The organism is Bradyrhizobium sp. MI1.3 (genome assembly GCF_055811695.1).
The window spans coordinates 295-57,100 of the sequence record NZ_JBVVPQ010000021.1; the positions used below are offsets into that span (position 1 = coordinate 295).

At 63.7% G+C, this 56,806-nt stretch carries 53 protein-coding genes (1 of these 53 cut by a window edge); 27 read left to right on the forward strand and 26 right to left on the reverse strand.

Annotated elements, in window-relative coordinates:
• Window positions 1-111 precede the first annotated feature (111 nt).
• A complete protein-coding gene (locus tag AC0L3A_RS17235; protein ID WP_007599198.1) occupies window positions 112-546 on the reverse strand; it encodes a MarR family winged helix-turn-helix transcriptional regulator in 435 nt (144 codons plus the stop codon).
• A gap of 178 nt (window positions 547-724) precedes the next feature.
• On the opposite strand from AC0L3A_RS17235, the gene AC0L3A_RS17240 reads away from it, so the two are divergent.
• The 7 genes from AC0L3A_RS17240 to AC0L3A_RS17270 all read left to right on the forward strand — a co-directional run bounded on the left by AC0L3A_RS17240 (window position 725) and on the right by AC0L3A_RS17270 (window position 8,302).
• Window positions 725-1,912 carry a substrate-binding domain-containing protein gene (locus AC0L3A_RS17240; RefSeq protein WP_007599200.1) on the forward strand — a complete coding sequence of 396 codons (1,188 nt, stop codon included), beginning with the start codon at window positions 725-727 and terminating at the stop codon, window positions 1,910-1,912.
• Window positions 1,913-2,086: 174 nt separating this feature from the next.
• A complete protein-coding gene (locus tag AC0L3A_RS17245) occupies window positions 2,087-3,601 on the forward strand; it encodes an amidase (protein ID WP_035993944.1) in 1,515 nt (504 codons plus the stop codon).
• 108 nt (window positions 3,602-3,709) lie between these two features.
• Complete coding sequence (locus AC0L3A_RS17250) at window positions 3,710-4,567, forward strand: branched-chain amino acid ABC transporter permease (RefSeq protein ID WP_007599204.1); 858 nt, start codon at window positions 3,710-3,712, stop codon at window positions 4,565-4,567.
• A 4-nt stretch (window positions 4,568-4,571) separates the two neighbouring features.
• Window positions 4,572-5,789, forward strand: a complete 1,218-nt coding sequence (locus AC0L3A_RS17255) for a substrate-binding protein (protein ID WP_007599205.1) — start codon at window positions 4,572-4,574, stop codon at window positions 5,787-5,789.
• Window positions 5,790-5,795: 6 nt separating this feature from the next.
• Entirely contained in the window at window positions 5,796-6,893 is a 1,098-nt protein-coding gene (locus AC0L3A_RS17260) for a branched-chain amino acid ABC transporter permease (protein WP_007599212.1), read from the forward strand.
• Window positions 6,880-7,614: an ABC transporter ATP-binding protein gene (locus AC0L3A_RS17265; protein ID WP_007599214.1), complete on the forward strand. Its 735-nt coding sequence runs from the start codon at window positions 6,880-6,882 to the stop codon at window positions 7,612-7,614. The genes AC0L3A_RS17260 and AC0L3A_RS17265 overlap by 14 nt, the downstream gene beginning before the upstream one ends.
• Entirely contained in the window at window positions 7,607-8,302 is a 696-nt protein-coding gene (locus AC0L3A_RS17270) for a branched-chain amino acid ABC transporter ATP-binding protein (RefSeq protein WP_007599215.1), read from the forward strand. Before AC0L3A_RS17265 ends, AC0L3A_RS17270 begins: the two co-directional genes overlap by 8 nt.
• 435 nt (window positions 8,303-8,737) lie before the next feature.
• Here the strand turns inward: AC0L3A_RS17270 and AC0L3A_RS17275 are convergent, their stop codons facing one another.
• From AC0L3A_RS17275 to AC0L3A_RS17295, 5 genes are all read right to left on the reverse strand, one after another.
• Window positions 8,738-8,968, reverse strand: coding sequence for an AbrB/MazE/SpoVT family DNA-binding domain-containing protein (locus AC0L3A_RS17275; RefSeq protein ID WP_007599216.1), 231 nt, complete (start codon window positions 8,966-8,968; stop codon window positions 8,738-8,740).
• Window positions 8,969-9,045: 77 nt separating this feature from the next.
• Window positions 9,046-10,590, reverse strand: a complete 1,545-nt coding sequence (locus AC0L3A_RS17280) for a L,D-transpeptidase family protein (RefSeq protein WP_473254832.1) — start codon at window positions 10,588-10,590, stop codon at window positions 9,046-9,048.
• 453 nt (window positions 10,591-11,043) lie between these two features.
• Window positions 11,044-12,006: an acetyl-CoA carboxylase carboxyltransferase subunit alpha gene (locus tag AC0L3A_RS17285; RefSeq protein ID WP_007599220.1), complete on the reverse strand. Its 963-nt coding sequence runs from the start codon at window positions 12,004-12,006 to the stop codon at window positions 11,044-11,046.
• A gap of 285 nt (window positions 12,007-12,291) precedes the next feature.
• Entirely contained in the window at window positions 12,292-13,272 is a 981-nt protein-coding gene (gene xerD, locus AC0L3A_RS17290) for a site-specific tyrosine recombinase XerD (RefSeq protein WP_007599222.1), read from the reverse strand.
• 17 nt (window positions 13,273-13,289) lie between these two features.
• Window positions 13,290-13,436 (reverse strand): hypothetical protein, encoded by a 147-nt coding sequence (locus tag AC0L3A_RS17295; RefSeq protein ID WP_035669499.1) that lies wholly within the window; start codon window positions 13,434-13,436, stop codon window positions 13,290-13,292.
• Between the two features lie 184 nt (window positions 13,437-13,620).
• Here AC0L3A_RS17295 and AC0L3A_RS17300 point away from each other — a divergent pair, with 184 nt between their 5' ends.
• The 3 genes from AC0L3A_RS17300 (at window position 13,621) to AC0L3A_RS17310 (ending at window position 16,786) form a co-directional block, all read left to right on the forward strand.
• Window positions 13,621-14,244 (forward strand): shikimate kinase, encoded by a 624-nt coding sequence (locus AC0L3A_RS17300; RefSeq protein WP_007599224.1) that lies wholly within the window; start codon window positions 13,621-13,623, stop codon window positions 14,242-14,244.
• Entirely contained in the window at window positions 14,241-15,389 is a 1,149-nt protein-coding gene (gene aroB / locus AC0L3A_RS17305; RefSeq protein WP_007599225.1) for a 3-dehydroquinate synthase, read from the forward strand. The genes AC0L3A_RS17300 and aroB overlap by 4 nt, the downstream gene beginning before the upstream one ends.
• Before the next feature lie 92 nt (window positions 15,390-15,481).
• Window positions 15,482-16,786: an HlyC/CorC family transporter gene (locus AC0L3A_RS17310; protein WP_007599226.1), complete on the forward strand. Its 1,305-nt coding sequence runs from the start codon at window positions 15,482-15,484 to the stop codon at window positions 16,784-16,786.
• Between the two features lie 167 nt (window positions 16,787-16,953).
• On the opposite strand, the gene AC0L3A_RS17315 is transcribed toward AC0L3A_RS17310, so the two are convergent.
• Entirely contained in the window at window positions 16,954-17,229 is a 276-nt protein-coding gene (locus AC0L3A_RS17315) for a BolA family protein (protein WP_026232423.1), read from the reverse strand.
• Between the two features lie 152 nt (window positions 17,230-17,381).
• Here AC0L3A_RS17315 and AC0L3A_RS17320 point away from each other — a divergent pair, with 152 nt between their 5' ends.
• Window positions 17,382-18,017: a J domain-containing protein gene (locus AC0L3A_RS17320; RefSeq protein ID WP_007599228.1), complete on the forward strand. Its 636-nt coding sequence runs from the start codon at window positions 17,382-17,384 to the stop codon at window positions 18,015-18,017.
• Between the two features lie 147 nt (window positions 18,018-18,164).
• Here AC0L3A_RS17320 and AC0L3A_RS17325 read toward each other — a convergent pair whose 3' ends face one another.
• Window positions 18,165-19,259 (reverse strand): citrate synthase/methylcitrate synthase, encoded by a 1,095-nt coding sequence (locus AC0L3A_RS17325; RefSeq protein ID WP_007599229.1) that lies wholly within the window; start codon window positions 19,257-19,259, stop codon window positions 18,165-18,167.
• A 75-nt stretch (window positions 19,260-19,334) separates the two neighbouring features.
• On the opposite strand from AC0L3A_RS17325, the gene AC0L3A_RS17330 reads away from it, so the two are divergent.
• Complete coding sequence (locus AC0L3A_RS17330; RefSeq protein WP_007599230.1) at window positions 19,335-20,564, forward strand: citrate/2-methylcitrate synthase; 1,230 nt, start codon at window positions 19,335-19,337, stop codon at window positions 20,562-20,564.
• 136 nt (window positions 20,565-20,700) lie between these two features.
• Here AC0L3A_RS17330 and AC0L3A_RS17335 read toward each other — a convergent pair whose 3' ends face one another.
• The gene (locus AC0L3A_RS17335; RefSeq protein ID WP_007599231.1) at window positions 20,701-21,360 is read right to left on the reverse strand and encodes a DedA family protein; all 660 of its coding nucleotides are present in this window, start codon (window positions 21,358-21,360) and stop codon (window positions 20,701-20,703) included.
• A gap of 309 nt (window positions 21,361-21,669) precedes the next feature.
• On the opposite strand from AC0L3A_RS17335, the gene cobS reads away from it, so the two are divergent.
• The 5 genes from cobS to AC0L3A_RS17360 all read left to right on the forward strand — a co-directional run bounded on the left by cobS (window position 21,670) and on the right by AC0L3A_RS17360 (window position 27,707).
• On the forward strand, window positions 21,670-22,668 hold the full coding sequence (cobS, locus tag AC0L3A_RS17340; protein ID WP_007599232.1) for a cobaltochelatase subunit CobS: 999 nt from the start codon (window positions 21,670-21,672) through the stop codon (window positions 22,666-22,668).
• 145 nt (window positions 22,669-22,813) lie between these two features.
• Complete coding sequence (cobT, locus tag AC0L3A_RS17345) at window positions 22,814-24,718, forward strand: cobaltochelatase subunit CobT (protein ID WP_007599234.1); 1,905 nt, start codon at window positions 22,814-22,816, stop codon at window positions 24,716-24,718.
• On the forward strand, window positions 24,715-25,788 hold the full coding sequence (locus tag AC0L3A_RS17350; RefSeq protein ID WP_473254833.1) for an esterase-like activity of phytase family protein: 1,074 nt from the start codon (window positions 24,715-24,717) through the stop codon (window positions 25,786-25,788). Before cobT ends, AC0L3A_RS17350 begins: the two co-directional genes overlap by 4 nt.
• A gap of 118 nt (window positions 25,789-25,906) precedes the next feature.
• Window positions 25,907-27,019: an NADH:flavin oxidoreductase/NADH oxidase gene (locus AC0L3A_RS17355; protein ID WP_035993952.1), complete on the forward strand. Its 1,113-nt coding sequence runs from the start codon at window positions 25,907-25,909 to the stop codon at window positions 27,017-27,019.
• 277 nt (window positions 27,020-27,296) lie between these two features.
• Window positions 27,297-27,707, forward strand: coding sequence for a hypothetical protein (locus AC0L3A_RS17360; RefSeq protein WP_007599237.1), 411 nt, complete (start codon window positions 27,297-27,299; stop codon window positions 27,705-27,707).
• 244 nt (window positions 27,708-27,951) lie between these two features.
• Here the strand turns inward: AC0L3A_RS17360 and AC0L3A_RS17365 are convergent, their stop codons facing one another.
• The 3 genes from AC0L3A_RS17365 to AC0L3A_RS17375 all read right to left on the reverse strand — a co-directional run bounded on the left by AC0L3A_RS17365 (window position 27,952) and on the right by AC0L3A_RS17375 (window position 30,134).
• A complete protein-coding gene (locus tag AC0L3A_RS17365) occupies window positions 27,952-28,197 on the reverse strand; it encodes a PilZ domain-containing protein (protein WP_007599245.1) in 246 nt (81 codons plus the stop codon).
• A 177-nt stretch (window positions 28,198-28,374) separates the two neighbouring features.
• The gene (locus AC0L3A_RS17370; protein WP_007599246.1) at window positions 28,375-29,712 is read right to left on the reverse strand and encodes a DUF2235 domain-containing protein; all 1,338 of its coding nucleotides are present in this window, start codon (window positions 29,710-29,712) and stop codon (window positions 28,375-28,377) included.
• Window positions 29,713-29,999: 287 nt separating this feature from the next.
• Window positions 30,000-30,134: a hypothetical protein gene (locus AC0L3A_RS17375; protein ID WP_279664826.1), complete on the reverse strand. Its 135-nt coding sequence runs from the start codon at window positions 30,132-30,134 to the stop codon at window positions 30,000-30,002.
• Between the two features lie 360 nt (window positions 30,135-30,494).
• Here AC0L3A_RS17375 and AC0L3A_RS17380 point away from each other — a divergent pair, with 360 nt between their 5' ends.
• From AC0L3A_RS17380 to AC0L3A_RS17390, 3 genes are all read left to right on the forward strand, one after another.
• Window positions 30,495-30,752 (forward strand): hypothetical protein, encoded by a 258-nt coding sequence (locus tag AC0L3A_RS17380; protein ID WP_027515171.1) that lies wholly within the window; start codon window positions 30,495-30,497, stop codon window positions 30,750-30,752.
• 1 nt (window position 30,753) lies between these two features.
• Window positions 30,754-31,050 (forward strand): hypothetical protein, encoded by a 297-nt coding sequence (locus AC0L3A_RS17385; RefSeq protein ID WP_473254834.1) that lies wholly within the window; start codon window positions 30,754-30,756, stop codon window positions 31,048-31,050.
• Window positions 31,051-31,232: 182 nt separating this feature from the next.
• Window positions 31,233-31,511: a DUF1488 family protein gene (locus AC0L3A_RS17390; protein WP_018452941.1), complete on the forward strand. Its 279-nt coding sequence runs from the start codon at window positions 31,233-31,235 to the stop codon at window positions 31,509-31,511.
• 90 nt (window positions 31,512-31,601) lie between these two features.
• On the opposite strand, the gene AC0L3A_RS17395 is transcribed toward AC0L3A_RS17390, so the two are convergent.
• The 5 genes from AC0L3A_RS17395 to rpmB all read right to left on the reverse strand — a co-directional run bounded on the left by AC0L3A_RS17395 (window position 31,602) and on the right by rpmB (window position 37,047).
• On the reverse strand, window positions 31,602-32,558 hold the full coding sequence (locus AC0L3A_RS17395; RefSeq protein ID WP_473254836.1) for a hypothetical protein: 957 nt from the start codon (window positions 32,556-32,558) through the stop codon (window positions 31,602-31,604).
• Complete coding sequence (locus tag AC0L3A_RS17400) at window positions 32,555-34,471, reverse strand: ORC-CDC6 family AAA ATPase (RefSeq protein WP_473254837.1); 1,917 nt, start codon at window positions 34,469-34,471, stop codon at window positions 32,555-32,557. Before AC0L3A_RS17400 ends, AC0L3A_RS17395 begins: the two co-directional genes overlap by 4 nt.
• Window positions 34,468-35,673: a metallophosphoesterase family protein gene (locus AC0L3A_RS17405; RefSeq protein WP_473254839.1), complete on the reverse strand. Its 1,206-nt coding sequence runs from the start codon at window positions 35,671-35,673 to the stop codon at window positions 34,468-34,470. The genes AC0L3A_RS17400 and AC0L3A_RS17405 overlap by 4 nt, the downstream gene beginning before the upstream one ends.
• Window positions 35,651-36,475: a DNA adenine methylase gene (locus tag AC0L3A_RS17410; RefSeq protein ID WP_473254840.1), complete on the reverse strand. Its 825-nt coding sequence runs from the start codon at window positions 36,473-36,475 to the stop codon at window positions 35,651-35,653. Before AC0L3A_RS17410 ends, AC0L3A_RS17405 begins: the two co-directional genes overlap by 23 nt.
• 260 nt (window positions 36,476-36,735) lie before the next feature.
• Window positions 36,736-37,047 carry a 50S ribosomal protein L28 gene (rpmB, locus tag AC0L3A_RS17415; protein WP_354159848.1) on the reverse strand — a complete coding sequence of 104 codons (312 nt, stop codon included), beginning with the start codon at window positions 37,045-37,047 and terminating at the stop codon, window positions 36,736-36,738.
• A gap of 613 nt (window positions 37,048-37,660) precedes the next feature.
• Here rpmB and AC0L3A_RS17420 point away from each other — a divergent pair.
• The 5 genes from AC0L3A_RS17420 (at window position 37,661) to AC0L3A_RS17440 (ending at window position 44,566) form a co-directional block, all read left to right on the forward strand.
• The gene (locus tag AC0L3A_RS17420; RefSeq protein ID WP_473254841.1) at window positions 37,661-38,470 is read left to right on the forward strand and encodes a DUF3108 domain-containing protein; all 810 of its coding nucleotides are present in this window, start codon (window positions 37,661-37,663) and stop codon (window positions 38,468-38,470) included.
• Window positions 38,471-39,143: 673 nt separating this feature from the next.
• Window positions 39,144-42,548 carry a helicase-related protein gene (locus AC0L3A_RS17425; protein ID WP_473254842.1) on the forward strand — a complete coding sequence of 1,135 codons (3,405 nt, stop codon included), beginning with the start codon at window positions 39,144-39,146 and terminating at the stop codon, window positions 42,546-42,548.
• Window positions 42,549-42,632: 84 nt separating this feature from the next.
• A complete protein-coding gene (locus AC0L3A_RS17430; protein WP_083869901.1) occupies window positions 42,633-42,902 on the forward strand; it encodes an RNA-binding S4 domain-containing protein in 270 nt (89 codons plus the stop codon).
• Window positions 42,903-43,034: 132 nt separating this feature from the next.
• A complete protein-coding gene (gene fdxA / locus AC0L3A_RS17435; RefSeq protein ID WP_007599264.1) occupies window positions 43,035-43,373 on the forward strand; it encodes a ferredoxin FdxA in 339 nt (112 codons plus the stop codon).
• A gap of 344 nt (window positions 43,374-43,717) precedes the next feature.
• Window positions 43,718-44,566 (forward strand): CarD family transcriptional regulator, encoded by an 849-nt coding sequence (locus tag AC0L3A_RS17440; RefSeq protein WP_473254843.1) that lies wholly within the window; start codon window positions 43,718-43,720, stop codon window positions 44,564-44,566.
• A 182-nt stretch (window positions 44,567-44,748) separates the two neighbouring features.
• On the opposite strand, the gene AC0L3A_RS17445 is transcribed toward AC0L3A_RS17440, so the two are convergent.
• Genes AC0L3A_RS17445 through cyoA form a run of 7 tightly spaced genes read right to left on the reverse strand, consistent with a single transcriptional unit; the run spans window position 44,749 to window position 51,662 of the window.
• Window positions 44,749-45,282 (reverse strand): response regulator transcription factor, encoded by a 534-nt coding sequence (locus AC0L3A_RS17445; RefSeq protein ID WP_007599266.1) that lies wholly within the window; start codon window positions 45,280-45,282, stop codon window positions 44,749-44,751.
• Window positions 45,272-46,651, reverse strand: coding sequence for an ATP-binding protein (locus tag AC0L3A_RS17450; RefSeq protein ID WP_007599267.1), 1,380 nt, complete (start codon window positions 46,649-46,651; stop codon window positions 45,272-45,274). Before AC0L3A_RS17450 ends, AC0L3A_RS17445 begins: the two co-directional genes overlap by 11 nt.
• On the reverse strand, window positions 46,623-47,483 hold the full coding sequence (locus AC0L3A_RS17455; protein WP_007599268.1) for an SURF1 family protein: 861 nt from the start codon (window positions 47,481-47,483) through the stop codon (window positions 46,623-46,625). Before AC0L3A_RS17455 ends, AC0L3A_RS17450 begins: the two co-directional genes overlap by 29 nt.
• Window positions 47,480-47,866, reverse strand: coding sequence for a cytochrome o ubiquinol oxidase subunit IV (cyoD, locus tag AC0L3A_RS17460; protein WP_007599269.1), 387 nt, complete (start codon window positions 47,864-47,866; stop codon window positions 47,480-47,482). The genes AC0L3A_RS17455 and cyoD overlap by 4 nt, the downstream gene beginning before the upstream one ends.
• Window positions 47,863-48,492 carry a cytochrome o ubiquinol oxidase subunit III gene (gene cyoC / locus AC0L3A_RS17465; RefSeq protein ID WP_007599270.1) on the reverse strand — a complete coding sequence of 210 codons (630 nt, stop codon included), beginning with the start codon at window positions 48,490-48,492 and terminating at the stop codon, window positions 47,863-47,865. Before cyoC ends, cyoD begins: the two co-directional genes overlap by 4 nt.
• Window positions 48,493-50,490, reverse strand: coding sequence for a cytochrome o ubiquinol oxidase subunit I (gene cyoB / locus AC0L3A_RS17470; protein WP_007599271.1), 1,998 nt, complete (start codon window positions 50,488-50,490; stop codon window positions 48,493-48,495).
• Window positions 50,491-50,501: 11 nt separating this feature from the next.
• The gene (cyoA, locus tag AC0L3A_RS17475; protein WP_007599273.1) at window positions 50,502-51,662 is read right to left on the reverse strand and encodes a ubiquinol oxidase subunit II; all 1,161 of its coding nucleotides are present in this window, start codon (window positions 51,660-51,662) and stop codon (window positions 50,502-50,504) included.
• A 182-nt stretch (window positions 51,663-51,844) separates the two neighbouring features.
• Between cyoA and AC0L3A_RS17480 the strand changes: the two genes are divergently transcribed.
• On the forward strand, window positions 51,845-53,170 hold the full coding sequence (locus AC0L3A_RS17480) for an MFS transporter (RefSeq protein ID WP_007599274.1): 1,326 nt from the start codon (window positions 51,845-51,847) through the stop codon (window positions 53,168-53,170).
• A 122-nt stretch (window positions 53,171-53,292) separates the two neighbouring features.
• Here the strand turns inward: AC0L3A_RS17480 and AC0L3A_RS17485 are convergent, their stop codons facing one another.
• The gene (locus AC0L3A_RS17485) at window positions 53,293-54,684 is read right to left on the reverse strand and encodes a M48 family metalloprotease (protein ID WP_018452960.1); all 1,392 of its coding nucleotides are present in this window, start codon (window positions 54,682-54,684) and stop codon (window positions 53,293-53,295) included.
• Between the two features lie 131 nt (window positions 54,685-54,815).
• Window positions 54,816-55,610, reverse strand: coding sequence for a thermonuclease family protein (locus AC0L3A_RS17490; RefSeq protein WP_007599283.1), 795 nt, complete (start codon window positions 55,608-55,610; stop codon window positions 54,816-54,818).
• Window positions 55,611-55,907: 297 nt separating this feature from the next.
• Here AC0L3A_RS17490 and AC0L3A_RS17495 point away from each other — a divergent pair, with 297 nt between their 5' ends.
• A protein-coding gene (locus AC0L3A_RS17495; RefSeq protein WP_007599285.1) for an ABC transporter substrate-binding protein crosses the window boundary here: on the forward strand, window positions 55,908-56,806 show its 5' portion. Its footprint extends 307 nt past the window's final position; the window shows 899 of its 1,206 coding nt (coding positions 1-899); its start codon is at window positions 55,908-55,910; the stop codon falls past the right edge of the window.

Here is a 56,806-nt window from a genome sequence, read left to right on the forward strand (position 1 = left end):
TACTCCTACACCACTCCCCCCCCACTCTCCCCCGCGCCCCCCCCCCCCCCCCCCCGCCCCCCCCCCCACCCCCCCCCCCCCCCCCCCCCCCCCCCCCCCCCCCACGAATTCTCAATTCGAACTATCGATCAAGCTCTCCAGCAGCCGCTTCAATTCGCTCGTCGATTTGTCGCCGTAGCTCTCCAGGATGTGCTCTTCCTGGTCGACCGCGAGCGAGTTGAGCTTCTTGCTCAGCACCTTGCCGCGATCGGAGATGAACATCAGGACCTTGCGGCGATCGTTCGGGTCCTGCACGCGGTAGACCAGCGTGTCCGAGACCATGCGATCGATCATCTTGGTCAGCGTCGGATGGTTGAGCAGCACGGCATCCGCGAGTTCGCCCATCGAATGGCCGTTGCCATCCGACAGCACTTTCAGGATGCGCCACTGCTCGACGGGCACGCCTTCCTTGCTCAACCGCAGTTCGAGCTGCCGGTTGATCTCCCGGTTGGCTTGCGCGAGCAGGTAGGCGAGGTGTTCGGTGATCGGGGTGTTTGGTTTTGCCACGGCTAAGACTTTGTCTTGACCCAAATGAGTGAATGTCTTGCAATCGATGCTGCATCTATATGCACTTCAATTCTTGAATATTCAATATTTTCAAAATAGGATATTGCCCAACAATAGGGCGGGTGCCGCGGCCGCCTGCTGAATGAGCTTTCAAGTCTGGTATCAGACAGGAGTTGGCGTGCGCGCGACGGTAAACTTCCCGGCTCACGGCGGTCCGGCGTTACCGCCGTCCTTGCTGTTCAGGAATCTGTCGCCCGCGGCAGCGGATTTCGACCTGTCGCCGGTTGACGCGCATTTCATGAAGCGCCGCGGCGCACACAACAAGCTCCGCGTCGGCGGCTTCATCTGCTGCACCGGCTCGCCCGGCGTTTGGGGTCCGTGCGCGACAAGCAGTGCGCAGCTCGCCGTCGCCGAGATCAACAAGCGCGGCGGCATTCTCGGGCGCGAAATCGAGCTTTCGATCTACGACGCCGGCGGCCCGCTCGACGAGATTCTGAGCCGCGCCGAGCAGGCGATCGCGTCCGATGAGATCGATCTCATCGTCGGCTTACATACCAGCGCGGTGCGTGTGGCGCTGCGCAAGGTCACCACCCGCCACCGCATCCCCTACATCTACACACCCGTTTACGAAGGCGGCGAGCAGACGCCGGGTGTCATGGCGATCGGCGAGACGCCGCGCTGGCAGAGCCGTCCGTCGATCCACTGGCTTGCCGACGTCAAAAAGGCGGCGCGCTGGTACCTGATCGGCAGCGACTATGTCTGGCCCTGGCAGTCGCACCGCGCAGTGAAGCGCTACATCAAGGAGGCCGGCGGCCATGTCGTCGGCGAAGAGTTCGTTCCCCTCGGCGAAGACAACCACGAGCCGCATCTGGAGCGCATCCGTGCCGCGAGGCCGGATGTCGTCCTGATCTCGTTGATCGGCACCGACAGCATCACGTTCAATCGCGCGTTCGGCGAATGCGGTCTCGGCGCCACGACGCTGCGGCTGGCCGGGGCGATGGACGAGACCGTGCTGCTCGGAATCGGCGCCGACAACAGCGAGAATCTGTTCTGCGCCTCCGGCTATTTCCCCGGCATCGGATCGCGGGTCAATGACGACTTCCAGAGCCGCTATCGCGCGATGTTCGGACCGAACGGCCCCCCGATCGGGTCGCTCGGTCAATCCAGCTATGAGGGACTGCGCTTCCTTGAGGCCGTAGCAAACAAGGCGGGCACGTTGGCGATGGCGCCCATGCTCGCGGCCGGCCGCAACATCGTCTATGGCGGCGCGCGCGGCCCCGTCACCGTCAGGAACGGTCATACCCGGATGCAAATGTATCTCGCCGGGGCGGATGGCCTCGATTTCAAGCTGATCAAACCGATCTGATGCCGGCGCGGCCATCCGCAAACGCCCGAATTCAAAATAATACTTGAAAAGGAAAATATTTCCGTCTGTAATATCGAGGTGGAGCCGATGGGCCCGCGCCGTGCACGCGCGCCCATGAGGCTCCAATGCCAGGGATTCCAATTCCAGGGATCAAGAAGCCTTGAGGAGAGCGCCGTGACAGTTGTCCTTCCCACGCCAGCCCAATTGCGCAGTGTCGCCGACCAGTGCGGCCTTTCGCTGACCGACGACGATGTCGCCTCGTTCCGCGGCCTGATGCAGGGCTCGATCGAGGCCTACAATCTCGTCGGCGCCATGCCGGACGAGGTGCCGGAGGTCAAATATCCGCGCACCCCGGGCTATCGGCCCTCGCCGGAAGAAAACCCGCGCAACGCCTGGTATCGCAAGTCGACGGTGAAGGGTGCGGCGAGCGGCAAGCTCAAGGGCAAGACGGTTGCTCTCAAGGACAACATCATGCTCGCCGGCGTTCCCATGATGAACGGCTCGGCGACGCTCGAAGGCTACGTCCCGGATTTCGACGCCACCATCGTCACCCGCATGCTCGATGCCGGCGCCGAGATTGCCGGAAAAGTCCATTGCGAATCCTTCTGCATGTCCGGCGGCAGCCACACCAATGCGGTCGGCGCCGTCCACAATCCGCACAAGATGGGCTATTCGGCCGGCGGCTCATCGTCAGGCTCAGGCGTCGTCGTCGCGCTCGGCGAGGTCGACATGGCGATCGGCGGCGACCAGGGTGGTTCGATCCGCATGCCGTCCTCCTTCTGCGGCACTTATGGCATGAAGCCGACCTGGGGCCTCGTGCCCTACACCGGCATCATGCCGATCGAGGTGTTCGTCGATCACACCGGCCCGATGACGGCGACCGTCGCCGACAACGCCCTGCTGCTCGAAGTGCTGGCCGGCGACGACGGCTACGATCCCCGCATCAAGGCGCCCAAAGTCGAGGAGTACACCAAGGCGCTCGGCCAGGGCGTCAAGGGCATGAAGATCGGGATCCTCAAGGAAGGCTTTGAGCAGGCGAATGCCGAAGCCGCCGTGAACGAGAGCGTGCGGGAGGCCGCAAAGCGTTTTAGGGATCTCGGCGCCACGGTCGAGACCGTTTCGATTCCGATGCATCTCATGGGCCCCGCGATCTGGACGCCGATCGGCACCGAGGGCATGACCCAGACCATGATGTATGGCGACGGCTATGGTCTGTCCCGCTCCGACCTCTATTCGACCACGTTGATGGACTTCCATCGCGGCTGGCGCCGGCAGGCGGATTCCCTGTCCGAGACCACAAAGCTGTTCCTGCTGCTCGGCACCTACATCAACAACACTTTCGGTCCGCGCTATTACGGCAAGGCGCTCAACATCTCCCGACGCCTGACCGCGGCCTACGACAAGGCCTTCAAAGACTACGATTTGCTGCTGCTGCCGACCACGCCCATGAAGGCGACGAAGCTGCCGGAAGCCACGGCCAGCCGCGAGGACTATGTCGCGCGTGCGCTGGAGATGATCTCCAACACCGCGCCGTTCGACATCACTCATCATCCGGCGATGTCGCTGCCCTGCGGCATGGTCGACGGCCTTCCCGTCGGCCTCATGCTGGTCGGCCGCATGTTCGAGGAATCCACCATCTACCGTGCCGCCCACGCCTTCGAGCAGATCGGCGACTGGAAGAAGATGTGAGCGAGGCATTGATGCGGGCCAACGGAACAGGGAAGCGTTTTCGGACGCGTCAAGACAACAAGCCGGAGCCCCGTTCCGATCCCGTCGGAACGGGAAAGGCTCTGGCGCATGGCTAACGCATTCGTCGCGGCTTTCGAGATCCTGAGCTTTGGCGCGATCATCGTCCTGATCGTGCTGGGGCTCGGGATCATCGCCAGCATGATGGGCATCTTCAACTTCGCGCAGGGCGAGTTCGTCCTGCTCGGGGCCTACATCACTTATCTCGCCTACGCCAAGGGCCTGCCGATCTGGGCCGGCATGGTCGCCGCGCCCTTCGTCGTCGGCGCGCTCGGCTTCGTGCTGGAGGCGCTGATCATCCGACGCTTCTACGCAGCGCCCATCGTCGCCATGCTCGGCACCTATGCGCTCGGCCTGATCATCCGCGAATCCGTGCGCGGCCTGATCGGCGGCTTCTATCTCACCGTGCCGGAGCCGATCGGCGGCTCGATCGATGTCGGCGCCATGCACATCTCGGCCTGGCGCTTCACCATCATCGTCATCACAGCGCTGGTGATGGGCGGCTGCTATCTGTTGCTGGCGCGCACCAGCTTCGGCCTGCGCGTGCGCGCCACGCTGGAAAATCCCTCGCTGGCACGCGCCTCCGGAATCTCCACGCCGCTGATCTACGGCGCCACCTTCGCCTTCGGCGCGGCACTTGCCGGCCTTGCCGGCGCTCTGATCGTGCCGGTGTTCAGCCTGTTCGCCGATCTCGGCCTGCGCTTCCTGATCCAGGGCTTCGTCGCGGTGATGGTCGGCGGCGTCGGCTCCTTCATCGGGCCGGTCGCAGGCGCCGGCGTCATCGGCACGCTCAGTGCCGCGCTGCCCTGGGTGATGGCGCCGGTCGTCGCCGATGTCCTCGTCTTCGTTCTTGCCATCATCTTCATCAAATTCCGGCCGCAGGGCCTCATCGCTGGAAAAGGGGTTTAGTCACATGTCCGATCGCACTCAGCTCTCCCGCCGCCGCTTCCTCTCGAATTTCGCCTTTGCCTCCGGCGCGGTCGCAACCGGCGTCGGCAGTTGGGTGATCCCCGCGCCCTGGGCCAATGCGGCCGAAGCCCCGATCAAGGTCGGCATCGCCACCGACCTCACCGGGCCGATCGCCTACGCCGGCAATGCCGACGCCAACGTCGCCAAGATGGTGATCAAGGAGATCAACGCCGGCGGCGGCCTGCTCGGCCGCCCGCTCGAGCTCTATATCGAGGACACGGCCTCCAACGAGTCCGTCGCTGTCGGCAACGTCCGCAAGCTAATCCAGCGCGACAAGGTCGACATGGTGCTCGGCGGCATCACCTCGTCGATGCGCAACGCCATCAAGGACCCGATCGTCGCGCGCGGCAAGACGCTCTACATCTATCCGCAGCTGTACGAAGGCAAGGAGTGCACGCCCTATCTGTTCTGCACCGGGCCGACGCCCGCGCAGCAGTGCGACGAGTTCATTCCCTGGCTGATCAAGAACGGCGGCAAGAAGTTCGCGCTGCCGAGCGCCAACTACGTCTGGCCGCACACGCTCAACGTCTACGCCCGCAAGGTGATCGAGGCCAATGGCGGCGAGGTCGTGTTCGAGGAATATTATCCGCTCGACCAGGTCGACTTCTCCTCGACCGTCAACCGCATCATCTCCAACAAGGTCGACGTCGTCTTCAATACCGTCATCCCGCCCGGCGTCGGTCCGTTCTTCAAGCAGCTCTATGAGGCCGGCTTCCTCAAGAATGGCGGACGGCTGGCCTGCGTCTACTATGACGAGAACACGCTCAACATCAATCAGGCCGCCGAGATCGAGGGTCTCGCCAGCTGCCTCGATTATTTCAAGGTGCTGACCAAGGAGAACCCGTTCGACGCGAAAATCCAGGCGGCCTACGAGAAGGATTTCCCGGGCAACTTCCTGTTCGCCGCCGGCAGCGCCGCCACCGGCACCTATCGCGGCCTGAAGCTGTGGGAAGCCGCCGTCAAGGAAGCCGGCAAGATCGACCGCGAGTCGGTCGCCGCGACGCTCGACCACGCCAAGATCGCCGAAGGCCCCGGCGGACCGGCCGAGATGGTACCGGGCAAGCGGCATTGCAAGATGAAGATGTACACCGCGGTCGCCAAGGGCGGGAATTACGAGATCGTCGGACGCAGCGACGGGCTCGTCGATCCCAAGGAATGCTGAGGCGGAATGCCGAAGTCGATGAGTGTGGTAAGAGAGGCCATCGCCGGCGACGAAGCGGACGATGCGATGGCTGAGCGCGCGGTAGCGGAACAGGTCGCGGCAGGACGAAAAGTCCTGCCGATCGTGGAGGGCGTCGTGCTCGTTGCGGCGCTGGTCGCGCCGCTGGTGCTGCAGGACTACCTCACGGTGTTCGCGACGCGGGTGATCATCCTCGCGCTGTTCGCGCTCTCGTTCGACCTGGTGTGGGGCTATGCCGGCATCATGAGCTTTGGCCAGGCGCTGTTCTTCGGCTCGGCCGGCTATGGCGTGGCGTTGCTCGCGCGCGACCTCGACATCACCAACATCTTCCTGGTGCTGCCCGCGGGAACGCTGATCGGGCTCACGTTCGCGCTGTTGCTCGGCGGCTTCCTGCTGCTGGGACGACATCCCTCCAGCGTGATCTTCGTCTCGCTGGGCACGCTAACCGGCTCCTACGCCGCCGACCGGCTGGCGCGCGGCTGGTACTATCTCGGCGGCCAGAACGGTATCCCCTCGATCTCGTCGATGACGCTCGGCAGTTACGAATTCTCGGAAGGGCCGCCGTTCTACTATCTCGTGCTTGGCCTTCTTGTCGTGGTCTATCTCCTCTGCCGTTTTCTGGTGCGCTCGCAGTTCGGGTTGGCGCTCGCGGGCTTGCGCGAGAACGAGCAGCGCATCGCCTTCTTCGGCTACAAGACGCAGCACTTGAAGGCGATCATCTTCGCGATCGGCGGCGCGGTGGCGGGTCTTGCCGGCAGCCTTTACGCCTTCCACGAGGGTTTCGTCTGGCCCAACATGGTCGGCGTCGTGGTCTCGACGCAAGTCGTGCTCTACGTCCTGTTCGGCGGTTCCGGCACGCTGATCGGCGCCGTCATCGGCGCCGTCATCGTCGAGGGCGTCAGCTTCTGGCTCTCGGACAATTACCGCGAGGTCTGGCCGATCATCCTTGGCGTGCTGCTGTTGCTCGTGATCCTGTTCCGGCCGCTCGGTCTGATCAGTTTTGTGCTCGGCGAGCGCGAGCGGGTCGGCAGCTTTGGTGGCAAGTCCAGGAAAACCGGGAAGGAGAAGCGCGATGCCGCTCCTTGAAGCCACCGGCGTCAAGAAGATTTTCGGGAAGCTCACCGCGCTCGACGGCGCCGCGCTCACTGTCGGCGAGAACGAGTTTCACGGCCTGATCGGACCGAACGGCTCCGGCAAGAGCACGCTGATGAAGTGCATCGCTGGCGCCGAGGTGCCGACGCAGGGCAAGGTGAGTTTCATCAACACCGACATCACCGCGTTCACGCCGACCGAGCGTGCCCGCGCCGGCATGAGCCTGAAATTCCAGATCACATCCGTGCTGCCGACGCTGACGCTCTACGACAACATCCTGCTCGCGCTGCAGGCGCAATCTTCGCTGTTCGATCTCGTGTTCTCGCGCACGCGCGGGCTCCTGCACGATCAGGTCATGACCATGCTGACGCAGTTCCGCCTCGCCGACCGCGCTTTCGATGCGGCCGCAGCGCTGTCGCACGGTCAGCAGCAATGGCTGGAGATCGCGATGGCGCTGGCCGGCAAGCCGAAACTCCTGCTGCTGGACGAGCCGACCGGCGGGATGAGCCTGGAGGAGCGCCGCGTTACCGGCGAATTGCTGCAGCCGATCAAAAAGCATTGCTCGCTTGTCATCGTCGAGCACGACCTCGATTTCATCCGCGACATCTGCGATCGTCTCACCGTGCTCGACCAGGGCAAGGTGCTGGCGTCCGGCACGGTGTCGGAGATCCAGGCCAACAAGGCCGTCCAGGAGATCTATTTGCGCCGTGCCTGAATTTTTGGACATCAAGCATCTCGACGCCGGCTATGGCCGCAGCCAGGTCCTGTTCGACGTCAACCTCGGCATTCCCTGGCGCGGCGGTGTCGCCGTGCTCGGCCGCAACGGCGCCGGCAAGACCACGTTGATGAAGACCATCGTCGGCGAGTTGCCGGCGTGGAAGGGCGAGGTCGCCTTCGATGGCCGCGACATCAGCCGCCGCGCGACCCAGGAGCGCGTCCGCGCCGGCATCGGCTACGTGCCGCAGGAGCATTCGGTGTTCGCGCGTCTGTCGGTGCGCGACAATCTCGCGGTCGGCTCGCTCGCGAGCAGGAAGGCCGACGCGGTCGACCACGTGCTGACCATCTTCCCAAAACTCGGCCAGCGCCTCGACCAGCCCGCCGGCACGCTGTCCGGCGGCGAGCGCAAGATGCTCGCCATCGGCCGTGCCATGCTGGGCGATCCAAAACTGCTTCTGCTCGACGAGCCGACCGAGGGCGTCTGGATCGGCGTGATCGAGGAAATTACCGAGCGCCTGATCGAGCTCGCGAAAACCATCGCCGTGATCATCGTCGAGCAGCACCTCGACCTCGCGCTTCGCGTCGCGGACTACGCCTACGTGCTCGACCGCGGACGAGTCGCGCTGCAAGGCGAGGCAGGCGAGGTGAGGGGCAATCCGGAGCTGCTGCGGTATCTGGCGCCGTAGGGCGCCCTGCCAGTCCGGTCATCCCCGCGCAATGGCGAAGCCATTGTCGCTGGAGGCGCTCGCGCAGCGAGCCTCGAAGGATGCACGGCCGCGCGGCCAAGCGGGCCGTCGGCCTTCGAGGGTAGCTGAAGAAGCGGACACCTCAGGGTGACGGTGAAGTGCTTCCGAAAAATGGATTGACGATGGACAGCCCGCCGATGCTGCGTCCGTGCTGCATGTCCTCGCTATACAGGGTCTCGCAGCCAGCCTCGATTGCGGTCGCTACGATCAGAGCATCGCAAAAAGGCAAGCGTATGGTCGCGCGCAAGCGCAAGCGCCGTAGCGTGCGTGTCGGCAGTGAGATGACGCCGCCGCCGGCAATTGTGGTCAGCGCGCGCTCGCGCCGGATGTCGGCCGAAAAGGCATAGACCAGGATGTTGCTGTCGAAGAACGGGCTTATCTCTCGTTCGCTTCGTCCCGGTCGAATTTGTAACCCTCGGGCAGGGGAATCCGGAACTGGTCGGCTTGCCTGAGAAATTCCGCTCGTCTGTCGACCTTCTCTACTGCGATCTGGCCTGTCGAAGTCTCTACGACATTGAGCTCGTCACCGGGGGAGAGGTTCAAAGCCTCAACGAGTGCCTTAGGCAGGCGGACTGCGAGGCTGTTACCCCATTTGGAGACCAGCATGGAATGATATGCCCTGATCATTCGGGACCGCCGTCAGCTCGGTAAAAATCGGGATAGGGCGAGAGGTTCCCGCCCGCTTACTTCACCGCCCCGAACCGGCTGTCGAACGAGTTCGACTGGACCACCGGCGCGGCGCCCATGATCTGGGTCGCTTCACCCGCGCCATCGGACACCGACGGCTTCAGCGTCGGGCGGGTCGCCGCGAGGCGGGTGTCGGGCTTCGCTGGTTCGGCGGGCTTGGCGACGGCAACGGCTGGCTTCGGCGCATCCTTCCCTGCATCCTTGGACTTGTCGTGTCCCGGCACGAACCGGGTTACCGCGGCCTTCAGCCGGGACGCCGCGGTAGGCGGCGTCGTGGAAGTCGCAGCCGGGGCGACGGATGCCGTGGCCTGCGGCGGCGGCGTGGTCGCCGTGGCGTCGGCGTTGCCGATGCCCATCTTGCGGCCGAGGTTGGAGAAGAAGCCGGATTTCTCCGCCGGAGCAGCGGTGGCGACACGCGTGTTGGCGGCGGGCGCGCTGACGGCGACGACCGGCTCTTCCTGCGGCGAGGGCGCGGCCGCATCGAGATTCGGCTTCGGCGGATTGACGTGTCCAGGAATCGTGCCCGGCGCCTTCGCCATCGCCAGCATCTGGAGCGTGGTGCCTTCGGCGCCTTCCGACAGGCCGGTCGAGCCCTCCGGAATCTTCGCGGCAAAGATCTTGTTCATGCCGCCGTCGATGCCGGTGTTCATGCGCGCAACGGGGGTGCCGCGCGAGACCAGCTTGTTGTACTCGGCCTGGTCGCGTGCATCCTTCTCGCGCACGGCGCTGGCGATCTCCTCGGGGATCACATAGGCCGGGCACTTTGCGGACGCGTCGAACACCGGATCACGCTTGGCGTCGGGCGGCTTCGCCGCGTCGAACACGTACTTCTTTTCGCAGAAATCGACCTTCGGCTCCTGCCGCGTCACCTCGAAATGATCATAGCCTTCCTTGATCATCTTCCAGAACGGCATGTTCGGATTGTTCCGGTGCTTGGCCATGTTCACCGGCGTCATCTTGAACGGATAGGCCTGCAGCTGGAACGCCTTCTGGCCGCCGAAGAAGGACTCGCGCCCGAGCGAATAGATCTCGGCGATCTGCTCGTCCGTCATCGCGTAGCAGCCGCGCGAGGAACAATCGCCATGCACCATCAGCTGCGAGCCGCTGCGGCCCAAAGCCTTGTCGAACGCGTTCGGATAGCCCGTGTTGAACGACAAATAGTACGCCGACTGCGGATTCATCTGGCCCGGATTGATCGAGTAGAATCCTTCCGGCGCCTGGCGGTCGCCTTCGCGCACCTTCGGGCCGAGATCGCCGGACCAGCGACAGATCGGATAGGTCTTGAGCAGCGCGAACTGGCCGTTGCGGGTCTGCTTCCAGACCTCAAGCTCGGCCTCCTGCTTGAACAGGCGCACCAGGATCGGCGATTGCAGATCCATGTCCTTCTCGACCATCGCGGCGAGAAGTTTTGGCGGCACCGGCTGGTTGGCCTTGGCATTGGTCGCAAGCGAAAACTGGTCGGTGTCGCACCCGGCCAGCACAAAGCTGGCGGCAAGCGCCACCGAAACCAGAAACGCGCGAGCAAGCGAACGAGAAATCAAGATGGACCCCACACCGTCCAGGGCATCGCGCGCAAACCCCAATCTTGAAGCATGATCCGACCGGAGACCCGGACCCGTCGCGACGGGCTTTTTCGCAATCACGCTCCAGCGCTTATGCCCTGAAGCCATTGATTAAAATTCTAACCTCTGGGTCATGTGGTCGCAACCCGAACGGGGATCACGAGCCCGTTGGCCCAAAGGCGTGGTCAACGAAGACTTAAACTGGGCCGTAACCTGGGCCTCGCGGCCAAACCGGTACAGAGATCGCTGATTTGGGCAAAAAAAGGGTTAACGCGGGGTTACCGGGGGCTCTTCACCTCCCCGCTTGCGGGGGAGGCCGGGAGAGGGCTCGTGCCGCATCGGGAGTATCGCGAGAGGAAATACCCTCTCCCCGACCCTCCCCCGCAAGCGGGGGAGGGAGCGCACCGCCGCTGCGGTCCCAAACCGCCCGAATCAGCCCAGTTTCCGGCCGATATCGAGGAATTTCTGCCGCCGATGCTTGCGGATGGCGTCGCCGTCCAGGCCCCGCAGCTCGTCAAAAGCCTTGGCGATGGCGTCGCCCGTGGTGGCGATCATGGCGGCGGGGTCGCGATGGGCGCCGCCGACCGGCTCCTTCAGGATGCTGTCGATCACGCCGAAGCGGAGCATGTCCTGGGCGGTGATCTTCATGTTGTTAGCGGCTTCCTGCGCCTTGGAGCCGTCTCGCCAGAGGATCGAGGACGCCGCCTCGGGCGAGATCACGCTGTAGATCGCGTGCTCCAGCATCAGGACCTTGTTGGCGGTGGTGATGGCGATGGCGCCGCCCGACATGCCCTCGCCGGTGATGATGGCGACGTTCGGCACGGTCAGCGCCATGCAGGCATCGGTCGAACGCGCGATCGCCTCGGCCTGACCGCGCTCTTCCGCGCCGATGCCGGGATAGGCGCCGGCGGAATCGGCGAGCGACAGCACCGGCAGGCCGAACCGCTCCGCCATCTCCATCAGCCGCACGCATTTGCGATAGCCCTCGGGCCGCGCCATGCCGAAATTATGCTTGATGCGGCTCTCGGTGGAATCGCCCTTTTCCTGGCCCATCACGCAGATGGCCTCGCCGCGGAAGCGGCCGAAGCCGGCCACCAGCGCCTCGTCCTCGCCGAACTTGCGGTCGCCGGCGAGCGGGGTGAACTCGGTGATCAGGCCCTTGATGAAGTCGTTGAAATGCGGCCGCTGCGGATGCCGCGCAACCAGCGTCTTCTGCCACGGCGTCAGGTTCAGATAGAGGTCGGCCATCGCCTGCGCCGCCTTGTCCTCGATCCGCCCGATCTCCTCGGCGATGTCGCTGCCGGAGGCCGCAAGCGTCCGCAATTCGTCGAGCTTGGAATCGAGCTCGGCGACGGGCTTTTCGAAATCGAGATAGCTGCGCATCTGGTCTGGCATCAACTCAATATAGGGAGAACGGGGCGAGGCGGCGAAGCGGATTCGATGTCGTGGAAAGAAATGTAGGTTCGTCAATGAGTTGGCTTGTGTGCTCGCAACGAGCGCAGGCCAAATCATCGTGAGGCCTCGGCTCTTTCTGCGGAGATGTGGCCGAAGTCAAGGCGGTTTCGGGCTCCGACCCGTACCGTAGCCCGGATGAGCGAAGCGATATCCGGCGCAGGTCGCCCCAATCGTCAATCCCGGATGTCGCTTCGCTCATCCGGGCTACTGCAGCTAAGGCAGCAACTACTTCTCCGCCAGCGGGTGCAGGTCGCGGACCAGGCTCTTCAGCCGCTCCTCGACCACGTGGGTGTAGATCTGGGTGGTCGAGATGTCGGTGTGGCCGAGCAGCGTCTGCACGATACGCAAATCGGCGCCGTTGTGCAGCAGGTGGCTGGCGAAGGCGTGGCGCAGCACATGGGGGGAGACCAGCCGGGCCTGCAGCCCTGAAGCGACCGCGAGCTCCTTCAAGTCGCGGGCAAAATGCTGCCGCGTCAGATGTCCGCTCTCGCCGAACGAGGGGAACAACCATTTCGAGGCCGCCACGCTGTTCTTCTTGTCTGCCTTGTTGTCCTTGGCCGCCTCTGTCGCCGCGAGATAATCGGCCATCGCCTGGCGCGAGGCCTCGTTGAGCGGCACCAGCCGTTCCTTGTTGCCCTTGCCGCGCACCACGATCATGCGGGCGTCGCGCTTCGCCGCCGTGCGCGGCAGCGCCACCAGCTCGGAGACGCGCAGGCCGGTGGCGTAGAGGACCTCGAGTAGACAATAGAGTCTCAGGGCGCGCAGCCGTTTCGACGGCGAGGCATCCTCAGCCTCGCTCAATTCCTTGGCGCGGCGGAGCATGCGATCGACATCCGCGATCGACAGCACCTTCGGCAGCCCGCGGCCGCGCTTGGGGCCGGACAGGATCGCCGCGGGATCGTCGGTTCTGATGCGTTCGTTCAGGAGGAAGCGATAGAGATGCCGCAGCGCCGACAGCCGTCGCGCGACGCTGGTGGACTTGAAGCCGCGCGTGTCGAGATCGGCGAGATAGTCGCGCAGCGTCTGTGTTTCCGCGTCCGCGAATGCATGGCCGACGCGGCCGAGAAATTCGGAGAAGTCGGTGAGGTCGCGGCGGTAGGCGTCGAGCGTATTGGGGCCGGCGCCCTGTTCCGCCGCGAGCATGTCGAGGAACAGGCCGGTAAGTTTTGTATCTGAGGGCTTGTTATCGGAAGATCTGGCACGCATGCCCCGGAGGCTAGCCCCTATTTCTTGAGAAACTTATCCGGCGGGATCGTCACCGTCATTTCCCGCGGCTTTGGATTGACGAAGTTCGCCAGCGCGAAGACCACGCCGTAGACGATGCCGGCGATCACGGCGACGACCGTCAGGAAGCGGAACAGGCTGGGCATCGGCAGGATCTCGGAGAGGGTCTCGGTCAGGGGCTTGGCGGGCAAATTAACCAATGAAATCATCCAACACGTTCGCCGTTTCGTGGCAAGAGTCCTCTGGCGAGGGCCCCTGCGGGGTCGTATAGGTGGCCAAAGGATGCCGCCTTTGGCGGCAGATCGAGCGAGACCCATTCGAGCGAGACAAATGCCCGACGCCGCGTTGCCGATCCAAGCCTCGCCCGAGGCCGACATCCTGTCGGCGCTGGGGACGCGCTCGATCGTGCTCGTCGGCATGATGGGGGTCGGCAAATCCACCATCGGCCGCCGCATGGCTCTCCGGCTCAAGCTGCCCTTCGTCGATGCCGACACCGAGATCGAGGCGGCGGCCGGCATGACCATACCGGAAATCTTCGAGCGCCACGGCGAGCCGCATTTCCGCGACGGCGAGGCCCGGGTGATCGCGCGTCTGCTCGACGGCGGTCCCATCGTGCTGGCGACCGGCGGCGGCGCTTTCATGCGCGAGGAGACGCGGGCCCGCATCGCCGCGAAGGCGATCTCGATCTGGCTCAAGGCCGATCACGATGTCATCATGCGCCGCGTGCGCCGGCGCGCCGACCGTCCACTGCTCCAGACCGCCGATCCCGAAGGAACCGTGACGCGCCTGCTCACCGAGCGCGAGCCGGTCTACGGCCATGCCGACCTCACCATCGCCTCGCGCGACGTGCCGCACGACAGAATCGTTGACGAGACCATCGAGACGCTACGCGCGCATCTTTGCGGCGAACGGGCGTCCCCGCCATCAGCCGACATCGCGAGTGCCGCACGATGACCGCGCCTTTGAAACATTCCGATCCCGTCAACGTCGAGGTCGCGCTGGAGAATCGCGCCTATGACATCGTCATCGGCCGCGGCGTGCTGGCCTCGCTCGGCGAACGGGTCGCGCGCCTGCGCCCCGGCGTACGCACCGCGATCGTGACGGATCGCACCGTCGCGAAATACTGGCTCGAGCCCGCCGAGTCTTCGCTCGCAGCCGCGGGCATTCCGACATCGCGCATCGTCGTCGAGGAAGGCGAGATCTCCAAGACCTATGCCGGTCTCGAAAAGGTCAGCGAAGCCCTGATCGCCGCGAAGATCGAGCGCAACGATCTCGTCATCGCGCTTGGCGGCGGCGTGGTCGGCGATCTCGCCGGTTTTGCGGCGGCGATCCTGCGCCGCGGCGTCGACTTCGTGCAGGTGCCGACCTCGCTGCTGGCGCAGGTCGATTCCTCCGTCGGTGGCAAGACCGGCATCAACTCGCCGCAGGGCAAGAACCTGCTCGGCGCCTTCCACCAGCCGGTGCTTGTGATCGCCGACACCGCCGTGCTCGATACGCTGTCGCCGCGGCAGTTCCGCGCCGGCTACGCCGAGGTGGCCAAATACGGCGTGCTCGGCGACGAGGCGTTCTTCGCCTGGCTCGAGAAAAACCATTCCGACATCGCCAAAGGCGGTTCGGCGCGCGAGCATGCGATCGCGACCTCCTGCCGCGCCAAGGCCGGCGTGGTCTCGCGCGACGAGCGCGAGACCGGCGAGCGCGCGCTGCTCAATCTCGGCCACACGTTCGGTCACGCGCTGGAAGCCGCGACCGGTTTCTCCGACCGCCTGTTTCACGGCGAGGGTGTTTCTATCGGCATGACGCTGGCGGCGCAGTTTTCCGCGAAGCTCGGCATGATCGGCGACGCGGACGCCGCGCGCGTCGAGCGCCACCTGATCGAAGCCGGCCTGCCGACGCGCTTGCAGGACATCGCGGGCTTCGCGCAGGAGGGGCTTGCCGATGCCGACGCGCTGTTGGCGCTGATGGCGCAGGACAAGAAGGTCGAGCGCGGCAGGCTCACCTTCATCCTGCTGGAGGCCGTGGGGCGGGCCGTCGTCGTGAAGAACGTCGAGCCGGCTCCGGTGCGCGACTTCCTGAAGGACAAGCTCGCCCTCAAGGCGTGACACGCGGTTGAACGGCGCTAAAGCGTTTTCGAGCGAAGTGGGTACCGGTTCGCGTCAAGAAAACGCGTCAAAACAAGAAACCAGAGTGGTTCATGGATTGGCTCGGCTTCACCATCGTCATTCTCTGCCTGCTCGTCTCCGGCTTCTTCGCCGCGAGCGAGACCGCACTGACCGGCGCTTCGCGCGCCAGCATGCTGCGGCTCTCCAAGCAGGGTAATCGCGACGCCGACGTGGTCTCGCAACTGCTCGACATGCGCGAGCGCCTGATCGGCGCGCTGCTGCTCGGCAACAACATCGCCAATATCAGTGCATCCGCACTGGCCACCAGCATCTTCACGGCCTGGTTCGGCGACGTCGGCGTGCTCTATGCCACCGGCTTGATGACCGCACTGGTCGTGATCTTCGCCGAGGTGCTGCCCAAGACCATCGCGATCAACGCGCCCGACCGCATGGCGCTCGCGGTCGCGCGCCCGATGCGGCTGACGATGTACGTGCTGGGGCCGCTGCTGCGGATCGTGGAAGTCATCGTGCGGCTGTTGATGCGCCTGTTTGGCCTTGCCGGCGAGCACCAGGCGATCCTGTCGCCGACCGAGCGCCTCCGCGGCGCGGTCGACCTGCTGCATCATGAAGGCAAGTTCGAGAAGCACGACCGCGACATGCTCGGAGGGCTGCTCGATCTGCGCGAGCTCCAGGTCTCCGACGTCATGATCCATCGCACCGAGATGACGATGATCAACGCCGACCTGCCGCCGGAGGATCTGGTGCGCGAGGTGCTGGCGGCCGAATACACCCGCATCCCGCTGTGGCGCGAGAAGCCGGAAAACATCATCGGCGTGCTCCACGCCAAGGATTTGCTGCGCGCGATCCGCGCGGCCGACGGCGAGACCTCGCGCATCGACGTCTCCACCATCGCGCTGCCGCCCTGGTTCGTGCCGGAGATGCGGCCCGTCTCCGAGCAGCTCAAGGCGTTCCGCCGCCGCAAGACCCATTTCGCCCTGGTCGTCGACGAGTACGGCGAAGTTGAAGGGCTCGTGACGCTGGAAGACATTCTGGAAGAGATCGTCGGCGACATCTCCGACGAGCATGACGTCGTGGTCGCGGGCGTGCGGGCCCAGCCGGACGGCTCGGTCGTCGTCGACGGCTCGGTGCCGATCCGCGACCTCAACCGCGCCATGGACTGGCACCTGCCCGACGAAGAGGCAACGACGGTCGCCGGCCTCGTCATTCACGAGGCGCGCTCGATCCCCGACCGCGGCCAGAGTTTCACCTTTCACGGCTTCCGCTTCCGCGTCCTCCGCCGCGAACGCAACCGCATCACCGCACTCCGTATTTCACCGGTGCCGCGCGAGACGGAAATGGAGGAAGCCAAGCGGCGGCGGGCGGGGACGTCGTTTTAGGATTCGCATGACCCTGTTGCCCCTCATGGTGAGGAGCGCCGAAAGGCGCGTCTCGAACCATGCAGGCCAGGATGCCGCCGCGGGGGCCTGTATCCTTCGAGACGCGCGCAACTGCGCGCTCCTCAGGATGAGGAGAAATGGCGCCGTCCGACGCTTGAACTGGCGAGCTAGCTCCCGCCTTCCCCCGGCGCTTGCGCGTGGATCGCCAGCGCGTGCACGCTGCCGGAGAGTTCCGCGGCCAGCGCCGAATTTATCATGCGGTGGCGATCGACCCGGCTCTTCCCTTTGAAGGCGGAAGACACAATATAAACGCGGAAGTGCGTCTCGCCGCTCGGCCGATGGCCGGCGTGGCCCTCATGCAAATGTGACTCGTCGACGACTTGCAGGCTTTCCGGCGTGAAAGCTTCCTGCAACTTGTTGCTGATAGTGTCTCTGATGGCCATCTGGGTCATTACGGTGCGAGATCGCTCTCCGTATTGCATAGGCCGCCTCTGGCGGCCGTTCAAGGACGCCTCAGCATAGCTTCGGCTATGCTTTTCAGCTAATTGCAATGTCAAGACTTGAAGGTTTTTGCATTGCGTAGTCAAAGTCAGCCATGCCGATCGATTCATCAAAGTTCTTCGACTCCATCCGGGTCAAGCCGAAAGGCAAGCAACCGGAAGTGAAGCCGCGCGACGCCGTGGTCAATTGCGAATGGACCGGGTGCCAGAACAAGGGCGCGCATCGTGCGCCCAAGGGTCGCGACAACCAGCGTGAGTACTGGCACTTTTGTCTGAACCATGTGCGCGAGTACAACCAGAACTACAATTTCTTCTCCGGCATGAATGCCGACGCTGTCGCGCGCTATCAGAAGGATGCGCTGACCGGCCATCGTCCGACCTGGAAGATGGGCGCCAATGGCGGCGTCAAGAAAGGCGCGGAAGCCGAGATCGACGGCGCCTTCGATCCGTTCAGCATGTTCCAGGAGCTCAACGGCCGCACCGGCTGGCGCGCCGGGCCGCAGGCCGCGCCCAAGGCCGAGACGCGCAAGATCATGAATGCCGAGCGCAAGGCGCTCCAGGTGATGGGCCTCGGCCCCGAGTCCACGCTCGCCGACGTCAAGTCCAAGTACAAGGCGCTCGTGAAGCAGCACCACCCCGACGCCAACGGCGGCGACCGCTCCACCGAGGACCGCCTGATCGAGATCATCAAGGCGTATAATTACCTGAAGACCGTGGTGCGCGAGGCGTAGGCCTCTCCCCGCGCCGTAGTATCGTAGGGAGGGCAAAGCGAAGCGTGCCCACCACTTCTGTTGCGGTGTTGGATCGATGGTGGGCACGGCGCAAGTGCGCCTTTGCCCACCCTACGATTCCCGGCTTGCGGAGATATCCGCGGTCCCTCACGCCTCCGGCATCGCCCCCACATATGACGAGCTCGGCCGGATCAACCGCCCGGTCCGCTGCTGCTCGCGCGCATGCGCCGTCCAACCGGCGGCGCGCGCCACCGCGAAGATGGGCGTGAAGGCCTGCCTCGGGATCGCCAGCGCATCGAGCAGGATCGCGGTGAAGAACTCCACATTGGTCTCCAGCGGCCGCTCCGGATTCTTCTTGCGCAGCGCGCTGCGGATATAGGCCTCGACCTCGCCGGCAAAGGGCAGGCCGGCGCCGTCCGATGCCAGCGCCTCGATCGCGGTCTTGAGCACATCTGCGCGGGGGTCGCGCACGCGATAGACGCGGTGGCCAAAACCCATCATCCGCTCGCCGCGGGCGAGTGCAGCGTCCACCCAGGGCTGGATGCGCTCGCGCGAACCGATCGCGTCGAGCATTTCCAGCACCGGCTCCGGCGCGCCGCCATGCAGCGGACCCGTCAGCGCGCAATAGCCGGCGGTGACGGCGGCAAACAGATCAGCCTGCGTTGAGGCCACCACGCGCGCGGTGAAGGTCGAGGCGTTCATGCCGTGGTCGCTGGCGGTGACGAGATAGGCGTCCAGCGCCGTGACCTCGCGTGGTTCGGGCGCGTGCCCGTGCAGCATGCGAAGCGTATCGGCAGCATGGCTCACGTTCGGATCGGGCGCCACGGGATCGAGACCCCTGGCGCGGCGGACGAGCGCGCCCGCAATCACCGGGAATGCGCCGACGATTGTCGCCTCATGGGCAAGGCCGTGCTCGGCGCGAAGTCCCGCGACCGCCGCGCGAAACCCGTCGATGATGCCCATGCCGCGCGTTGCTGGCAGCAACTCATCCAGCCGCGCGAAGGCGCGCTCGCGTGCGGCGCCCAGGCTCGCGCGCACATTAGCTTCGCTCAGCGTGGTCGTGCTGGCGCCGTTCCAGAGCCGGGCGGTGACGCCCTCAAAACTCGACTGGCTCGCCAATCGGCCAACATGCTCCCCGGCGATGATCAACTCGCCGCGCTCGCCGTCGACATGGCTCAGCACGGTTTCGGCTGCAGGAACGCCGTCCAGCCCGATCTGGCTTTTGGTGAGGTGGATGTTCATGGCCCAAATCTCCTTTGCACCAGCCAAAGGTCGGGCCTCTCGACAGATTGATCAATCTTGATTACATAAATCAATATGAAAAATTCGGAAGGTCTCTACCTCTCCGCCCGGGAAGCCGCCGCCGAGCTCGCGATCTCGCCGGCCACGCTCTACGCCTATGTCAGCCGCGGCCTGGTCCGCTCCGAGCCGACGCCGGACTCGCGCAAGAACCGCTATCGCGCCGAGGACGTCCGGGCGCTGAAGGAGCGCCGGGTGCCGTCGCCGGAGCCGCGCGGCCTGCGCAGCTTCGATGCCGATCTGCCGGTCATGGACACGGAGATCTCCACCATCACCGAGGACGGCGCGATCTATCGCGGCGTCAACTGCGTCGATCTCGCCGAAAACGATACGCTGGAGCACACGGCGACGCTGCTGTGGGACGTCTCCGGCGTCGATCCGTTCGCCCCGCATAATCAGCCTGCGATGTCCGACGAGATGCGCCTGATCGCGCAGGCCGCGCGCCGGGCGGCACCGATCGATCGCGCCATTGCCGTGCTGGCGCTCGCATCGAGCGCCGATCCCCGCGCGTTCACGCGTGCGCCGGATGGCCGCGCCATGGTCGGTGCGCGCATCGTCCGGCTTCTGGTCGCGACCATGCTCAACACGGATCCGTCCGCCGAGCCGCTGCACCAGCAGATCGCGAGGGCCTGGGCGCCCGACAACAAGCACGCGGCCGATCTCATCCGCCGCGCGCTGGTTCTGCTCGCCGAGCATGAATTGAACGCGTCCACCTTCACCGCGCGCTGCGCGGCCTCGACCGGCCTCAATCTTTATGATTCCGTCATCGCCGGCCTCGCCGCGCTGAAGGGACCGAAGCACGGTGGCGCCGGCGTGCTCGCCTCGCAACTCGTCAAGGCGCTGGTGGATCGTGACGTCGAGCCGATGGTCCGCGAACGCGTCGCGCTCGGCGAACGCTTTGCGGGCTTCGGTCACGGTGTCTACAAGCGGGGCGATCGGCGCGCGCAGTCGCTGCTGAATGCCCTGGCCCGCGCCGGCGCACCGCGCAAATTCACCAAAGAGGTGCCGGAGCGCATCGCGGAGGCGACCGGCGAACTCGTCAATATCGACTACGCGCTCGCGGTGCTCGTGCACGCGCTGCGCCTGCCGGGAGGCAGCGAGCTCGCGTTGTTTGCGATGGCCCGCAGCGTCGGCTGGGTCGCCCATGCCAGCGAGCAATTGCAGTTCGGCAAGCTGATCAGGCCAAGGGCAAGGTATGTGGGACCGGCACCGGGACGAAGGGCGGGGGTTGCGGATTCCAAGGGATAATCAAAAACCCTCATGGTGAGGAGCGCGGAACGCGCGTCTCGAACCATGCAGGCCCGGCTTTCGCCCGCGGCCATCCTTCGAGACGCCCGCCGTTGGCGGGCCCTCAGGATGAGGCGGTGCGCCTGGATACACTCTATCACCCCCGCGGCTTCGCCACCGCGACACCGCCGCCGTTCCGGCGGCGATAGATCCAAACCGCCGCGCCTACGACGATTGCCACGCCGACCACGGTCAAAATCCACATGTGCTTGTACGGATGCCCATGGTGCGGCAGCCCGGCATATTCGTGCAGGGCCGACACCGCCAAAACACCCGGCAGCACATGCGCCGGCGCCCAGACCAGGATTGCGGGGATGTTGATGGCGTAGAAGCGGGCCGGGGGCATGCCCAGCGCGCCCGCGGTGACCGGGACGAAGGCCCGGATCGGCGGCACGAAGCGGGCGAAGAACACCGCCCAGGTGCCGAAGCGGTGGAAGAAAGTCTCGCTCTGCTCGACCACACGCGGATAATTGGTCATCGGCCAGGTGTTGAGGATCTCCCGCTGCTGCCGGTGCCCGATCCAGTAAGCCGAACCATCGCCGAGCACTGCGCCGAGCGCTGCCGCCAGCAACACCCATTGCAGCCTGAGCTCGCCGCCTGGGACCAGGGCGCTCAGCGCCAGGATGATGGTCGAGCCGGGGATGACCGAGCCCACCACCGGAACCGCCTCCAGCAGGGCCGCCAGGAAGAGGGTCAGATAGGCCAGCCACGGATGGGCCGAGACGAATGAAATGAGGGGATCGAGAAAGGACGTCACATCGTCTCTGTGGTGGGATTGGGCCTTGGGGTTCGAACCCTACATTCGGACCCTACATAAGTAACGAGCGCCGGTAAAAGTGCCACCCGCGTGAGCAGGACCGTGCCCTCGGCACGAAATTCAGGCGTGATTCGCAGGGCAGCCTTCCAAAAATCGCGTTCCTTGCCTATCTAAATGAAAAGACAACGGAACTTTGATTGGGGGGCGGGCTTCTGCCCGCGGGTTGTCTCTGATAGGTTCGCGATCGCACCCAGCCGCAGCCAACGTGCAATAACTGGTCTCGGGATCGCCCGGGACCTCGGAGGATTGATGACGACCGCCGCGATGTCCAAAGTTGAGGAAGTTTCCGGTTTGCCCGACATGAAGGTGTCGGTGCGCCAGGTGTTCGGGATCGACAGCGATCTCGAAGTCCCCGCTTATTCCGAAGTCGATCCTCACGTCCCCGAAGTCGATTCCGATTACCGCTTCGATCGCGCCACCACGCTCGCCATTCTCGCCGGCTTCGCCCACAACCGCCGCGTCATGGTCACGGGCTATCACGGCACCGGCAAATCCACCCATATCGAGCAGGTCGCCGCGCGACTGAACTGGCCCTGCGTGCGCGTCAACCTCGACAGCCACATCAGCCGTATCGACCTCGTCGGCAAGGACTCGATCGTGGTCCGCGACGGCAAGCAGGTCACCGAATTCCGCGACGGCATCCTGCCCTGGGCGCTCCAGCATAACGTCGCCCTGGTGTTCGACGAATACGACGCCGGCCGCCCGGACGTGATGTTCGTGATCCAGCGCGTGCTGGAAGTCTCCGGCCGGCTGACGCTGCTCGACCAGAACAAGGTGATCAAGCCGCACCCGGCATTCCGCATGTTCTCGACCGCCAACACCGTCGGCCTCGGCGACACCTCGGGCCTCTATCACGGCACCCAGCAGATCAACCAGGGCCAGATGGACCGCTGGTCGATCGTCACCACGCTGAACTACCTCAGCCATGACGAGGAAGTGGAGATCGTGCTGGCCAAGGCCAAGCACTATCGCACCACGGAGGGCCGCGACATCGTCAACAAGATGGTTCGCCTCGCCGATCTCACCCGCAACGCTTTCGCCAATGGCGATCTGTCGACGGTGATGAGCCCGCGCACGGTGATCACCTGGGCGGAAAACGCCGACATCTTTAGCGACATCGGTTTTGCGTTCCGGGTCACCTTCCTCAACAAGTGCGACGAGCTCGAACGTCCTCTCGTCGCCGAGTTCTACCAGCGCTGCTTCAACGCGGAGCTGCCGGAATCGGCGGTGAACGTGGCGCTCAGCTGATTTCACGCGATATGTCGTCCCGGCGAACGCCGGGACCCATACCGCGTGATGTCTCGAGTGAAGCGCCGCCGATAATTTCTCCTGACGCAATGATCGCCGGTGGTTATGGGTCCCGGCCTTCGCCGGGACGACGGGTAAGGGCGAGATGAGCACCACCTCCAACTCCAAATTCCGCAACACCAAGGAAGCTCCGACCGAGCCGTTCAAGCGCTCGGTGGCCTCCTGCCTGAAGGCGATCGCCAAGGCGCCCGAGCTCGACGTCAGCTTCGCCGCCGAGCGTCCCGGGCTCGCACCGGGCAAGGCGCGGCTGCCCGAACCCGCGCGAAAAATGACCAGGCGCGATGCCGCGATCGTGCGCGGCCATGCCGACTCGATCGCGCTCAAGCTCGCCTGTCACGATCCGAAGCTGCATCGCAAGCTGATGCCCGGCAATCCGCAGGCGCGCGGCGTGTTCGAGGCGGTGGAGCAGGCCCGTGTCGAGGCGATCGGTGCGCGGCGCATGGCGGGCGTTGCGAAGAACCTCACCGCGATGCTCGACGACCATTTCCATCGCGGCAAGTTCGACGAGATCACCGATCGCGCCGACGCGCCGCTCGCCGACGCGCTGGCGATGCTGGTGCGCGAACGCCTGACCGGCATGGCGCCGCCGACGGCCGCCAAGAAGATGGTCGATCTCTGGCGTCCCATCCTCGAAGACAAGATCGGCAGGCGGCTCGATCGGCTCGATACCGTGGTCGAGGACCAGACCAGGTTCGGCGATGCCGTGCATGATCTCCTGACGGCGCTCGAGATCGGCGACGAGCGCAGCGCCGACAGCGAAGACAATGACGAGAACGACGAGAACCAGGACGGCGACAACGATCAGTCCGGCGCCGAGGGCTCGCCCGATTCCGACGCCGCGCAGGAGATGAGCGCTGATCAAGCCCAGGCGTCGAGCGAGGAGATGAGCGAGAGCGCGATGGAAAGCGCGCAGGCCTCGACCTCCGACACCTTCGACGACGGCGAACTCGGCGACGACGAGACGCCGGGCGAGGCGACGCGACCGAATTCGCACGGCAAGAACGAGCCGCGCGGGCCGGAATATCACGCCTTCGCGCCGAAGTTCGATGAGATCATCGCCGCCGAAGACCTCTGCGACCATGACGAGCTGGAGCGCCTGCGCGCCTATCTCGACAAGCAGCTCGCACATCTGCAGGGCATCGTCGCCCGTCTCGCCAACCGCCTCCAGCGGCGCTTGATGGCGCAGCAGAACCGCGCCTGGGAGTTCGATCTCGAAGAGGGCATCCTGGACCCCGCGCGCCTGTCCCGCGTGGTGACCGATCCCTATCACCCGCTGTCCTTCATGCACGAGAAGGAGGCGACGTTCCGCGACACCGTGGTGACGCTGCTCTTAGACAATTCCGGTTCGATGCGCGGCAGGCCGATCACGGTCGCGGCGACCTGCGCCGACATCCTCGCCCGCACGCTGGAGCGTTGCGGCGTCAAGGTCGAGATTCTCGGCTTCACCACGCGCGCCTGGAAGGGTGGCCAATCGCGCGAGGCGTGGCTTGCCGCCGGCAAGCCGGCCAGTCCCGGCCGCCTCAACGATCTCCGCCACATCATCTACAAGTCGGCCGATGCCCCGTGGCGTCGTGCGCGAAAGAATCTCGGCCTGATGATGCGCGAGGGGCTGCTGAAGGAGAACATCGACGGCGAGGCGCTCGACTGGGCGCACAAGCGCCTGCTCGGCCGGCCCGAGCAGCGCAAGATCCTGATGATGATCTCGGACGGCGCGCCGGTCGACGATTCCACGCTGTCGGTCAATCCCGGCAACTACCTCGAGCGGCACCTGCGCCACATCATCGAGGAGATCGAGACCCGCTCGCCGGTCGAGCTGATCGCGATCGGCATCGGCCATGACGTGACGCGCTATTACCGCCGCGCGGTGACGATCGTGGACGCCGAAGAGCTCGGCGGCGCCATCACCGAAAAACTCGCCGAACTCTTCAGCGAGACCAACACCGCGCCCACGCAGCCGGCCAACCGCCCGCGACGCAAATTGCATTCGTGAGCAAGCATCGATCCCGCCGCAGCTTTATCGGCCACGCGGCGGCGGGATTTTCCACTCTCGCACTGTCTCGTCTGGCGCAGGCACAGCCCGCGCCGAAGCCGGCGCTCATCGAGCACGCCGTCGCCGCGCCCGTTGGCATCGAGGTCAACGCGCGGCCGATTCCCAATTTCGAGCCGCGCGACCGCGCGCGCACGCGGTTCGGTTCGCTGGACTATCGCGGCGGCCTGGTGCTGACCTCGCCGCATCGCGGCTTCGGCGGCCTGTCCGGCTTCCGCTTCCTCGACACCAAAGGCGAGCGCTTTCTCGCGATCTCCGACCAGGGCACCTGGTTCACCGGTCGCATCCGCTATTCCGGGCGGAGCATGACCGGTCTCGACGACGTCGAGGCTGCGCCGGTGCTCAATGCGGAGGGGCGGCCGATCACGGAGAAGCGGCTGTGGTACGACACCGAATCGCTCGCGCGCGACGGCGACTTCGTCTATGTGGGGCTCGAGCGCGTCAACCAGATCATGCGGTTCGATTTTTCGAAGGGCGGCACGCGCGCCCGCGGCGAGGTGCTGCCGACGCCGCCGGCAGTGCGGAAGTTGCCCTATAATAAAGGGCTCGAGGCGCTGGTGTTTGTCCCCAAGGACATACCAAAGGGGCAGCCGCTCGCGGGCACCTTGATCGCGCTGTCGGAGGGCGGCTTCGATGCCGACGGCAATCTGATCGGATTCTTGCTCGGCGGCCCGACGCCCGGCCAGTTCAGCATTCGCCGCACCGAGCAGCAGCTGATCAGCGATGCGGTGCTGCTGCCCTCGAGCGATCTCCTGATCCTCGAACGCAAATTTTCCTGGTTCACCGGCGTCGATATCCGCATCCGCGCGATCCCCCTGAAATCGATCGCGCCGGGCGCATTCGTCGACGGCCCCGTGCTGTTCAAGGCCGATCTCGGCCACGAGATCGACAACATGGAAGGCATCGACGCCCACGTCACGCCTGACGGCGAGACCGTGCTGACGCTGGTGTCCGACGACAATTTCTCGATGCTCCAGCGCACCCTGCTGCTGCAGTTCGCGCTGGTGGAGTAGGGCGGCGCGGCCGCAATGCATGACGCTACGAGCCGCCATGCCCGCCGCGCGGCTGGCAATCGGCGCATCGCTCACTACACTCTGTCCAACTCCCCGCCCCATCCCGGAACTCCCCCGCATGAGCGTCCTGTTTTCCCCGATCAAGCTGCGCGGCCTGAATTTGAAGAACCGCGTCGTGGTGTCGCCGATGTGTCAATATTCGGCCGAGGACGGCGTTCCCACCGACTGGCACTTCACCCACATCAACAATCTCAGCCTGTCGGGCGCGGCGATGTTCTGCATCGAGGCGACCCATGTCGAGGCGATCGGCCGCATCACACCGGGCTGCCTCGGGCTCTACAGCGATGCCGCCGAGGCCGCGCTGAAGCAGATCCTCACCTCGGTGCGGAAACATTCCTCGACCGCGGTCGCAATGCAGCTCGCGCATGCGGGCCGCAAAGCCTCGAGCGCGCGGCCCTGGGACGGCGGCCAGCTGATCCCGCAGGACCAGGGCGGCTGGCAGACCGTGGCGCCGTCAGCGCTGCCGCACAAGGAGGGCGAAGCCGCGCCGCTGGCGCTCGACGCCGCCGGCCTCAAGCGCATTCGCGATGCCTTCGTCGAGTCGGCGAAGCGCGCCGATCGCATCGGCATCGACGCGATCGAGCTGCACGGCGCGCACGGCTATCTCCTGCATCAGTTCCTGTCGCCGATCTCGAACAAACGCACCGACGAATATGGCGGCTCGCTCGAAAACCGCATGCGCTTCCCGCTGGAGGTCTATGACGCGGTGCGCGCGGCATTCCCGCACGACAAGCCGGTCGGGATGCGGGTGTCGTCGACCGACTGGGTCGAGGGCGGCTGGGACCTGGCGCAGACGATTGAGTTCGCCAAGGTGCTGAAGGCGCGCGGCGTCGACTGGATCGATGCCTCCTCCGGCGGCGTCTCGCCGCTGCAGAAGATCGCGCTCGGCCCCGGCTATCAGGTGCAGTTCGCAGAGGCGATCAAGCGCGAGACGGGTTTGCCCACCATCGCCGTCGGCCTGATCACGGAGCCGAAGCAGGCCGAAGAGATCGTCGCATCCGGCAAGGCCGACATGGTCGCGCTCGCCCGCGGCATGCTCTACGACCCCCGCTGGGGCTGGCACGCCGCAGCGGATCTCGGCGGCGAGGTCGAAGCCCCCCCGCAATACTGGCGCTCGCAGCCCTCGACGCAGAAGGCGCTGTTCGGCAAGACCAATTTCGGGGCGCGGTGAGGGGGGCGAATGTGGCGCGACGACCGCGCCGCAAACTCGTCATTGCGAGGAGCCCTTGCGACGAAGCAATCCAGACTGCGTCCGCGGAAAGAGCCTGGATTGCTTCGCTGCGCTCGCAATGACGGTCGGGGAGGCATGCGCCCACGCAAAGGTCGCCGCGCTTGCGTCCTTTGGTCCTAAACCATCCCACCTCACGCATCCGTAAACCCTCTCACCTTCCACCTCCGCCAAATCTGGCCTAACCTCGCGTGCGTCCAACGCCTCGCGGAGGCCTGCCATGCGGTTTCGTATCCGGAAAGCTGCCCACGTCATCGAGCGCGTGGGGCTTGCGATGGCGGGCGCGGCGTGCGGGCTGTTCGTCGGCGCTTACGTGGGATCCGCTATACCCGCGCTCACCACGGAAGGCTTCCTGCTGCTGATGATGGTGCTGGGCTTCGTCGGCTTCTATCTCGGCATCGACACACCGCAACTGCCTTTCGACGAGGCCCACGGCGACATCGACGCCGCGGAACTGTTGAGCTCCGCCGGCACGCTCTGCGCCACATTCACTGCGCTCGCCTCCGTCGCCATCATCGTGCTCCGCCTCGAACCGCATATTGCGTGGAGCTGGTTCGCCCTGTTCGGCTGGATCGCCGGCGTCGCGATGCAGATCGTCGCGGGGGCAAAGGCGCGGATGCGGAAGTCGTGAATTTGTTGTGTTGGGAGAGATCGCGCCGCAAGCACAGTGCGTTCCCTCCCCCCTTGTGGGGGAGGGCTAGGGAGAGGGGTAGCCACACGGCGTGCTCTGTCGAATGAAGCGAGACTCTGTTGCCGTCACTTCGCAGGTCGCCGACACCTTTTGCTGGGCCACCCCTCTCCCCAACCCTCCCCCACAAGGGGGGAGGGAGCCGAGCGGAGTGTGGAGCGCGGCCTTGTTCAACAGCTGGAAGGACTCAAAACACCACGCCCACTTTCGTGCCGCGCTTCCACGCCACGCGGCAGCGCTTCTTGGTGTTGACATGCAGCAGCTCGAAGCGATCGGGAATCTTCACCTGGCCGCCGAGATCGACGCAGGCGCCGCCCGGCGAATAGTCGATCAGCGTGCAGGGGATCACCGGCGCGCGCGGGTCGGTGATGATCTTGGCCTGGCGGGACACGAGGCCTGCGGGTTTGACGCGGGCATGTCGGCGCGGATGCATTGGCACTCTCCTCCAATTTCCGCGGATGGCGCGGGTGGTTTGTCGATGATGCCAAGGAGTTGATTCGATCCGGCTAAAGCGGGGCGGAGAATTTTAATGAAAAGTATTGGCGAATGGAGAAAGGAGCGGTAGCGGGGTGCGGCTGCCATCAAAGCCCGTCCGTCATTGCGAGCGGAGTCACCCCACCACGATCTCCCCCGCCTCGCCTCCAGCGCCCACACCCGGCGGCACCGGCATCGGCACCGTCACATAATCCTTCGGCAGATTCACCGGCCGATAACCGGGCTCCACCGCCATCCGCTTCAACACGCTCTCATGCACATGCGAGCCTTCGGGAATGAGGCGCGGTTCGCAATCGGGAATGTAGAGCCCCATAAACACCTTCCGCTCCGGCCATTCCTTGTAGGTCGCGCTCTTCGGCAGATACTCCAGCACGCGCCAGGGCGCCGTCATCGAATTGTGCAGCTCGCCCGTCTTGCCGGTGTAGGCCGGCTCCACATATTGAAACGGTGAGTTCTTGCGCTGGATGCCCCAGGCGAGCTGGTTCACCGTGCGCGGGTTGAAGTTCAGCCCGGCCTTGGCCGCCTCCTCGATCATCCAGAGCAGCGGATATTTGGACTCGCCGCTCTCGGCTTCCGGATAGCCGCCGCCGACGTCGCAATGCACGCCGGCGAACCACACCTGCAGGATGTCCTGCGGCTCCTTCTTGTCGTCGGGCACGAAGCGGTTGCGCCAGTAATCCTGCGGCTCCTCATACTGCTTGAGGCGGAACATGCAGCGCCGCTCGTCGATGGCGATCGCCTGGCGGAAGATGTTGACGCTGGGATTGCGCAGCGTGAAGGCGAGCTCCTCGAAGCTCGGCAAATAGCCCCGGTCGGCGCGCGGCACGATCACGCTCGCCACCGTGTCCCAGACGCCGATGAAGTGGATGGTCGGCCAGCGCGACGAGGTGATGCGTGCGAACTGGGCGGCGAGATCGAACTTGTTTTTCGGCAGCGGCCCGCTGTCGTCAAAACCCTCATCGACGAGGTCGCTGACATCGTTGCCGCGCCCGGTGCCGGAATATTGCTTGTAGGCGACGAGGCCACTGCCTGCGAGGTTGGCCTGCTCCGGCGAGATCAGGCCGATCTTGTGGATCAGCCCCGCCAGCACGCGCACGGTATAGGCGCCGCGCGAGAAGCCGAACAGGTAGATCCTGTCGCCCGGCGCGTAGTGCTCGACCAGGAAGCAATAGGCCGACAGCGTGTTGTCATCGAGCCCGTAGCCGGTGGCGAGCCCCAGCACCAGATTGATGTTGGCTTTCCAGCGGTGCCACGTCGACGGCTCGGTCACCGTGCCGACCCCGGGATCGTAGAACACCATCTGCCGCGGCCGCGTCTTGTCAGTCTTGCGCAGGCAGCGATACAGCTTCAGGACGTTGGAGATGTTTTCGGAAATCTCGTTGCCGGTGCCGTCACAGCAGATGACGAGATTTTTCGGCTCGGATGTGTGGTCGGCGTTGCGCTCGTGCTCCACAGGATACCCCTCCCGCTGATGCTACCCGGGCGAGTATAGCGGAAAAGCGCGGGGAGAAGGAGATGTATGGCTGGAAGCTCGACTGCGGCCGTCCTTCGAGACGCCCGCCTGCGGCGGGCCCTCAGGATGAGGGATGAGTATGCGGCGGCATTTCAACGCAGATGGGTGCAGCCAAGCCTCATCCTGAGGAGACCGCGAAGCGGTCGTCTCGAAGGACGAGGCGCTCGCTCAGGCGCCGCTGAGGCGTCCCATGCGAGAGCCCCGCCGTTGTGAAAGAGGCCTCGCCGCTACTTCTTCTTCCCCTGCCCGATCTCCGGCTGCCACGCCGCATCCTTGCGGCTGGGCGCTGCGGCGCTGGTCTTGATCTTGTCTTTTTTCGGCTTCTTGGTCTCGCGGTTGCTGCGTTGTTGTCCCTTGGCCATGACGTCGTCTCCTCCTGGGTTTCGAGTTCGTCCGCGTACGAGATCGGCGCTGCAATGGTCGCTGGGCATGACGACGAGACGCCTCCGCCCGAGCCATTGAAGATCGCCGCCGCGCACACGAGGCGCGAAAGATGCAGCGCAACATCGACGCGCGGCAATTGCGTGAGCTGCGCTGACGTGGTCGAGCGTACGCCCGCGCCCTGCCGATGGCGAGGACTAAAACGCCGCGCGCGAGTGTCGCGCTTGCAGCTTAAGTCCCGGCCCGCGCTGACATAAAGCTGGCTATTGCCGGGTAACAAGCGCATGGTTCGCCACGGCTGGCGTCGGTTGGGGCCCCTTCTTTGCGAAAGGCAGGCGCGCATGACCATCCGCTCGCGGCGAGAAACCATCACCTTCAAGCATCCATTCCACATCCGCGGCCTCGAGCGCGAATTGCCGGCCGGCGCTTATGAGGTCGTCACCGACGAGGAGATGATCGAGGGCCTGTCCTTCGCATCCTATCGCCGTGTCGCCACCATGATCACGGTGCCCTCCGAAGGCGTGCGCGGTGCGACGGAGATGCTGTCGATCGGCTCGGTCGACCTTGCGGATGCCCAACGTATCGACGCGAGTGCCTGAAATGACTGAAATTCCGGTCGATCTCGACAGCCACCGCGGCATGGCCGCCCAGAAGGCAACCGATCTGCGCCGCGCGCTGGCCGATGTCGAGGCCCAGGTCAGGGAGCTGCGCGAGCGCGAGGCCGAGCTCGAAAACCGCATGATGTCGGTGCCCGCCACGTCCTGGCCGGAGGCCGCCGTGAAGGCCCGCCATCTGCTCAATCTCTATGCCGCGAGCCTCCCCGCCGAGGACACCCGTCACCGTGCGCTGGTCGCCGCGCTGTTCGACGATTTCGCAAGGCTCAACGGCGACGGCTGAAGGCGGCCAACTCGTGGCGCTATAGCGCAGCGCTCGCAAACACAGGCGTCGTCCTGGCGAAAGCCAGGACCCATAACCACCGAAGTCAGCTGTTGTGCAAGCTTGTGCCACAGCGTGCTTCGAAGGCTGACCGGCGCCCCGGTGCGCAATTGCACGCCGCGCGGACGCCAAAGGAGTACCCCATGACGCTCACCAGCAGCCGCTTCATCGCCCACGACCAGGACCGCGGCATCGTTCAGTTCTCGATGCAGGACGGCGCGAAGGAGATCGCCTGCGCGATCTCGACGTCCGCCATGGACGACCTCGAGCGCGGCCCGCGCGCCAGGCCCAGCGAGCGCGAAGAGCAGTTCACCCGCCTGCGCGAACGCATCGAAGCCTGCACCGGACGCAAATATCAGGCGACGGAGTTCGAGGGAACGCCGCCGGGGATCGTGCTGCGGAGCATTGATTTTCGGGGGTAGGGAGTTGCGATGCCGAGAGTATCGCATCAACCTCCGCAACGAGCGTTAGCGCCAAAGCGAAGGTCAATTTCGCTGATGCCCCCGGCTTCGTCACCGCACCGCGTCGTGGCGGTCCCTAACTACGGTGACAGCCATTCCTACCAGTAGGCCCTCAGCGGCTATGTCCTGATAGGTTCCGACCGGCGCAACCGAATATCGAAGAACTGAGACCTGAGGCTGATGCAGACGTCCAGCAAGGATCATTGCCGCACTTAAAATCTTCGGTCCCATAGGTACGGCGACTATCGAGCTGTTATGCTTTGTAGCAGAAATTAAGCTAGATATATCGTCGTACGCCCCAGCCATGTCCTGCAAAAAGTAATCAACTATCTCGTAGTTTCTCTCTCCAAAATCAAACCCAAAGTTCGCATCGCGAACCGCGTCCTTGAATCGCTCATCGACCCCGTTGGGCCGAAAGATAAAGCTGATGTCCGGTTCATGCGACTCTAATATGCTCAGCGAAACTCCATACTCATAGCCAAGACCAAGAAGCGCAACCCTCTCAAGGTCTGGCGCCGCTACCTGGCCGGCGATCGATGGGTGCACAGCGCTCGAGTGTCGGATCGGAACCAGATTGCTTTTTGGTTCAACAAATGCTGAGGGCGAATACAAGACGAACATAGTCTCGCCGTGTTGAAGCTCATCCAATCCTTTGAGCAGTACGCGCGCCATGAGAGATCGGTCCATTGATGAAACATCAACGGCTAACTTCGCCGACCCGTCAATTGTTCTCATTGTTGATATAGCGCGTGAGAGTGCTTGCTCAACAACTCCGTATATGTCGGAGACGACGACAAATTCGCTGTCTTGAGCGAATCTCTTATTCTCCTCGAACGAGAGGACCTGTCCAATCGAATACTCGATTGCAATAGTTTTGTTGGAGGACCACTGACAGGACTCGGCCGCAAAGCGCGATCTAGATTCGTAGCCAATGCAGTAGACGAATAGAGCGTCACACAGAGTGTCCGTTGAGAAAGAAAGATTTCTGACAACTAGTCGCTCGCTCATATCGATGTCCTGTTGAAGAGGTCATCTTGGGTGAGCGCTCGGCGTGAGGTCCGAGGGCGTCGAGTGGAAAGAATTCTACTAAGATTTGCGGGGCCGCCGATTGTTAATGGAAGATGATAGAGAGGGCAAAGAAGATACGAAAACCGAAGTCTAGCTTCCTTTATTGAGCCATGGTCAAAGAGGCCACTTTCATCCGATAGCATGACGAACGCCCCCTGGTTCATGGCAATCCCAATTGCGTCCACGTACTCTTCCGGGACCGCATTATCGATGCGGAAAGTAAGTGGAGGCTCGGGCTTGAAGACTGCTCCCGTGACCTCACTTGAGAAGAAACCGCCAATAGCCTCAATTAGGTCGATTATCGACATATTCTGAATATTGTTTGTTGGATCTACGACGCGAATTGTCGACAGCAGCGATACATATTTTGCGATCGTTTCCTCAACAAGAACGGCTTGGTCCTCGAAGGGAATAGATTTCGAGGACCCGAAATAACGCCGAACGAGCGGACGCATAAGCGAGATTGTAATACGAGGGTTGCCCTCACACATCGTGAGGAGGGAGTCGTAGCCCAGGTAAATATCCGCAAGAGCCTTTCTGCTAGGCGGTCGCTCCCCCATCGATTGATCCGGCCGTGTAAACGAACTCAGCGGGCCATACGCCAGCCGGCAAGCAACCTGCCAAATGTATTTTCGTGCTTTGCCGGCGCGTTGGTTTTCACTGCTAAGGTGCATCTGATCTAGGTCGATATCGCGGTCGCGGAGGAATTGCGCAAATGCGAGGTCGCGTTCGAGTAGTGCCTTGAAGCGACGATAGTGACTTCCGTCCGGCGGCCTGTATGAATTCTTTTGCTGGGGGGAGGTATTTGCCTCGGTTATCGGCGAGCGGCCCAAGACTTCTGGCCCAAGCGCTCCCGAACTTGGTCGCTTGGCCCGCGTCTCTGCAACTATGAGAGCTTCAAGCAGTCGCGCACTGAATCGTCGCGCATCATTTCTTTTTGCGTCGTGTTTGGTTGTGAATCCCAGATTAATTGGTGTGTAGTCATTTCCCGACATCGGGCCATCCTTGCCCAGTCCGCGCCAATCGATCTTGGAAAAAGGGCTTGTCGCGAGTTTGAGCACCATTCGCTGATCGATCGATCGGAAACCGGAGAAAAGATAATTCTGTAGCTGATCAGGCATGATTTCGAGTTCGTCGATGCAAAGCGACCAGATCTTCGTCGGAGATGTTGTTATCTCATTGAACAGCGATACGAATGCCTCGCAAGTTCCGATAGGGTCGTGAGATAAATACTGAGCATGGTCCAATATTTGCTCCGGCGCGACCTGTTGCCCGTGCTTGATCTTCGCAAGAAATCGGTTCATCTCGCCGAGTTGCCAATATAGCCGCGAGCGAACCTCTAGGAATGAGAGTGTGTTTTCGCCGAGGTCCCAAACCGACGACAAAGATCGGGAAAGTTCGGGCTCTCCATCTTTTAGGTCGACGAATTGATGCGACAAATTCTCTATGTCGCGCAGATGCGGGTTGGATATTTCCTTTGCTGTGTCGAGGCAGGCAAATTTTACTCTGAACGACAGCAACGCCTTAGAAAGTAGATCGATTGAAGCGCGATTGTTATCTGCGGCTGAGCCGCCGACGATAAATTCTAGTTGCCGGTCTGCTCCCACGTAGATAGGACAGAAGCGAAATCGCCGCAGGGCATTGGCTTGGCTTCGGTTCTTCCATGCAACTGCTTGCGCACCAACCTTTAGCATCTTGAGAAGGGTTGTCTTTCCACTTCCGCGGGGGCCGATGAGGAGCGAGTTTGTCTGCTCGCATAGTGCGGCGAATTGCTTCTCTCGAAGAATGAAGGTTTCTGCGATGGTTTGTGGAGCGACAAATCTCGCGTTGTAGGACTCGAAAGGGTCTCTCATGTGCCCACTCCGTCCTTACGAAACTGGCTCTCTCCGAAGGGCACAGTGATTGTGCAGCGAATGTTCTGCTCTTTGAGTTCGCGAAATACTTGATCGAATATCCTTCGGCTTACAAACTGCAAGTGCGGATGCACTGTGCTTATCTGCTCCATAGTGACATGAGTGCTCTGAGCAGAGACGAACTCACGGATCACCTTGGTGAGGGATGCAATATTATCCCTGCAACCGAATCCAAGTCCGTCAGGTATGTTCTGACCATCTGGAGTCTTCTGCCACTCACGTCGGTGGACCCAGGACCACGCCCTCACCGTACCGCAAGGCCACCATCCATTTGTCTTATCCGCGTCGGTCTCGAGTGTAACATGATAAAATTGGTTGGGCGCCTCGGCCGATATAGGTGAAGTTATCTTAGCTGAAATGCTTCCCGCCGAGAAGATTAGAGGTGGGAAGCTTTCATCAGGGCCATAGGTGACTTGAGGATAGTGCTGATGGCCATGAATGATGAGCCAACTTGAAGCAGTAGCGTCAGTCAGCGCGGCAACGAGTTTCCCACCGGCCTGCATTTCACTATAATCGGCATCGTAGATCGCGTCGTTGCGATATGGATGATGGTGCGTAAATAGAATATTGGTCTGAAACTTTTTCTTTGCGACTTCTTCGACAATTGCTTCTATCGTTCGGCTGCTGACACGGCCGTGTCGGTACTCGACGGAGGTGCCTTGTTCCTCGGAATGGAATCCATGGAATGCGGCGCTGTTCAGGTTGACTACACGCACCGATTCCTGCTCGATGATGTGATAATTTCGGGCCCAATATTTGTCCGCGACATTTTTGGCGCCGGGAAATGGGGGGTCCAAGCTCTGCAGGTGTCCCTTGGGGTCAAAGTTGCTGAATTTAAGACGGGAATCTAGGTCATGATTTCCGGCGGTGCTTAGCAGTAGTTTTGCTTTGACTGCTTTCTTGAGGTCCACGAGTTCGCGCCATGCAAATGTTTGTGCGTCGGGATCGGCTTGATCGGCAATATCTCCGGGGCACAGAATCCAATCAACTGAGAGTCCCTCCTCCTTTAAGATTTCAGGAATCAATCGGATGGGATTGGTTGGATTGTCTTTGCTTGACGCAACAAGAAATGACGGCTCTCGCGCAGCTTTCTCGGAGGGGCGGTATGCGTGGAGATCGCTAAGAATGAGGATTCGCGTCATAATAATCGAAGTTCGTTGTCAATACTTCGACGGCATTCTTCCGCGCGTCAGCGAAGCCGCTAATATTTCGGCGTACCGTAATCAGGCTTTGATGCCATCGCTTTCTGAGGAGAAACTTGCTTGCCAGGGCGCTGTCGTATGTTAGCGCGAATTGACCGCCGGCGTCGTCGATCGCCTCGAGGCAACTTAACAATCGATTGATGTCCGGCTCGCCAAACGCTGAACTGTCGTATTCTGTAAACGGTCTCCGCCGTTTGATTGCGTAGGGCGGATCGAGGAAAAAGAAGGCTTTGGGTTCGAGATGTTTCTTTATGCAAGTCTCGAAATCGGTAACGCGAAATTTTGCTGACGTAAGGACAGAGGCAGCCTCTAGGAATTCTTCCTTACTGAGCATCCTCCCAGTGCGGGATTGGGAGAACGGAACATTGAATACACCCTGCTTGTTCGTCCTATAGAGGCCGTTAAAGCAATTCCGGTTCAGATAGTAAAAATACGCCGCCCGCACCAACGTGTCTTTGGTTTCAGCGATCTCTTTCCGTACGCGTAAATAAGTTGCCTTCGTGCGACGGAGTCGATTCGAGATCGCAAAAACGTCGTGCGGTTGCCTGCGACTGCACTTGTAAAAGTTAATCAAGTCGGAGTTGATGTCAGAGAGAACGGCTTTCTTCGGTCTCTGATCGAAAAATAGCGCAGCTGATCCGCAAAACGGCTCAACATATAAGAAGCTGTCGCTAGGGAACGCTTTTCTCAGCGGCTCCAGCATTTGTCGTTTGCTTCCTGCCCACCGAAGTAATGGTCTCACGCCGCGAGCGCCCGAAATGGATGATTAAATTGACTTTTCGCTGCCACAATAGCTTGCAACTTGAGTTGCCTACAAGTTACGGCTGCTAGAAATGTTAGCTGCCACCATTGATATCACCAGTTGTTTGCTCGTCTGAGCGCTTCTCCGCTGCACTGCGCACAAACAAAAACGGCCGGATCTTCCGATCCGGCCGTCACGCAAAACTTGATCCAGCTAAGCCTACGCCTCGCGACGCAAGCCTCCGCCCAATCCGAAAATTCTCAGCTCGCCTTCTTCGCCGGCGCGGGAGCAGGGCCGACCTTCTTCTGGATGGCGCGCTTCAGCTCGAGGGCGCGCGGCGACAGCACGGCGGCCTTGGCCTTGAGCAGGAAGGGATCGAGGCCGCCATTGTGGTCGACGCTCTTGATCGCGTTGGTGGAGACGCGCAGGCGCACGTTGCGGCCCAGCGCTTCGCTGATGAAGGTCACGTTGACCAGGTTCGGCAGGAAGCGGCGCTTGGTCTTGATGTTGGAGTGGCTGACCGTGTGGCCGACCTGGGGGCCCTTGGCCGTCAATTCGCAGCGGCGAGACATGGCAAAATCCTCAATCTTTCCCAACGATGTGCGGCCGCCATTCGGGGCGCCACGGGCAAATTCTCTGTCCTTGCAGGGAGCGGGCGGACGTATAGGGGGGAAGCGGCGGGACGTCAAGGTTTTGGGGCGGCTGGGATGCCAGTTTCGCGCCCAGCACTCGGTGTCATCGCCCGCGAAGGCGGGCGATCCAGTATTCCGAGAAAGCGCGGCTAGAGTCGAGGGGCCGCGGCGTACTGGATGCCCCGCCTTCGCGGGGCATGACAGGCGGGGCATGACAGCGGTGGAGGTGGCGGGGTGAGGTGCGCGGTTCTGACCCGCCCCGATCACCAAAACGGCAATGATTATCGCGCCTTACCATCACATAAAGGGCGTATTCGCGCCCGAAGAGTCCAGTGGAGTTCCGGACGCGGATAGGCCCGGACACATTGCTTGGCGCGCTATTTGGCTTAAGTAACAACCGTTCGCGCCCCGATTGGATTGTTTCGTGCTCACAACGCCTCATCTTGCGCCAAGTCTGCGTCCAAATGAGCTGCGCCCAAATGAGCTGCGCTCAGCGAAGCGGCGCGCAAGGAATCCACGCGCAAGTCATCCGCGCTCTGCCGGCCGCTGGGTCATGGCGGCCCTTGGCGGGCTGGTCTTGGCGTGGGCGGCGGAGCCCGCGGCGGCGCAGGGCAAGCTCGAGGCGCAATACGAGGCGACGCTGTCGGGCATTCCCGTCGGCCGAGGCGCCTGGAACATCGACATCCAGGACGATGTGTTCGCGGCCGCGGCCTCCGGCGGCACTTCGGGGCTGCTGAAATCCTTCGCGGGCGGGTCGGGCACCGGCGCCTCGCAAGGCCGCGTGGTCAACGGCGCGCTGGTCGCGACCGGCTACCAGGCCTCCACCACCACCTCGAAGAAGACCGAAGAGATCCGCATCACGCTCGACAAGGGCAATGTGAAGGATTTTGCCATCCTGCCGGAGCCGCCGGTCGATCCCGACCGCATCGTCGTCACCGACGCGCATCGCCGCGGCGTCTGGGACCCGATGACGGCCTCGCTGGTGCGCGTCTCAGGCACCGGCGACGTGCTGTCGGCGGACGCCTGCCACGGCAGCGCCGCCGTGTTCGACGGCCGCATGCGCTACGAGCTCAAGCTCGATTTCAAGCGCATGGAAAACGTGAAGGCGGAGAAGGGCTATCACGGCCAGGTCGTGGTCTGCTCGCTCTACTTCGTGCCCATCGCCGGCTACATTCCCGACCGCCCCGTGATCAAATATCTCGCCGCCCAGCGCAATATCGAGGTCGCGTTCGCGCCGATCGCCGGAACGCGCATCCTGGTCCCGTTCTGGCTGAAAGTGCCGACGCCGCTCGGGCCGGCCATGCTGGAAGCCACCAGCTTCATCACCACGGCCCAGCCGCCCAGGATCGCGAAGACGCAGTAGGGCGCTGCAGTTGCCGCTGCCGTAGCCCGGATGGAGCGTAAGCGTAATCCGGGTTCTTTGCTTCGGCCCCGCATTCCGCTTCGCTCCATACGGGCTACGACCCCGCCTTTTTGGTAAAAATAAACATCAATGATTTCAATGGCATCCCTACTGTGCATGGGGTTGTTTTCGCACTTTTTGTTTGGGAGGGCTCCAGGGCCGGGAATCCATTTGACTCCTCCCCGATTCTGATTCGACTCCGCGCCGTCCCCAGCTTTAACGAATCCGCCACCGAAACGTCGCTTGTGCGGCGGGCCAAAACTCCATCTAGTGCGAACCACTAAGCCTCCCGCGACATCTTGCGAGAACGGAACAGGACTCAAGGGGGAGTCAGCGATTCGGCCGCGATTCGTTCTCAACTCGTTCCGAAGCTTAAAGCCAACGGGAAAAGCGTCGCAAAGTGAGACAGTTGCGCGGGATTTGGGAAGGGGCGCCGCATTCTCCGCCGTCATGCCCCGGCTTGACCGGGGCATCCAGTACGCCGCGCCCTCTCGGTTTGATCTGCGCCGCCTCTGGAATACTGGATCGCCCGGTCGAGCCGGGCGATGACAGCGATGTGTGAGGCCGGCCCTTCGCGCCACCGCCCCAAAACAGCACTGACATTCGCCCCAATCGCCATTACCTAATCCCCCAGATGCCTTTTTCCTCCTCCCCCTTCGCTTCCGAGCGGCTTCCCGGCGCCGGCGTCACTGCGGTGCTTGGGCCCACCAACACCGGCAAGACCCATCTCGCCATCGAGCGGATGCTCGCGCATCCCTCCGGCATGATCGGGCTGCCGCTGCGTCTGCTGGCGCGCGAGGTCTACAACAAGATCGCAGCAAGGGTCGGCCCCGATGCCGTCGCGCTTGTGACCGGCGAGGAAAAGATCAAGCCGAAAGCGCCGCGCTACTGGGTCTCGACCGTGGAGGCGATGCCGCGCGATCTCGACGTCTCGTTCCTCGCCGTCGACGAGGTGCAGATCGCCTCTGATCTGGAGCGCGGCCACGTCTTCACCGATCGCATCCTCAACCGCCGTGGCCGCGACGAGACGCTGCTGCTCGGCGCAGCGACGATGCGGCCCATTATCGAGCGGCTGCTGCCGGGCGTCTCCATGATCACGCGGCCGCGTCTGTCGCAGCTGGAATTCGCCGGCGACCGCAAGATCACGCGGCAGCCGCGCCGCACCGCCATCGTCGCCTTCTCGGCCGACGAGGTCTACGCCATCGCCGAGCTGATCCGCCGTCAGCATGGCGGCGCCGCCGTGGTGCTGGGCTCGCTCTCGCCGCGCACCCGCAACGCGCAGGTCGCGATGTTCCAGAACGGCGAGGTCGATTACCTCGTCGCCACCGACGCGGTCGGCATGGGGCTCAATCTCGACGTCGACCACGTCGCCTTCGCCTCCGACCGCAAGTTCGACGGCTACCAGTTCCGCCGCCTGACGCCGTCCGAATTCGGCCAGATCGCCGGCCGCGCCGGCCGCGCCACCCGCAATGGCACCTTCGGCACCACCGGCCGCTGCGCACCGTTCGAGCCCGAGCTCGTCAATGCGCTGCAGAACCACACCTTCGATCCCGTGAAGGTTTTGCAATGGCGCAATTCGAAGCTGGATTTCGCTTCCCTCGGCGCGCTCCAGGTCTCGCTGAACCTGGCCCCCGGCCACGAGGCGCTGACGCGCGCGCCCATCGCCGAGGACATGCGCGTGCTCGACCACGCCGCCCGCGACGCTGAGGTGCGCGATGTCGCGCATGGCAAGGATGCGGTGGAACGGCTGTGGGAGGCCTGCCAAATCCCCGACTACCGAAAGCTGTCGCCGGCCGCCCATGCCGAGCTGGTGACGACGCTGTACGGCTTCCTGATGCGGAAGGGATGCATCCCCGACGCCTGGTTCAGGACCCAGATCGACCAGGCCGACCGCGTCGACGGCGATATCGACACGCTGTCGGCCCGGATCGCGCAGATTCGCACCTGGACCTTCGTCGCCAACCGTCCCGACTGGCTGAAAGACCCCGAACGGTGGCAGGGGATCGCCCGCGAGGTCGAAAATAAATTATCGGATGCGCTCCATGAACGCTTGACTGAGCGTTTCGTTGATCGCCGGACCAGTGTATTGATGCGCCGCCTGCGGGAGAACACGAGCTTGAATACTGAAATCGGCAAGACCGGCGAAGTCATCGTCGAAGGCCATGTCATCGGCCGCCTCGATGGCTTCACCTTTGCACCGGATGCGGCGGAAGCCGGCTCCGATGCGAAAGCGTTGCAGGCTGCAGCGCAGGCCGTGCTCGCCGGCGAGATCAACGCGCGCGCCGAAAAACTGGGCAATGCGCCGGACGAGCAGTTCGTGCTGACTTCGGAAGGCATCATCCGCTGGACCGGCGATGCCGTGGCGCGGCTGTCTGCCGCAGAGGACGCGCTGCATCCGCGCATCCGCATCATCTCCGACGAACGCCTCACGGGCGCCCCCCGAGACAAGGTGCAGGCCCGGCTCGAGCTCTGGCTCAAGACGCATATCGAAAAGCTGCTCGGGCCGCTGTTCGAGCTCAGCAAGGCCGAGGACGTCACCGGCATCGCCCGCGGCATCGCCTATCAGCTCGTGGAGGCGCTCGGCGTGCTGGAGCGCCCGAAGATCGCCAACGAGCTGAAGGACCTCGACCAGCCCTCGCGCGCGACCTTGCGCAAATATGGCGTCCGCTTCGGCGCCTATCACCTCTATTTCCCCGGCCTGCTCAAGCCGGCCGGGCGTGCTCTGGCCGCGCTGCTCTGGGCGCTGAAGCAGGATAATGTCGATCCCTCCGCGCTGTCGGGCGCGCAGCATCTGGCAAGCTCCGGCCGCACCTCGTTCCCGGTGGACAAGCAGCTGCCGCGCGATGCCTATCGCGTGCTCGGCTACAAGCAGGCCGGCGAGCGCGCCGTGCGCGTCGATATCCTGGAACGTCTTGCCGACCTGATCCGTCCGGCGCTGGCCTGGCGCGAGAACGCGTCCGGCGAAAAGCCCGCCGGTGCGTTCGACGGCCGCAGCTTCGTGGTGACGCAGGCGATGACCTCGCTCACCGGTTCGGCCGGCGAAGATTTTGCCTCCGTGCTCCGCGCGCTCGGCTATCGCATGGACAAGCGCCCGCCGCTGCCGGCGAAGCCGGCCGTTGCGGAGACGCCGGCTGCGGAAGCAAGCACTGAAGCTCCGGCAGAAACGCCGGTCGAGGACGCCGCAGTGCCTGCGGAAACCGCGATCGAAGCCGCCGCCGAGCCTGTGACCGTCGAAGACGCGCCCGGCATGGAGCAGCACGACGAGCCCGTGCAAGACGAGCCGGCGCTCGAAGCCTCCGTCACGCCGGAAGACGCTCCCGGCATCGCGCCGCCTGCGGAAGAGGCTGCGGCACCCGTTGAAGCCGCCGAAACCGCACCTGCCGAGACCGCACCTGCCGAGACTGCGGCAGCCGAAGCCGCTGCGTCGGCCGATGCGGCAGCACCTGTGGAGGCCGCGGCCACGCCCGCTGAGCCCGAGCTCATCGAGGTCTGGCGTCCCGCCGGCCGTCATGACGATCGCAAGCCGCGCCACGAGCGCCACCGCAACCAGCGTCATCACCAGCCGCGTCCGCAGGCGACTGCTGAAGCCGGCGCTGCGCCTGCCGAAGGCGAAGCCCAGCCTGCCGCCGACGGCGAGAAACGCGGTGAGCGTCATCGCCATGGCGGCGGTCATCGCCGGGATTCCGGCCGCGATGGCGGCAGGGACTTCCGCAAGCCGCGCGAAGGCGGCGCCGAAGCCGCGCCGCGTCCCGAGGGGCGCGACGACAAGAACCGTCGCTTCGAGGGCAAGAATGGCGGCAACAAGGACCGCGACAACAAGGATCGCAACAAGGGCAAGTTCGGTGGCGGCGATCGCGACAAGGGTCGCGACAACCGTGGCCGCGACCGCGACAAGGGCCGCGACCGCCAGGGCGGACCCTCGCTGCGTCCCTATGCATCGAGCGCCAATCCGCGCGAACGCGATCGTCCTGTCGATCCGAACTCGCCGTTTGCAAAACTCGCTGCGCTAAAGGAGCAGCTGTCCGGGCGTAAGGAGTAGCGTAGCGTTTTCAAGCGAAGTGCGGAGCGGTTCGCGTGAAGAAAACGCGTCAGAGGGAATAGGGTCACGACCGAGCGGCAGCGCATCGACAAATGGCTATGGCACGCGCGGGTGGTGAAGGCGCGCACCTCCGCTGCCGAGCTTGTCGAGTCCGGCCATGTTCGCGTCAACGGTGCACGCGAGAAATCGCCGGGGCATGCGATCAAGATCGGCGACGTGCTCACCATCGCGCTCGATCGCACTGTGCGCGTCTTGAAAGTCACCGCCTTCAACGAACGCCGCGGCGATGCCGCCTCGGCCCGTGTGCTCTACGAAGAGCTCGGTGAAGGCCATCCGAATTCTCAGCGCAATTAATTGCGCTTTGAATTCATTTCTTGGTCGATCAAGCGCATAAAGCCGTCATGATCGGCCGTTCCTGAGCTTGCGGCGCCGGGCCATCCGCGCTACGCAAGCCGCGACTTTTAAAAGAGCTTTTCGGAGCGTTGGATGACTTACGTCGTCACTGAAGCGTGCATCAAGTGCAAGTACACCGACTGCGTCGAGGTCTGCCCGGTCGATTGTTTCTACGAGGGCGAGAACATGCTCGTCATCCATCCTGACGAGTGCATCGATTGCGGCGTGTGCGAGCCGGAATGTCCCGCCGATGCCATCAAGCCGGACACGGAACCGGGCCTGGAAAAGTGGCTCACGGTCAACGCCGACTACGCCAAGAGCTGGCCGAACATCACCCAGAAGAAAGAATCACCTGCCGACGCCAAGGATTTCGACGGCATGGAGGGCAAGTTCGACAAGTATTTCTCCGCGAACCCCGGCTCCGGCGACTAATTCGGGTCAAACTTAACCCTATTAGCGGCGTTACCGCCGAAAACCAGCCCTTAAGACCCCTAAATCATTGATTTTTGCGGGAAATGTGCTATATTGGGCACATTGAGCCGAACCCTGGTTAGCCCCGTCGGCCCCGTTGGGTTCCCGTGAAACCAAATGTCGAACAGGGGCGTGGCAGTTTCCGCGCGCAGGCTGTGTCACAGAAAACGCGTAAAAAGAGTACTTCAGCGAAGGCTTCCCATAAGGACGCCAAGAAAGTCGCCGCGGCCAGCCGTAGCGCATCCAAGGGTCGGACCGCGACTAAGGCGCCGGCTGCAAAGTCCTCGAAGAACAAAAGAAGCGCAATGCCTAACAAGACTGCCAAGCCGGCCGCGAAAGCGACCGTTGCCAAGCCTGTTGCCGCCAAGCCTGCCGCCAAGCCTGCCGCCAAGCCCGCTGTTGCCAAGACGCCCGCTGCCAAGGCTCCCGCTGCCAAGCCCGCCGCGCCAAAGGCTCCTGTTGCGGCTGCTCCTGCCAAGGCTCCCGTCGCTGCCGCCAAGCCGGCCGTGAAGCCCGCGGCTGTTGCGCCGAAGGTCGAGGAAAAGAAGGTCGTGACCCAGCGTCAGGGCTTCAAGGCCAACGAATTCGTCGTCTATCCCGCCCACGGCGTCGGCCAGATCCTGGCCATCGAGGAGCAGGAGATTGCCGGCGCGAAGCTCGAGCTGTTCGTCATCAACTTCATCAAGGACAAGATGACGCTGCGCGTGCCGACCGCCAAGGTCGCCAATGTCGGCATGCGCAAGCTGTCCGAGCCCGCGCTGGTGAAGCGTGCGCTCGAGACCCTCAAGGGCCGTGCCCGCGTCAAGCGCACCATGTGGTCGCGCCGCGCCCAGGAATACGAAGCGAAGATCAACTCGGGCGACATCGTCGCGATCGCGGAAGTCGTGCGCGACCTCTATCGCTCCGAATCGCAGCCCGAGCAGTCCTACAGCGAACGCCAGCTCTATGAAGCCGCGCTCGACCGTCTCTCCCGCGAGATCGCGGTGGTGCAGCACTCGACCGAGACCGAAGCGGTCAAGGAGATCGAGGCCCAGCTCGCCAAGAGCCCGCGTCGCACCGGCGCCAAGTCCGAAGCCGCCGAAGGCGAAGCCGACGCCGAGGGCGATAGCGACGAGACCGAGGGCGGAGCCACGGTCGCCGACGAGGCCGCGTAAGCGGCTCGCGCGTCGATCGCAACAGATCAAAAGCCCGGCCGTTTGGCCGGGCTTTTTGTTTGGGGCGCCGGATGATCTTGCTCGGTCCGTAGGGTGGGTTAGCCGAAGGCGTAACCCACGATGCTGCCGCAAAGAAGTGGTGGGTTACGCTTCGCTAACCCACCCTACAAAGTTAACCAACCTCACTTCACCGGCCGCTTCTCGAGCTTCCGCGCCAGCGTCCGCCGGTGCATCCCGAGCCGTCTTGCCGCTTCCGAGATGTTGAAATCGGTCTCGATCAGGGTCTGGTGGATGCGTTCCCATTCCAGCGTCTTGATCGATGTCGGCCGGGCGTCGAGCGCAACCTCGGCATTGCCTGCGGCCTTGTTGAAGGCGGCCTCGATGTCGTCGGTGTTCGACGGCTTGGCGAGATAGTGGCATGCGCCGAGCTTGATGGCCTCGACCGCGGTGGAAATGCTGGCGAAGCCCGTCAGCACCACGATCAACATCTCCGGATCGTGCGTGTGCAAGAGTTCGACACAGGCGAGCCCCGAGGCGCCGCCGAGCTTGAGGTCGACGACGGCATAGCCGAACGATCGCTCCTCCAGAACTTTCCGCACGTCCTCGATCGAGGCGGCGAGCACGACCTCGTAGTCGCGGCGCTCGAACGAACGCTTCAGGGTGCGGGCGAAGCCGGCATCGTCCTCGACGACGATGAGCGAACGGTCAGGCGTCAAAGCTGCCTCCGATCGCGAGCGTGGCGAGCGGCAGCGTGAGGCGGACCGTGGCGCCGCGCTTCCTGTGGTTCTCGGCAGTCACGCTGCCGCCAAGCTTGCGCACCACATTCACCACCAGGAACAGGCCGAGCCCGCCGCCGGCGCGGCCCTTGCTCGACTGATAGGGCTTTCCGAGCTGTGCCAGCATCTCCGGCGCAAAGCCGGGGCCGCGATCGCTGATCGACAGCACGAGATTATCGCCCTCGCGCTCGGCAACGAGCTCGACCCAGTCGCGCGAGACCTCGTAGGCGTTGTCGAGCACGTTGAAGATCACCTGTTTCAGCGCGACGTCTGAGGCGATCGCGACGTCTTCGCCGAAGGTGTTGACGAAATACAGCGTGCGCGCCGAGCGCGCGTCGCGCCACTCTTCCACCAGCGCCGTGACGAAAGCCGCCACCGTCGTCGGCGACGATCCTTCGCCGCGGGCTTCGCCCGCCGACACCAGAATGCCTGTCACGATCGACTTGCAGCGTTGCAGCGAGGTCTCCATCTCCGCGAGGTCCTCGGCCAGCTCCTGATCGGCGGCAAGGTCGGGCATGCGGCGCCAATCGCCGAGGATGACCGAGAGCGAGGCGAGCGGCGTCCCGAGCTCGTGAGCCGCGCCGGAGGCGAGCAGGCCCATGCGCACGATATGATCCTGCTCGGCGGCATGCTGGCGCAGCGCCGCCAGATGCGCGTCGCGCTCGCGCAAATTCCTGTTGATGCGGGTGACGAACACCACCAGCAGCACGGCGTTGAGCACGAAGCCCAGCAGCATGCCGGCAACCGTGAGCGTATAGGTCTCGCTCAGCGGGTTCGGCGGCAGATCGAGCGGCCGATAGGCGACGGTCAGCCAGACGAAGCTCGCGCAGGTCAGCGCGACCAGCGACCAGGTCGAGCGGCCATCGAGCAGCACCGCGCCCAGCGTCACCTGGAGCAGGAACAGCGAGGTGAAGGGATTGGTGGCGCCGCCGCTGAGATAGAGCTGCGCGGTCAGCGCAGCGACGTCCAGCATCAGGGCGACCAGCAGCTCGTTGTTGGTGATCGCGGCGCGATGGCGCACCCACACCAGGCTGGAGACGTTGAGAAATATCAGTGCGCCGATCACCGCGCCCATGCGGGTGAGAGGCAGGGGAATGCCGAGCCAGACATGCACGCCGCCGATAGTCACGATCTGCCCGACCACTGCGGTCCAGCGCAGCTGGATCAGCAGCGCCATGTTCTTGCGGTTGGTCTCGTCGTCGGTCGGCGCAGCGCCGATCAGCTCGCTGCGCGCGTCCGCCTGCGATTGCAGCGTGACGGCGACATGCGTTCTTCCGTCGTCAGGTGGGCTCGACGATCGTTCCAGCATCTGATCCCGTCCTGCGGGCGTCGGCATCGGAGCCGTCGGCCGCTTCGTGGACGAAGCCGCTCCAGGGCTTCCTGCGGCGGAACAGCCCGCCGCCGAATGTGACGATAAGTCTGCCGGCTAGCATGAAAGCCAGGGCAAACCACGTCAGCGCGTAGATCAGGTGGTTATTGGGAAAGCTGATCACGGTCAATCCGCCGATTGGGCCGCCGCCGGATTGTGATCCAGCGTCGGCATCGACGAAGAAGGGCGCGACATGGTCGAGGCCGCGTGCCGCCGCAATCGCGGCAACATCCCGCGAGTACCAGCGATTATGCTCAGGCACGTTGGTCCTGAGGAATCCGCCTTTTGGCTCCGTGATGCGCAAGAGGCCGGTGATCTCGACCTGGCCGTCCGGATTGCCGTCCCGGCGCGTCGACGCGTCGCGCCGGTCGGACGGCACGAAGCCACGGTTGACCAGGACCAGCGTGCCGTCGCTACGCCGAAGCGGTGTCAGCACCCAATAGCCCGGGCCTTCCTCGGTGACGGCCTGAACCAGCGTCTCACGGTCATGCATGAAACGGCCGCTGACGCTGACATGCCTGTATTCGTCGTTTGCGGCGGAGACGGTCGGCCATGCCGCCGGCGAGGGGATCGGCTGGGCCGGGGCATGAACGCGCTGCTCGACGCGGTCGATCAGCGCCAGCTTCCAGGCGCGGCGTTCGATCTGCCAGACGCCGAGCGCGATCAGAAGTGCAATGGCCGCGAGCGAGAGGACCGTGAGCCACAAGGACGGGTGCGCAGCGTCGCGGCGCGCCCCGTTTGCCTTGCTCGTCTCGGTCCGGATTTCGTTCATTTCATCCCGTTCATCTGGTGGATCGGCATCATGTTGCTGTTGAGATGGTTCATCACCCACAGCGAACCGGACAGGGCGATCACCACCATGACGATGGTGAAGATCAGCGCCATCATACTCCAGCCGTTCTCGGACGTCGTGTTCATGTGCAGGAAGTAGATCATGTGCACGACGATCTGCACGACCGCGAAGGCCATGATCACGAGCGCGGTGATCTGCTTGCTCGGAAGCGCGCCGCTCATCACCAGCCAGAAGGGGATCGCGGTGAGTACGACCGAGAGCACGAAGCCGAGCATGTAGGTCGAGAACGAGCCGTGCGCGTTGGCATGGCCGTCACCATGGTGATGATCGTCCGCGTGGGCGACGTGAGTATCGGTGTTCATCGCAGAACTCCCAGGAGATAGACGAAGGTGAAGACACCGATCCAGACCACGTCCAGGAAGTGCCAGAACATCGACAGGCACATCAGGCGGCGGCGGTTGGCCTCGATCAGGCCGAACTTCCAGACCTGCACCATCAGGGTCACCAGCCAGATCAGGCCGCAGCTGACGTGCAGGCCGTGCGTCCCCACCAGGGTGAAGAAGGCGGACAGGAAGGCGCTGCGCTGCGGCGTCGCGCCTTCATGGATCATGTGGGCGAACTCCGACAGCTCGATGCCGATGAACGCGGCGCCGAACAGGCCGGTGATCGCCAGCCAGATCTGGGTCTGGGCGATCTTGTTCTGCTGCATCGTCAGCATCGCAAAACCATACGTGATCGACGATAGCAACAGCATCGAGGTGTTCACCGCGACCAGCGGCAGCTCGAACAAATCCTTCGGCGCCGGACCGGCGGCGTAGTTGCCGCCGAGCACGCCGAAGGTGGCGAACAGGATCGCGAAGATGAGACAGTCGCTCATCAGGTAGATCCAGAAGCCGAGCGAGGTGCTGTAGCCTTCCGGATGCGGGTGTTCGTCGGCGAGGTAGAACACCGGCTCGCCGGTTTGCGTGGGATTGACAGCGACAGTCATTTACTTGGCTCCGGCGAGCAGTTTGGTGCGCGCGTCCTCGGCCCGGATGACGTCCTCGGCCGGAATGTCGAAATCGCGGTGATAGTTGAAGGTGTGACCGATGCCGACGGCGAGCATCGCGATGAAGCTCGCGGCGGCCAACCACCAGATGTACCAGATCAGGCCGAATCCCATCGCGGTGGCAAGGCCGGCGAGGATGATGCCGGTGCCGGTGCTGCTGGGCATGTGGATCGGCTTGAACCCGGTGAGCGGGCGCTGATAACCGCGCCTCTTCATGTCCCACCACGCGTCATTGTCGTGAACGACAGGAGTGAAGGCGAAGTTGTAGGCCGGCGGCGGCGAGGAGGTCGCCCATTCCAGCGTACGCGCATCCCAGGGATCGCCGGTGACGTCCTTGAGCTGCTCGCGCCTGAGGAAGCTGACTGCGAACTGCATCAGCATCGAGAGGATGCCAAGGAAGACCAGGAAGGCGCCAATGCCGGCGACGATGAACCAGATCTGCAGGCTCGGATCGTCGAACACGCGGAGGCGGCGGGTCACACCCATCAGGCCAAGCACATAGAGCGGCATGAAGGCGAGATAGAAACCCGTGACCCAGAACCAGAACGACAGCTTGCCCCAGAACGGGTCGAGCTTGAAGCCGAACGCCTTCGGGAACCAGTAGCCGATACCGGCGAACGCGCCGAATACGACGCCGCCGATGATCACGTTGTGGAAGTGCGCGATCAGGAACAGGCTGTTGTGCAGGACGAAGTCGGCCGGCGGCACCGCGAGCAGCACGCCGGTCATGCCGCCGAGCACGAAGGTCAGCATGAACGCGATCGTCCACATCATCGGCAGCTCGAAGCGGATGCGGCCGCGATACATCGTGAACAGCCAGTTGAACATCTTCGCGCCCGTCGGGATCGAGATGATCATCGTGGTGATGCCGAAGAAGGAGTTGACGCTGGCGCCCGACCCCATCGTGAAGAAGTGGTGCAGCCAGACCAGGTACGACAGGATGGTGATGACCACCGTGGCGTAGACCATCGAGGTGTAGCCGAACAGCCGCTTGCCCGAGAAGGTCGAGGTCACTTCCGAGAAGATGCCGAAGGCGGGGAGAACCAGGATGTAGACCTCGGGATGACCCCAGATCCAGATCAGGTTCACGTACATCATCGGGCTGCCGCCGAAATCGTTCGTGAAGAAGTTGGTGCCGACGTAGCGGTCGAGAGAGAGCAGCGCGAGCACGACGGTCAAAACCGGAAAGGAAGCGACGATCAGCACGTTGGTGCAGAGCGCGGTCCAGGTGAACACCGGCATCCGCATCATGGTCATGCCGGGGCACCGCAGCTTGACGATGGTGCAGATCAGGTTGATGCCGGACAGTGTCGTTCCGACGCCCGCGACCTGTAGTCCCCATATGTAATAGTCGACGCCGACATCCGGACTGTAGCCGATGTTCGACAGCGGCGGATAAGCGAGCCACCCGGTGCGGGCGAATTCGCCGATGAACAGCGAGGCCATCACCAGCACCGCGCCGCCGACCGTCATCCAGAAGCTGAAATTATTCAGGAACGGGAACGACACGTCGCGCGCACCGATCTGGAGCGGCACGACGAAGTTCATCAGGCCGGTGACCAGCGGCATCGCCACGAAAAAGATCATGATCACGCCGTGGGCGGTGAAGACCTGGTCGTAGTGATGGGAGTTGAGATAGCCCTCCGAGCCGCCGAAGGCGAGGGCCTGCTGCAACCGCATCATCAGCGCGTCGGCGAAGCCGCGCAGCAGCATCACGATGCCGAGGATCATGTACATGATGCCGATGCGCTTGTGGTCGACGCTGGTGAACCACTCGCTCCAGAGATAACCCCAGACGCGGAAATAGGTCAGGCCGGCAAACATGATGAGGCCGCCGGTCGCCACCACGGCAAAGGTGCCGACGACGATCGGCTCGTGCAGCGGCAGCGATTCGACGGTGAGCCGGCCGAAGATGAGCTTGAGAAGATCAGGAGACATGCGGGATCTCTTTACGAATCTGACTTCGGACGTTGTCCGAGGAAGAAGGACGAGGACTTCAGCGGCGTGAAACTCGGCCGCTTCAGGCCGGCGCCGAGCAGCGGCGCGGTGTCGAGAGGCGCCGTGATGGAGGCGGTGGTCCTGCCCTGCGGCGCATCGGGCGTGCAGGTGCCGGCGACGAAGGTCGGCTCCGGCCCAAGCGCCGTGCCGCGGCGGGCGTACTTGTCGTAGGCCAGCGGCAGCGTGTTGTTCAGGCCCTCATGGCCGAGGCCGCCCTTGGCGTCGATTGCCATCATCTCGCTCTGGCACATCTTGCCGGTCTCGACGCACATGTTGAGGATCAGGCGGTAGAGATCGGAATCGACGGTGCCGTAGCGCCGCACCGGCTCGTTCTGGCTGGGTTTTTCGAGCTGGAGATATTCGGCGCGGCCGAGCGAGCCGCCGCCGGACTTGGCGCTTGCGATCCAGGCGTCAAAGCCCTTGTCGTCGAGACCCTGGAAGTTGAAGTGCATGCCGGAAAAGCCGGCACCGCTGTAGTTCGCGGAAAAGCCCCGGTAGGTGCCGGCGTGGTTCACGACGGCGTGGAGCTTGGTCTCCATGCCCGGCATCGCGTAGATCTGGCCGGCCAGCGCGGGGATGTAGAACGAGTTCATCACCGAGGACGCGGTGATGCGGAAGTTGATGGGACGATCGACCGGAGCTGCCAGATCGTTGACAGTGGCGATGCCGTAGTCCGGATAGATAAAGAGCCACTTCCAGTCGAGCGCGACGACGTCGACCTCGAGCGGGGCCTTGGACTGGTCCACGGCGCGGTCGGCATGGATGCGGCCGAGCGCGCGATAGGGGTCGAGCAGATGCGTGCCCATCCAGGTCAGCGCGCCCAGGCAAACGATGATCAAGAGCGGCGCCGACCAGATCACCAGCTCGAGGCTGGTCGAGTGGTCCCATTCCGGCTCGTAGCGGGCGTCGGTGTTAGACTGGCGATAGCGCCAGGCGAACAGCACCGTCAGCGCCATCACGGGCACGACAATCAGGAGCATCAGGACGGTGGAGATGATGACGAGGTCGCGCTGCTGCGCTGCGATATCGCCGGCCGGCGCCAGCACGACGTAGTTGCAGCCGCTGAGCGCAACCGCCAGGGGTAGCAGCGCTAGAATCTTGAAACGGGACAAGGGCCGAGCCTTATGAGAATGAGTTTCTTTTGCGGGGCCAAGGGGTAGCTGCGGCGCAGCAATCCGGACATTGGACAATTTGTCCAATGTTGCACTGCGGGATGTTGCGCCAGACAAGGCTAGATTGCCTGGCGCCTCGCCGGGCGGTCGGCTTTGGTTTTCAGGACGTTAAGGGCGCGCGAATGGCGATGGCACAGACCCCCGCAATGGCAGACCACTCGGGCGAGCACGGCCACGACCAGGCCAGTCCCGGCGAGATCGCTATCGGCGTCATCATCGGCCGCACCTCGGAATTCTTCGACTTCTTCGTCTTCGCGATCGCCTCGGTGATCGTGTTCCCGCGCCTGGTGTTCCCGTTCACGAGTGAACTGACCGGCACCCTCTATTCCTTCATGATCTTCGCGCTGGCCTTCATGGCCCGGCCGATCGGCACCGTCATTTTCATGACGGTCGACCGCGAATACGGCAAGACGGCCAAGCTGATCTCGGCGCTGTTCCTGCTCGGCACCGCCACCGTCGCGATCGCGTTCCTGCCCGGCTATCACGAGATCGGCGTTGCCGCGATCTGGCTGCTGGCGCTGGCGCGCATCGCACAGGGTCTGGCCTGGGGCGGCGCCTGGGACGGCATGGCCTCGCTGCTGGCGCTGAACGCGCCGCCTTCAAAGCGCGGCTGGTACGCGATGGTGCCGCAGCTTGGTGCGCCGCTCGGTCTGATCGTGGCGAGCGGGCTGTTCGCCTATTTCGCCGGAAATCTCTCGGCCGACGACTTCTTCGATTGGGGCTGGCGCTATCCGTTCTTCGTCGCCTTTGCCATCAACGTCGTGGCGCTGTTCGCGCGCCTGCGCATGGTGACGACGGAAGAATATGCCTCGCTGTTCGAGACCCGCGAATTGCAGCCCTCGCGCATCTCCGAGACGGTGGCGCGCGAAGGCCAGAACATCATGCTCGGTGCGTTTGCGCCGCTGGCAAGCTTCGCTCTGTTCCATATGGTCACGGTGTTTCCGCTGTCCTGGGTGTTCCTGTTCACCCGCGAAAGCCCGGTGCGCTTCCTGATCATCGAGATCGTCGCCGCCGTGTTCGGCGTCGGCGCGATCGTGCTCTCCGGCGTCATCGCCGACCGCGTCGGCCGCAAGTCGCTGCTGATGGGATCGGCGATCGCGATCGCGATCTACAGCGGCTTTGCCCCGCAGCTGCTCGATGCCGGCGCGTTCGGCGAGACCATCTACATGGTGATCGGCTTCATCCTGCTCGGTCTGTCGTTCGGCCAGTCGTCGGGTGCGATCGCCTCGAACTTCAAGCAGGCGTATCGCTACACGGCTTCGGCGCTGACCTCCGACATGGCCTGGCTGTTCGGCGCCGGCTTTGCACCGCTGGTCGCGCTGTTGCTGGCGACCAACCTCGGCGTCATCGCCTCGGGTGCGTACCTGCTGTCGGGCGCGTTCTGGACCTTGCTCGCGCTCTGGCTCAGCGGCCAGCGCGAGGCCGGCGATATGGACGCGGGGCGCTGATCGGGCGGAGCTTGTAGGCTGGGCAAAGGCGCGTAAGCGCCGTGCCCACCATCTTTCAATAATCCTGATCGGGAATGGTGGGCACGCTTCGCTTTGCCCACCCTACGGCAGTTTAGCGTACGTCAATCCGCCACGACCTTCACACGATCGCGCACCTTCACCTGCGCGTTGCGATCGAGCCCGTTGAGGACGCGAAAACGTTCGGCCGGGTGATCGACGCCAGCCATGCGGTGGGAGAGGGATTCCACGGTGTCGCCGGGCTGCACGGTGATGACCTTGATGCGCAGCGGGCGCGCGGCCTGGATCTCGTCGAGCGTCAGGCGGCGGAATGAACCGACGGTCTCGCGCGCATTGCGCTCGCTCTCGGTGGACTTCTGCCGTGCCGCGAAGATGAAGCGGTAGACGTCGCTGCCGAACCGCAGCGCATAGACCTTGAACTGCCACTGGTCGCCCTTGGCGGTGGCGGACGCAGCCGGAAAACCGTTGATGGTGATGTCCTCGGTGGAGGCCTTCTCGACGCCTTCCATCCAGCCGGAATTCAGGTAATCGCCGAGCGACTGTTCAGCCGGCACCCGCACGACGTCGAACCGCATCGCCTGCGAGCCGCCGTCGCGCACGCCGATCACGGCCTGCGCAGTGTTGTCGAGCGTAAAATTGTCCGGCGCCTGGAAGGTGAAGCCGAGCTTCGGATGCAGGAAGCGCCGGCCGCGGACAAAACCTTCGCTGGGGTCTTCGCCGTAGACGAGATTGTCGATCGCGGCGAGATAGGTCTCGCGGTCGCGCTCGCCGCCCTCTGGCGCTGCGTATTGCCGTGCGATGGTCTGCGCGTTCTGCACGCGCTCGGGCGTTGCCGGATGCGACGAGGTGAAATCCTGCGCGCGCGGATCGAGCGAGGTCTTGCCGACCTTCAGTTCGGCATTGCGCTCCATCGCCGAGAGAAAGCGTGCGGCACCATAAGGGTCGAAATGGGCCTTGGCGGAAATGCCGACGCCGACGCCGTCGGCCTCGAACTCCTGATTGCGCGAAAAGCTCGCCATCGTCAGCTTGGTCTTGGCGAGCGCGAGCGCGGTGAGATCGGGATCGTTGCTCATGTCGGTGACGACGCGGGTGACGATCGCGGCCTGGCGGGCCTGGTCCTCGCGCATCGCCGCGTGCTTGGACAGCACATGCGCCATCTCGTGGCTGAGCACGGAGGACAATTCCGACGTATCGCTCGCCAGCGCAAGCAGGCCCCGCGTGACATAGAGCTGGCCGTTCGGCAGCGCGAAGGCGTTCACCGCGCCGGAATTGAGGATCGTGACCCGGTAACCCTGGTCGGGCCGGTCGGACGCAGCGACCAGCCGGTCGACGGTCTTGGTGACGAGCGATTCGAGCCTGGGGTCGTCATAGGTGCCGCCATAGCTCGCCAGGATGCGCTCATGCTCCTTCTCGGTGGCGGGGGTCTGGGCGACGGCCGGCTTCGGCTTGGGCATCGCGACGGTCGGCGGGGCCGCCGCGGTCTGGAAGCGGCCCATATCGCCGCAGCCGCCAAGGGCTGAACCCAGCACGAGGCATAGCACAGCCGGCGCTGCCCGCAGGCGGCGTTCACCTTGTCCGTGCCGTCCTAGCACCCCATTCACGTCGCTTAACCCGTGCCTGGCCCTTTTTAGGGCCTTACCCCTGTCGGCTCGTTTGCGCCCAGCAACTCGATTTGTCCTACGAGGCGTATATCGATACGCGGCCCCGTATTCCCCTCAGCCCAGCCTCGGACACGAATACGTTTATTTTCCAGAGACTTAAGAGCGATCCCGGCGCTTTCGAACGCGGGTACCATGCGCTTTGAAATAGTCACGGCGAAGCCGCGTGTCCAGTTTCGTCCGAAGTTGAGGTAGGTCATTGCCCCAGCTTGCCGGACCGACAGGACTTTGCCTTCGACCACCACAAAACGCCCGATCCCCGCCAAAATATCGTCCGGACTTTCCGCGTTTTTTATGGCCGACGGGTCAGCCCAGCTGCCCTTTTTTTGGCGCCTCGCCTCGGCCTCCGACGCCATCAGGGCCGCCGCGCAGTCCTTATCGGCAATCTCGGCGGAGACGATGGCGTCGCCCTGGGCGAGGAGCGTCGCCTGCACGGAGATGTCGCTCTCGCCGACAAAGACCAGCGCGCCCTGGCGGCCATAGCGGTCAGGCGTGTCGTCGGCGCTGCGCAGGATCACGTCGTGCCCGACCAGCAGCGAGGTCAGCGCCTGCTTCGTGGTCGCGGTCGGCTCGATGCCGGTCAAGCGGATTTCCCGGCCGTCATCGAGCCGCAGACTGCGCGCATCGATCGCGGTGACGCGGCCTTCGCCCTGGGACTCGAACTGGCACGGGCTCGCGAATGCGCTCTGCCCCGCGACGAGAAGGATTGCGATCAGCTGAAGCCGTTGCGTCACGTTGCCCGGTGAGGTTGCGTTGCGCTCCAATTATAACTCAAGCGCGGTGGGGCGCGAAGACTGTTTGTTCATACTCCGTCATTGCGAGCGCAGCGAAGCAATCCAGAGTCCCTCAGAGGAAAGATCCTGGATTGCTTAGCTGCGCTCGCAATGACGGCGGAGGCACTCTTCCGCATCTCGTCATTCCGCTTTGCGGAAAGCGCGTGTTGATCGCTCATCTGCATCGTCCCGCGCGCTTGCTGCGCTGTCGCGCATGCGGCATGATTGCGGCAACACCAATAACCAAGCCGCCATCAGAGTACGGCGCGATAAGGGAGGCCTTTTTCGATGAAGCATGTTGTGTCGGGTATTTTTGCTGCTGCGTTGGCGCTGAGTGCAAGCGCCGCACAGGCCCAGGACAAGCCGCCACTGAAGATCGGCGGCATCCTCGACATGTCGAGCCTGTATGCCGACATCACCGGCCCCGGCAGCGAGACCGCGGCCAAGATGGCCGTGGAGGACTTTGGCGGTGAGGTGCTCGGCCGCAAGATCCAGGTGCTGGCTGCCGACCATCAGAACAAGGCCGATCTCTCCGCCAATATCGCCCGCGACATGCTCGACAATCAGGGCGTCGAAATGATCTATGACGTCGCGGCGTCCGCGACCGCGCTTGCCGCCGGCGAGATCGCGAAAGCGCGCAACAAGATCATCATGTTCAACGGCCCGGGCTCGATCCGCCTCACCAACGAGGCCTGCGGTCCCTACACCATTCACTATGTGTTCGACACCTACGGCCAGGCCAATGTGACCGGCCTTGCGGCCGTGAAGTCGGGCCTCGACACCTGGTACTTCCTCACCGCCGACTACGCCTTCGGCCAGGATCTGGAGAAGGACACCAGCGCCGTCGTGACCAAGACCGGCGGCAAGGTGCTCGGCAGCGTGCGCCATCCGCTCAACACGTCGGATTTCTCGTCGTTCCTGCTGCAGGCCCAGGCCTCGAAAGCAAAGGTGATCGGGCTCGCGAACGCCGGCGGCGACACCGTCAACGCCATCAAGCAGGCGGCCGAGTTCGGCATCACCAAGGGCGGCCAGAAGGTCTCGCCGCTGCTCGCCTTCGTGACCGACATCGACTCGATCGGGCTCGAGACCGCGCAGGGCCTGTTGCTTGCGGAGGCCTTCTACTGGGATCTCAACGACGACACCCGCGCGTTCTCGAAGCGCTTCCAGGAGCGCATGAAGCGGCCGCC

Bases quoted from the DNA above. Each gene is read 5' to 3' on its own strand.
- AC0L3A_RS17355 (WP_035993952.1), top strand. From the start codon at position 25,907: ATGAGCGTCCTGTTTTCCCCGATCAAGCTGCGCGGCCTGAATTTGAAG.
- AC0L3A_RS17360 (WP_007599237.1), top strand. From the start codon at position 27,297: ATGCGGTTTCGTATCCGGAAAGCTGCCCACGTCATCGAGCGCGTGGGG.
- AC0L3A_RS17325 (WP_007599229.1), bottom strand. From the start codon at position 19,259: ATGAACATCCACCTCACCAAAAGCCAGATCGGGCTGGACGGCGTTCCT.
- AC0L3A_RS17250 (WP_007599204.1), top strand. From the start codon at position 3,710: ATGGCTAACGCATTCGTCGCGGCTTTCGAGATCCTGAGCTTTGGCGCG.
- AC0L3A_RS17385 (WP_473254834.1), top strand. From the start codon at position 30,754: ATGACTGAAATTCCGGTCGATCTCGACAGCCACCGCGGCATGGCCGCC.
- cyoB (WP_007599271.1), bottom strand. From the start codon at position 50,490: ATGTCTCCTGATCTTCTCAAGCTCATCTTCGGCCGGCTCACCGTCGAA.
- cyoD (WP_007599269.1), bottom strand. From the start codon at position 47,866: ATGAACACCGATACTCACGTCGCCCACGCGGACGATCATCACCATGGT.
- AC0L3A_RS17255 (WP_007599205.1), top strand. From the start codon at position 4,572: ATGTCCGATCGCACTCAGCTCTCCCGCCGCCGCTTCCTCTCGAATTTC.
- AC0L3A_RS17455 (WP_007599268.1), bottom strand. From the start codon at position 47,483: ATGAACGAAATCCGGACCGAGACGAGCAAGGCAAACGGGGCGCGCCGC.
- AC0L3A_RS17395 (WP_473254836.1), bottom strand. From the start codon at position 32,558: ATGAGCGAGCGACTAGTTGTCAGAAATCTTTCTTTCTCAACGGACACT.
- rpmB (WP_354159848.1), bottom strand. From the start codon at position 37,047: ATGTCTCGCCGCTGCGAATTGACGGCCAAGGGCCCCCAGGTCGGCCAC.
- AC0L3A_RS17265 (WP_007599214.1), top strand. From the start codon at position 6,880: ATGCCGCTCCTTGAAGCCACCGGCGTCAAGAAGATTTTCGGGAAGCTC.
- AC0L3A_RS17310 (WP_007599226.1), top strand. From the start codon at position 15,482: ATGGATTGGCTCGGCTTCACCATCGTCATTCTCTGCCTGCTCGTCTCC.
- AC0L3A_RS17260 (WP_007599212.1), top strand. From the start codon at position 5,796: ATGCCGAAGTCGATGAGTGTGGTAAGAGAGGCCATCGCCGGCGACGAA.
- AC0L3A_RS17440 (WP_473254843.1), top strand. From the start codon at position 43,718: ATGCCTAACAAGACTGCCAAGCCGGCCGCGAAAGCGACCGTTGCCAAG.
- AC0L3A_RS17400 (WP_473254837.1), bottom strand. From the start codon at position 34,471: ATGAGAGACCCTTTCGAGTCCTACAACGCGAGATTTGTCGCTCCACAA.
- AC0L3A_RS17425 (WP_473254842.1), top strand. From the start codon at position 39,144: ATGCCTTTTTCCTCCTCCCCCTTCGCTTCCGAGCGGCTTCCCGGCGCC.
- xerD (WP_007599222.1), bottom strand. From the start codon at position 13,272: ATGCGTGCCAGATCTTCCGATAACAAGCCCTCAGATACAAAACTTACC.
- AC0L3A_RS17480 (WP_007599274.1), top strand. From the start codon at position 51,845: ATGGCGATGGCACAGACCCCCGCAATGGCAGACCACTCGGGCGAGCAC.
- AC0L3A_RS17330 (WP_007599230.1), top strand. From the start codon at position 19,335: ATGAAAAATTCGGAAGGTCTCTACCTCTCCGCCCGGGAAGCCGCCGCC.
- AC0L3A_RS17420 (WP_473254841.1), top strand. From the start codon at position 37,661: ATGGCGGCCCTTGGCGGGCTGGTCTTGGCGTGGGCGGCGGAGCCCGCG.
- cobT (WP_007599234.1), top strand. From the start codon at position 22,814: ATGAGCACCACCTCCAACTCCAAATTCCGCAACACCAAGGAAGCTCCG.
- AC0L3A_RS17285 (WP_007599220.1), bottom strand. From the start codon at position 12,006: ATGCCAGACCAGATGCGCAGCTATCTCGATTTCGAAAAGCCCGTCGCC.
- AC0L3A_RS17315 (WP_026232423.1), bottom strand. From the start codon at position 17,229: ATGGCCATCAGAGACACTATCAGCAACAAGTTGCAGGAAGCTTTCACG.
- AC0L3A_RS17390 (WP_018452941.1), top strand. From the start codon at position 31,233: ATGACGCTCACCAGCAGCCGCTTCATCGCCCACGACCAGGACCGCGGC.
- AC0L3A_RS17275 (WP_007599216.1), bottom strand. From the start codon at position 8,968: ATGCTGGTCTCCAAATGGGGTAACAGCCTCGCAGTCCGCCTGCCTAAG.
- cobS (WP_007599232.1), top strand. From the start codon at position 21,670: ATGACGACCGCCGCGATGTCCAAAGTTGAGGAAGTTTCCGGTTTGCCC.
- AC0L3A_RS17300 (WP_007599224.1), top strand. From the start codon at position 13,621: ATGCCCGACGCCGCGTTGCCGATCCAAGCCTCGCCCGAGGCCGACATC.
- AC0L3A_RS17375 (WP_279664826.1), bottom strand. From the start codon at position 30,134: ATGGCCAAGGGACAACAACGCAGCAACCGCGAGACCAAGAAGCCGAAA.
- AC0L3A_RS17365 (WP_007599245.1), bottom strand. From the start codon at position 28,197: ATGCATCCGCGCCGACATGCCCGCGTCAAACCCGCAGGCCTCGTGTCC.
- AC0L3A_RS17380 (WP_027515171.1), top strand. From the start codon at position 30,495: ATGACCATCCGCTCGCGGCGAGAAACCATCACCTTCAAGCATCCATTC.
- AC0L3A_RS17320 (WP_007599228.1), top strand. From the start codon at position 17,382: ATGCCGATCGATTCATCAAAGTTCTTCGACTCCATCCGGGTCAAGCCG.
- cyoC (WP_007599270.1), bottom strand. From the start codon at position 48,492: ATGACTGTCGCTGTCAATCCCACGCAAACCGGCGAGCCGGTGTTCTAC.
- AC0L3A_RS17405 (WP_473254839.1), bottom strand. From the start codon at position 35,673: ATGACGCGAATCCTCATTCTTAGCGATCTCCACGCATACCGCCCCTCC.
- AC0L3A_RS17295 (WP_035669499.1), bottom strand. From the start codon at position 13,436: ATGCCCAGCCTGTTCCGCTTCCTGACGGTCGTCGCCGTGATCGCCGGC.
- fdxA (WP_007599264.1), top strand. From the start codon at position 43,035: ATGACTTACGTCGTCACTGAAGCGTGCATCAAGTGCAAGTACACCGAC.
- AC0L3A_RS17485 (WP_018452960.1), bottom strand. From the start codon at position 54,684: ATGGGCCGCTTCCAGACCGCGGCGGCCCCGCCGACCGTCGCGATGCCC.
- AC0L3A_RS17450 (WP_007599267.1), bottom strand. From the start codon at position 46,651: ATGCTGGAACGATCGTCGAGCCCACCTGACGACGGAAGAACGCATGTC.
- aroB (WP_007599225.1), top strand. From the start codon at position 14,241: ATGACCGCGCCTTTGAAACATTCCGATCCCGTCAACGTCGAGGTCGCG.